The sequence below is a fragment of the Nonomuraea sp. NPDC004580 genome (genome assembly GCF_040609855.1).
Classification (GTDB): Bacteria; Actinomycetota; Actinomycetes; order Streptosporangiales; family Streptosporangiaceae; genus Nonomuraea; species Nonomuraea salmonea.
This window is the reverse complement of sequence record NZ_JBEXLH010000006.1, coordinates 57,672-115,342: the sequence shown is the minus strand read 5'-3', so window position 1 is coordinate 115,342 and position 57,671 is coordinate 57,672. Positions and strand designations below refer to the sequence as shown.

Sequence of the window (57,671 nt, the reverse complement as noted above, 5' to 3'; positions counted from 1 at the left end):
GGGTCCCTGGCTGGTGACGGCCGACGAAGTGGGCGACCCGCAGAACCTGGCGATGCGCCTGTGGGTGAACGGCGAGCTGCGCCAGGACGGCGACACCAAGAACATGATCTTCGACGTGGCGGAGGTCGTCCGGTACCTGAGCCAGTTCATGGTGCTGGAGCCGGGCGACGTGATCAACACCGGGACGCCGGCCGGCGTCGCTATGGGCATGCCGGGTCAGCCGTACCTGCGCGCGGGTGACGTGATGGAGCTGGAGATCGAGGGCCTCGGCCGGCAGCGGCAGACGGTGGGGCAGGCATGACGACCTCGGCGTACCGGATCGTGGGCATGGAGACGCACGACGTGCGTTTCCCGACGTCCCGCGAGCTCGACGGCTCCGACGCGATGAACCCCGACCCCGACTACTCCGCCGCGTACGTGGTGCTCAAGACGGACGACGGGTACGAGGGCCACGGGTTCGCGTTCACCATCGGCCGGGGCAACGACGTGCAGACGGCGGCGATCGGCGCGCTGCGGCCGTACGTGATCGGGAAGGACGTCGAGGACCTCGGCGCGCTCTACAAGGAGCTGATCAACGACTCGCAGCTGCGCTGGCTGGGCCCGGAGAAGGGCGTCATGCACATGGCGATCTCCGCCGTGGTCAACGCGCTGTGGGATCTGAAGGCGAAGCGGGCCGGCCAGCCGCTCTGGCGGCTGCTCGCGGACATGTCGCCGGAGGAGATCGTCGAGCTGATCGACTTCCGCTACCTGAGCGACGCGCTCACCAGGGACGACGCCCTGGAGATCCTGCGCGCGGCGGAGGACGGCAAGGCGGAGCGCATCGCGCGGCTGCAGGAGACCGGCTATCCGGCGTACACGACGTCGCCAGGCTGGCTCGGCTACGACGACGAGAAGCTGCGCCGGCTCTGCAAGGAGGCGCTTGAGCAGGGCTTCGACCAGATCAAGCTCAAGGTGGGCGCGGACCTGGAGGACGACAGGCGGCGCTTCAGGGTGGCCAGGGAGGTGTGCGGCGCCGGCTTCCCGATCGCCATCGACGCGAACCAGCGCTGGGACGTCGGCTCGGCCATCGAGTGGGTGAACGCGCTGCGCGAGTTCGAGCCGCACTGGGTCGAGGAGCCGACGAGCCCCGATGACGTGCTGGGGCACGCGGCGATCGCGCGGGGCATCGCGCCGATCCCGGTGGCGACCGGCGAGCACGTCCAGAACCGCATCGTCTTCAAGCAGTTGTTGCAGGCCGAGGCGCTGTCGTACGTGCAGATCGACGCGGCCAGGGTGGGCGGGCTGAACGAGAACCTCGCGATCCTGCTGCTGGCGGCCAAGTTCGGGGTGCCGGTGTGCCCGCACGCGGGCGGCGTGGGGCTGTGCGAGCTGGTGCAGCACCTGTCGATGTTCGACTACGTGGCGGTCACCGGCACGATGGACGGCCGCGTCATCGAGTACGTCGACCACCTCCACGAGCACTTCGTCGACCCGGTGGTCATCAAGGACGGCAGATACGCGGCCCCGTCGCGGCCCGGGTTCAGCGCGGAGCTGCGCGAGGAGTCGATCGCGGCCCACACCTTCCCCGGCGGCGAGGTCTGGAGGGACGCATGAGTGACGCGCTGAAGGCGGTCGTGACCGGCGGCGGCTCGGGGATCGGCCTGGCGGCGGCGTCGGCGCTCGCGGGGCGCGGCATGCGGGTCGCCTGCCTCGACCTCAACCCGCCGGGCGAGCCGTTCATCGGCATCAAGGCCGACGTCACGGACGACGCCGCGGTACGCGCCGCGGTGGCGGAGGCGGCCGAGCGGCTGGGCGGCATCGACGTGCTGGTCAACAACGCCGGCATCGGAGCCCAGGGCACGATCGAGGACAACCCGGACAGCGAATGGCATCGGGTGTTCGACGTGAACGTCCTCGGCATGGTCCGGGTCGCGCGGGCGGCGCTGCCGTACCTGCGCAGGTCGGAGCATGCCGCGATCGTCAACACCTGCTCGATCGCGGCCACCGCGGGGCTGCCCCAGCGGGCCCTCTACAGCGCTACCAAGGGCGCGGTGCTGTCGCTGACGCTCGCCATGGCCGCCGACCACATCCGCGAGGGCATCAGGGTCAACTGCGTCAATCCGGGCACCGCCGACACCCCGTGGGTGGCGAGGCTGCTGGAGGCGGCCGACGACCCCGAGGCCGAACGCGCGGCGCTCAACGCCAGGCAGCCGATGGGCCGCCTGGTCAGCGCCGAGGAGGTCGCCGCGGCGATCGCCTACCTCGCGAGCCCCGAGTCCGCCTCGACCACGGGCACCGCGCTCGCGGTGGACGGCGGCATGCAGGGCCTGCGACTGCGCCCCGCCAACTGAACAGCCGCCGCCGAAGGGCGGCACGGCCGTAGATGCGCCGACCGATGGCCGGCGGCCCCGCAGGTCGCCGGCCGACGGCCCTCCGACCGGAGGGCCAGGCAACTAAGGAAGGTACCCCCCATGAGATTCGGACGGGCGGTCGCGGCAGCGGCCATGCTGGCGGTCGTGACCGCGTGCGGTTCAGGCGGCACGACGGCGGAAGGAGGCGGCGGCGGGAAGGTCGGCATCGACCATCCCCGCGCCGACTCCGACTTCTGGAACTCCTACATCAAGTACGTCCCGCAGATGGCCGGCGAGCTCAAGGTGGACCTCATGCCCGCCACGAACTCGCAGAACGACGTGGCCAAGCTGGTCAACAACGTGCAGGCGCTGGTCGGCCAGGGCGCCAAGGTCATCGTCATGGCCCCGCAGGACACCGGCGCCGTCGCCACCACGCTGCAGCAGCTGGAGAACAAGAAGATCCCGGTCGTCACCGTGGACACCCGTCCCGACAAGGGCAACGTCTACATGGTCGTCCGCGCCGACAACCGCGCGTACGGCACCAAGGCGTGCGAGTTCCTCGGCGAGAAGCTCGGCGGCAAGGGCAAGGTGGTGCAGCTGCAGGGCTCGCTCGGCTCGATCAACGGCCGCGACAGGTCGGAGGCGTTCCTCGACTGCATGAAGAGCAAGTTCCCCGGCATCACGGTGTTCAGCGAGCCGACCGAGTGGGAGGGCACGAAGGCGGCGTCGATGCTGCAGACCCGCCTGGAGCAGAACCCCGACATCAAGGGCATCTATATGCACGCGGGCGGCGTGCACCTGGCGCCGACGCTGCAGGTGCTCAAGCAGAAGGGCCTGCTGCTCCCCACCGACGACCCCAAGCACATCTTCGTGATCTCCAACGACGGGATCCCGCAGGAGTTCGAGGCGATCCGTAAGGGCGACATCGACGCGACGGTCTCGCAGCCGGCCGACCTCTACGCCAAGTACGCCCTCTTCTACGCCAAGGCCGCGGCCGAGGGCAAGACGTTCAAGCCCGGCCCGACCGATCACGGCAGCACGATCATCGAGCTGCCGAACGGCCTGGAGGACCAGCTCCCCGCGCCGCTCGTGACGAAGGAGAACGTGGACGACCAGGCCCTCTGGGGCAACCAGGTCAAGTGATGAGCACCCACGTCGAAGCCAGGAACGTGGTCAAGCGCTTCGGCCCGACGACCGCGCTCGACGGCGCCGGCATCACGATCGCCGAGGGCGAGACGCACGCGCTGGTCGGCAGGAACGGCGCCGGCAAGTCCACGCTGGTGTCGATCCTGACCGGGCTGCAGCGGCCGGACGAGGGCGAGGTGCGCTTCTCAGGCGAGCCCGCGCCCGCGCTCGGCGACCGGGACGCCTGGCGGCGGCGGGTGGCGTGCGTCTACCAGAAGTCCACGATCATCCCGGCGCTGACGGTGGCCGAGAACCTGTTCCTCAACCGCCAGTCGGAAGGGCGCACGATCAACTGGCGGGCGCTGCGGGCCAGGGCCAGGGAGTTGCTGGACACGTACGAGGTGGACGTCGACGCGCAGACGCTGGCCGGCGACCTCAGCGTCGAGCAGCGCCAGCTCGTGGAGATCGCCCGCGCGCTGTCGTTCGGCGCCCGGTTCATCATCCTGGACGAGCCGACCGCGCGGCTCGACGGCCCGGCGATCGAGCGCCTGTTCGCGCGCATGCGCTCGCTGCGCGAGCAGGGCGTCACCATGATGTACATCTCCCACCACCTCGACGAGGTCTACGAGATCTGCCAGAGCGTCACGGTGTTCCGCGACGCCCGGCACGTCCTGACCAGGCCGGTCGCGGGGCTGCCGCACGATGAGCTGGTGGCCGCGATGACCGGCGAGGCGACGGCGGCGTACGAGGCCCGCGAGCACACGCCGGCCGAGCGGGTCGTGCTGGAGGGCGCCGGGCTGTCGCTGGCCGGCCGCTACACCGGCGTCGATCTCGCGGTCAGGTCGGGCGAGGTCGTCGGCCTGGCCGGGTCGGCGAGCAGCGGCAAGGTCGGCCTGGCGGAGACGCTGGTCGGGCTGCGCAAAGCGGACGCCGGCACGGTCACCGTCAACGGCACCCAGGTCAGACCGGGCGACGTGCCCGCCGCGATGCGGGCCGGGCTCGGGTTCGTCCCGGAGGACCGCCACCACGAGGGCTTCGTGCCGCTGCTGTCGGTGGGCGAGAACGCCACGTTCCCGATCGCCCGCAAGCTCGGCCGCTTCGGCACGGTCTCGCCCGCGCGGCGCCGCGCCGAGGCCGAGCGGCTGATCGCCTCCCTCGACATCAAGACCGAGGGGCCCGACCAGCCGGTAGGCGACCTGTCAGGAGGCAACGCGCAGAAGGTGGTGTTCGCGCGGGCGCTGGTGGACGACCCGGCCGTGCTGGTGGTGATCAACCCGACCGCCGGCGTCGACGTCAAGGCCAAGCAGGCCCTGCTCGGCGCCGTCGAGGACGCCGTCGAGCGCGGCGCGGGGGCCGTGGTGGTCTCCGACGAGCTCGACGACCTGCGGATCTGCGATCGGGTGCTGGTGATGTTCCACGGCAGGGTCGTCAAGGAGGTGCCGCGTGGCTGGAGTGACCACGAGCTCGTGGCCGTGATGGAAGGCATAGAAGAGTGACTGCTTTGACGGCTCCCGCGCCCCGGCTGCGGCTGGCCAAGTTCCGCGATCTGACGCTCGTCCCGGTGATCGTGCTCCTGCTCGTCGTCGGCGCGTTCCTCGACCCGACCTTCCTGACGGCGGGCAACCTGACGAACGTGCTCCAGCAGCAGGCCGCGATCTCGCTGCTGGTGCTGGCCGAGGCGATGATCCTGATCGCCGGCAAGTTCGACCTGTCGCTGGAGTCGACGGTCGGCACCGCGCCGGCGATCGCGGTGATGCTGGTCATCCCGGTGTCGGCGGGCGGCTTCGGCATCGGCCTGCCCGGCGTGCTGGTGATCCCGCTGGCGCTGCTCGTCGGAGCCGCGATCGGCGCGTTCAACGGCTTCTTGATCGTACGGTTCCAGCTGTCGGCGTTCATCGTCACGCTGGCCATGCTGATCATCGTGCACGGGCTGCTCCAGGGACCGACCGAGGGCAAGACGCTGTTCGAGCTCCCCGACTCGATCCTCTACCTGGGCAGCGCCATGTGGCTGGGCCTGCCCGCCGCCATCTGGATCGCCGGCCTGCTGTTCGCGGCCGGCATCTTCGGCCTCGGCTACCTGCGGCTCGGCCGCGCGCTCTACGCGATCGGCGGCAACCTCGACGCCGCCCGCGCGGCCGGCATCCGGGTCGACCGGGTGCTGTACGGCGTGTTCATCCTGGGCGGCACGCTCGCCGCGCTGGCCGGCGTGCTGGAGACGGGCCGCCTCGGCGCCATCGGCAACCAGCAGGGCGTCGGCTGGATCTTCATGGTGTTCGCCGCGGCCGTCATCGGCGGTGTCAGCATGGACGGGGGCAAGGGCACGATCCTCGGCGCGCTCACCGGCGTGCTGGTGATCGGCCTCGTGCAGAACATCCTCACCCTCATCGGGGTGTCAGGCTTCTGGCAGCCGGTCATCTACGGCTCGATCATCCTCATCGCACTCATGATCAGCAGGATCGCCGGCGGAAAGGCGCAAGATTGATGGACCGGATCGACCTGCCCCGCGTCGGCTTCGGCGGCGCGCCCATCGGCAACCTGTACGACGCGGTGGCCGAGGACCAGGCGCGGGCCACCGTCGAGGCCGCCTGGCAGAGCGGCATCCGCCTGTACGACACCGCGCCCCACTACGGGCTCGGCGTGTCGGAGCGGCGGATCGGCGCGGCGCTGGCCGGCCGGTCGGGTTACCTGCTGTCCACGAAGGTCGGCCGGCTGCTGCGGCCGGTCTCCGTCGCCTCCTCCGAGCAGGGCGGGCGCACGGAGCTGGGCTTCGACGAGCCCGACGACCTGGAGCGGGTGTGGGACTTCTCCGGCGACGGCGTACGCACGTCGCTGACCGAGTCCCTCACCCGTCTCGGGCTGTCCGGCGTGGACATCGCCTTCATCCACGATCCTGACGACCACGCCGACCAGGCGATCAAGGAGGCTTATCCGGCGCTGGCCGAGCTGCGCGCCGAGGGGCGGATCCGGGCGGTCGGCGTCGGCATGAACCAGTGGCAGGTGCCGCTGCGGTTCGTCCGCGAGACCGACATCGACGTGGTCATGCTGGCCGGCCGGTACACGCTGCTCGACCAGTCGGGCCTGCCGCTCCTGGAGGAGTGCGCGCGGCGGGGCGTCGCGGTGCTGGCCGCCGGCGTCTTCAACAGCGGCCTGCTCGCCACGCACGAGCCCGCGGGCACCTTCGACTACCTGCCCGCCCCCGAGCACCTGGTGGCGAAGGCGCGGCGCATCGCCGCGGTCTGCGAACGCCACGACGTCACTCTGCCCCAGGCCGCGCTGGCCTTCCCCCTCCGCCACCCGGCGGTGGCCACGATCGTGGTGGGCGCCCGCACCCCCCAGGAGGTCCAGGAGAACACCGCCCTCCTGGAGCGCCCGGTCCCCGAGTCCTTGTGGACGGACCTCGTCGCGGAAGGACTTCTCTAGGACGTCAGGAAGAGCCAGTGCTTCGACGGGCCCGGTTCGTACGGTGAGTCGAGGCGTTTGGCCACCACGCCTGGCAGGCCCTGGTCGCGGGCGGCCTGGCGGACCGGGGCCGGGTCGCCGGGCCACGACGGGGCGGTCTGCCAGTGGGCGCCGGTCAGGTCGAGCGCCTCCAGGGCTGCGCGCCGCACCGTGTAGGGCTCGCCGGTGAGCGTGTGGCCGTCGTCGTACAGGAGGTCGTAGAAGACGAGCAGCTCGGCGCCGCCGAGCGTGACCAGCTCGCCGTCCAGCACCGCCGTGCGGCTGCCGAACGACTCGGCCAGCCCGCGCAGCCAGGGGTGCGCACCGGCCGCCTCGGTACGCCCGCCGTCGATCGGCACGAGCAGCCGCCGCCCGCCCCAGGCGAACTCGAAGGCGTACGCCGAGACGTCCTTGGGCGGCCGGGAACGCGCGGTCGGCTCCATGGGGGCGAGGCCGGGGAACGGGTCGCGGACGGCCGAGCCCATTCTGTGGATCATCCAGTTCTTGCCCCGGGTACGGAACAGCACGAACCGGCCGGAGGCCCGCTCGCCGTTCAGCACGACCTTGACCTCGCGATCCGACCACTTCTCGGTCTCGTACGTGCCGGTGTCCCAGACGGTCATGGAGCCGCCGCCGTACTCACCCTTGGGGATCTCGCCGTGGAAGGTGAGGTACTCCATCGGGTGGTCCTCGGTGTGCACGGCGAGATGGTTGATGTCAGGGTCGGCGGGCAGCCCCTTGGGCACCGCCCACGAGACGAGCACGCCGTCGCGTTCGAGCCGCAGGTCCCAGTGCAGGGAGCGGGCGTGGTGCTCCTGGATGACGAACGCGTTGCCGCCGGGGGTGCCGGAGGGGGCTTCGGGGATGGGCTCAGGCGTGCGGCCGGGGTCGCGTTTGCTCCGATACTGCGTCAGTTTGTCGGGCACAGAACCGGTACTACCCGCTGCCACGCAGGCTGATCGCGGCTAATCCTCCGATGTGTCAGTCCATGTCCAGAGCCCGCCGCAGCCACGCCTCGACCCCCGCGACGTGCACGGTCGCCCACGAGCGCGCCACGTCGGCCTGGCGGCCGGCGATGGCCTCGTAGATCGCGCTGTGCTGCTCGCGGGTCTTGTCCATCGCGCCCTCCTGGGTGAGGCCGCGCCAGATCCTGGCCCGGGTGGTCGGCCCCGACAGGCTCTCGATGAACGAGCACAGCACGCTGTTGCCCGAGCCCTGCGCGATGCGGTGGTGGAACTCGAGGTCGTTGGCCACCAGCTCCTCGACCGTCGGCCGCTCGGGCAGCTTGTCGAGGATCACCCGCAGCTCCGCGATGTCGGCGTCGGTCATCTGTTCGGCGGCCATCGCGGTGGCGGCCGGCTCGAGGATGCGCCGGACCTCGAAGAACTGCAGCACGGTGTCGTCACGGTGCAGGTCGAGCACGAACGACATGGTGTCGAGCAGCAGCCGGGGCTCAAGGCTGGTGACGTACGTGCCGTCGCCCTGGCGCACGTCGAGGACGTTGATGAGCGACAGCGCCCTGACGGCCTCGCGCAGCGAGTTGCGTGAGAGGCCGAGCCGTTCGGCCAGGTCGGCCTCCTTGGGCAGGCGGTCTCCTGGCGCCAGCTCGCCGGAAACGATCATCTGCTTGATCTTGTCGATGGCCGCGTCGGTGACCGCCACGCTCTTCTCCCTAGACATCGGATGTCTAGGAGTCTAGAGCCTGGAAGCGGACCGGATCGACCCCCGCGTGGCGACGAACCTGACCGCGCGCCTCCAGCGTACGCAGATGGGCCGCGGCCTCACCGGCCGCCATGCCCCTCAGGACCGGGGGCAGCTCGTCCCACGGCCGGTTCCACGTCATCATCGCGGCGACCTCCCAGATGGTCAGCGGCTGCGCCTGCCTGGCCAGGAGGGCGCGCAGCCGTTCGAGTTTCTCCTCGTGATGGTGGCGGATCTCGGCGGCGCGTGCCGCAACATCCGGAAATATCCACTCATGGGCGGGGAGAGCGTCGAGCGGGCCACTGACCGCCGAGAGGTCGCCGATCCGGTCCAGCGAGTTCAGGAAGTCGCTGAGCGGATCGACGTCGTCGCGATCGTACGGATAGATCCCCACGTGCGGGGTGATGTCGGGCAGGACGTGGTCACCGGTGAACAGCCGGTCCGCGTCCTCCAGATGCAGGCAGATGTGGCCGGGCGTGTGGCCGGGCGTGTGGAACGCCCGCAGCTTGCGGCCCGGCAGGTCCACCAGGTCGCCGTCACGCAGCTCGCGGTCGGGCAGGGCGGGCGGCACGGGCCTGGTGCCCATGGCCTGCCTGGCCTCGCCGGGGTCGGCTCCCGCGCGGCGCAGCATGTCGCTCTGGAAGTCGTCGTGCTCGCCGGCCGCGTACTCGGTCATGAGCCTGACCAGCGCCGCGTCGTCCTCGTGCATGGCGATCCAGCCGCCGGACGCCTCGCGCACCTGCCCGGCGAGCCCGGCGTGGTCGGGATGGAAATGGGTGACGACCACCCCGCTCACCGTGCTCACGTCGATGCCGAGCGCGGCCAGGCCGCCGGTGAGCGCGTCCCACGCGTCGGGGTGGTTCCAGCCGGCGTCGATCAGCACCGGGCCCCTGGGCGACTCGACGGCGTAGACGAGCGTGTAGCCGAGCGGGTTGCCCGGGATCGGCACCGGCACGCTCCACACGCCGCCGCCGAGATCCTGCGGACGCTGCTCAGCGTACGGTCTGCGCCTGGTCTTCATGTGCCCCCGATTCGTGGTGGTTCGTGGGTAAGAGCGCCCGGTGCGGCGCCCGGATACCCGTTCAGCCGATCCGTTCCAGGATGGTGGCGGTGGCCAGCGCGCCGCCCGCGCACATCGAGACGAGCGCGGTGCTGGAGTCGGAGCGTTCGAGCTCGTGCAGCGCCGTGGTGATGAGCCGGGCGCCTGTCGCGCCCACGGGGTGGCCGAGCGCTATCGCGCCGCCGTTGACGTTGACCCGGTCGAAGTCGGGCTCGTGCGCGCTCGCCCACGACAGCACGACCGACGCGAACGCCTCGTTCACCTCGAACCTGTCAATGTCGCCGATCGTCATCCCGGCCGACGCGAGCGCCTTGGCCGTCGCCGCCACCGGCCCGTCGAGGTGATAATACGGCTCCGCCCCCACCAGCGCCTGCGCCAGGATGCGGGCCCTGGGCCGCAGGCCGTGCCGCCGCGCCGCCGTCTCGCTCATCACCAGCACGGCCGCCGCGCCGTCGGAGATCTGCGAGGACGTGCCGGCCGTGTGCAGCCCGCCCTCCACCACCGGCTTCAGCGCGGCCAGCCCCTCGACGGTGGTCTCGCGCAGGCCCTGGTCCCTGCGGACGTCGCCGACCGGCACGATCTCCCGCTCGAACCGCCCGACGGCCCACGCCTTGGCCGCCAGCCGCTGCGAGCGCGCCCCGAACCAGTCGAGCCGCTCACGCGTCAGCCCGCGCCTTCTGGCGATGCGCTCGGCCGCGGTGAACTGGTCGGGCAGGTCGATGGTCCAGTCGTCGGGGCGCGGCTTGGCGGGGCGTACGTTGCTGCCCAGCGGCGCCCGGCTCATGACCTCGACGCCGCAGCCGACGCCGGCCTCGATCACGCCCGCGCCGATCAGCGCCGCCGCGAGGTGCACCGCCTGCTGCGACGAGCCGCACTGGGCGTCGACGGTGGTGACACCCGTCTGGTACGGCAGCCCGGCATAGAGCCAGGCGTGCCGCCCGACGTGACCGCCCTGCTCGCCCGCCTGCGTCACGCAGCCGGCGAACACCTGCTCGACGATCGCCGGGTCGATGGCCGCGCGTTCGACGAGCCCGTTCAGCGCCGTGGCCAGAACCTGTTGCGGTTTCAGCTCCGCCAGCCAGCCGGCCCGTTTGCCGATCGGTGTGCGTACGGCCTCGACGATCACGGGTGTGCCCATAGCCGCCTCCAGAATGAAGCTCTGGCGCGACTGTAACCGGTTCTACTTCGTTGCGGAACCCTCCCACTTCGGCGGCAGGCCGAACGTTTCGAACAGCTGCTCCTCGAAGAACATGCCGACGTGGCTGACCCGGCCGCCCGACAAGGTGAGCACCATGATGGCGAACTGGCCGTAGACGCCGTCTTTGCGGTGATAGACCGCGAACGCCGGCTGGCCGTTCGCCGCGACCGGGACCAGCCGCAGATCACCCGCGCGCTCTGCCGGGCACTGCGTCCTGGTGAGCTCGACGATCGACTCGGGACCTTGGTACCAGCCGGTGAACGGCGGCATCTCCCACACCGCGTCCTCGGTGAACAGGTGGACCAGGCCGTCGACGTCGTAGTTCTCGAACGCGGCGACGTAGCGGTCGAGCAGGTCGCGCTGCTCGGACGTCAGCGGCTCCACCGGGTCGTCGACGCTCGGCGCCACCTCGTCGAGCTGGGCGCGGGCCCGCTGCAGCAGGCTGTTGACAGCCGCCGTCGAGACCCCGACCGCCTCGGCCACCTCGGCGGCCTTCCACTTGAGCACGTCGCGCAGGACCAGCACCGCGCGCTGGCGGGGCGGCAGGTGCTGCAGCGCGGCGATCAGCGCGAGCCTGATGCTCTCGCGCGAGGTCACGATCGCGGCCGGGTCGTCGGCGCCGGCACCCGTCAGGGCGTCGGGCGCGGGCTCCAGCCACGGCACCTCGTCGTCGCGGACGAGCGGCGCGGCGGCCTCTTGGCTGGGAGCGCCGAGCCCGGTCGGCAGGGGGCGCCTGGAACGGCTGTCGAGCGCCGTCAGGCACGTGGTGGTCGCGATGCGGTAGAGCCATGTGCGCAGGGACGAACGCCCCTCGAAGCCCTCGTACGCCTTCCACGCGCGCAGGTAGGTCTCCTGCACGAGATCTTCGGCGTCGTGCACCGAACCCATCATGCGATAGCAGTGCGCGAGCAACTCGCGCCGCATGGGATCAGCCTGGCGGAGGAAGTCCTCGCTCGTCGGCTTGTCGGTCATACCCCCTGTATAGCTCCCGCCACCGACAGAATCCCAGAAACACCCTCCGGAGAAGAAAGGAGGGACCGGACAGGACCAGGCCGGCCCGTCCCCGTGGCAGGGCGCGTTGGTCAGATGTCGGCGAGGAGGCGGGCGGCGGCGGTTTCGATGCGGCGTTGGATCTGGTCGTACGTGCGGCGCCCCCGCAGCATCTCCAGCAGCTCCTGGACCCAGACGCTGGCCAGGGAGCCGGCGAGGTCGATCTGTTCCTCGCTCGCCTCCTGCAGGGTCAGGCCGTCGGCTGAGACGCGCAGCAGCAGGCCGGTCATGCGGTCGCCGAAGGGGGTCTGGACCTCGGCCATGATGAGGGAGCGGATGAGCGCGTCGGCCAGCTCGGGCTCGCGCATGAGCCCCCTGGTGGCCCGCATGAGCACGTCGACCGCGCGGCTGGCGGGGGTCGCGGCACCCGGGGGGCGTCGCTCGATGCTGCTCTCCAGCAGGTCGATCTCCTCGCCGACGACGGCCACGACGAGGTCCATCTTGGACGGGAAGTAGCGATAGAGCGTGCCAAGCGCCACGCCCGCGCGCTCGGCCACCGTCCGCATCTGCATGGCCTCGACACCGCCGCGTGAGGCCAGCGCCGCCGCGGCCTGGACGATGCGCTTGCGGCGTTGGTGCTGGCTGCGGGTGCGGACGCTGTGCCCGCCCGGGGTGGAACCGTTTTCCATGGTGCCCTCTGAGTCGCCGGGGGGCGCCGCGGAAGTGGCGTGCGTGGAACGCATGAGAACACGTTATCTGATTTCTTCTTGGCGCGGCTTGTTACTCGCGGGTCACAAACCGGCCCTATAGGCCCATGTCTCCGGCGTTACACGGATATATCCGGCCTTATGTCGATAGGTGGCCGCTGGACAGACAATAGAATCTGTTCTAGTTTGCGAATCGGCTTACCTAGCGCTTGCTGGAGGCGCGATGACCGCGGACACGCTCGCCTCCCTGCTGACCGCACGCGCCCACGACGACCGCCCCGGGCTCGTGTTCGAGGACAGGGTGTGGACGTGGCGCGAGCACGTCATCGCCTGTCGGGAGGCCGCCGCCCGCCTGTCCGCGCACGGCCCCGGCACGCACGTCGGTGTGCTGAGTGAGAACGTTCCCGACCTGGTCTTCCTCATCGGCGGCGCGGCGCTGGCCGGCCACGTGGTGGTCGCGCTCAACCCCACCCGCCCGGCCCCGGAGCTGATCCGCGACGCCCGCGCCACCGACGTGACCTTGCTCCTGGCCGACACCCCCTTTAAGGACCTGACCACCGAGGTGTCCCGGGAACTGGGGGTGGAGTCCCGCCCGCTCGCCACGGGCACGCACACGGGCTCGCCTCCGCACGCTTCCCCCGCCGATCCCGAGCGTGCTGATCCGCAGGGTGGCGAGCTGGTGATGCTGATCTTCACCTCGGGGACCTCGGGGCGGCCGCGCGCCGTTCGGGTCACGCAGCGGAAGCTGGCTGTGCCCGGGGTCAGTCTGGCGGCCATGCTCGGCCCGGACGACGCCGTCTACTGCTCGATGCCGCTGTTCCACTCGGGGGCGCTCATGGCGGCCTACGCCCCGGCCGTCGCGTCCGGGGCCCGGCTGGTGTTGCGGCGGCGGTTCTCGGCGACGGGGCTGCTGCCCGACATCAGACGGTACGGCGCCACGTATCTGCACTACGTCGGCAAGGCGCTCTCCTATATGCTCGCCACCGAGGAGCGCCCCGACGATGCCGACAACCCGCTGCGGATCGCGTTCGGCAACGAGGGCAGCGCGGTGGCGGCCAGGCGGTTCGGGGAGCGGTTCGGGTGCCGGGTGATCGACGCGTTCGGATCGACGGAGACGGCCATCTCGCTCACCCCCGACCTCACGGGCCCGCCGGGCTGCCTGGGCCGGCTCCCTGACGGCGTACGGATCCTCGACCCGTTCACCGGCCGCCCCTGCCCGCCCGCCAGGATCGAGGACGGCCGCCTGCTCAACGCGGAGGAAGCGGTCGGCGAGCTGGTGAACACGGCAGGGCTGGGGCTGTTCGACGGCTACTACAACGACCCGGAGGCGGACGCGGAACGGGTCAGGGACGGCGCGTTCTGGTCCGGCGACCTGGCCTACGCCGACGCGGAAGGCCACGTCTTCTTCGCGGGAAGAGGCACGGAACGGCTGCGCGTGGACGGCGAGAACCTCGCGGTGGCGCCCATCGAGGCCGCGTTGCGCGAGTTCGCCGGGGTGGTGGAGGCGGCGGTCTACCCGGTGCCCGACGCGGCGGCCGGCGACCAGGTGATGGCGGCGCTCGTGCTGGAGGGCGGCTTCGACCCGGAGGTGTTCGCGGCCTTCCTGGCCGGCCGCGCCGACCTGGGCGTCAAGGCGCTGCCCCGCTACGTCCGCATCGCCCGCGAGCTGCCGCAGACGCCCTCGCACAAGGTCATCAAGCGGCACCTCGCCCGCGAGGCGTGGCGCACCGCCGACCCCGTCTGGTGGCGCACGCGGCACGGCTTCCGTCCGCTCACCGACGCGGACGTGAAGGGCATCGAGGACGACTTCGTACGGCACGGCAGGCGACACCTCTTGGAGACGTAGTGGATTTCAACCTGGACGAAACCCAGCGGGAGCTGAAGCAGCTGGCGGCAGATGTCCTGTCGAAAGAAGGGTCGGGGGAAGAGGACGAGGAGCGGCTGTGGCAGGCCGGGCTGCTCAGCGTGTGCGTGCCTGAGGCGGCGGGCGGCGCGGGGCTCGGCCCGGTGGAGATGGCGGTGGTGCTGCGCGAGGTCGGCGCTCGCGCGGCCCCGGTGCCCGCCCTGCCGGTGCTCGCGGGCCAACTGCTCTTGGCCCGGCACGCGGCCCCCGACCGGCAGCGGCCGCCCGGCGCCCGGCTCACCCTCGCCCTGCGCGAACCGGGCCTCCCCCTGGCCGGGCCGCCCCGCACCACCGCCCGCCAGGGGACCGGCGGTTGGGAGGTCAGCGGGCGCAAGACGGGAGTGCCGCAGCCGGACGGCGCCGGGGTGCTGGTGACGGCGGACGAGGGGCTGTTCCTGGTGGAGGGCCTGGCGGGCACGCCGGAGCACACCTCGACCGGCGAGCAAGCGGCCACGATCGTGCTGGACGCGACCCCGGCCGAGCGCGTGGCAGGGCCGGAGGGGGCGCGGGACGCCGTACAGGTGTTCATGGCCGCCGTCGCCGCCCAGGCGAGCGGGGTGCTGGCGGGGGCGTTGGAGCTGACGACCGGCTACATTAAGCAGCGCAAGCAGTTCGGGCGGGCGCTGGCCGAGTTCCAGGCCGTGACGATGCAGATCGCCGACGTCTACATCGCGGGGCGGGCGCTCGACGTGGCGATGTGGTCGGCGGCCTGGCGGCTGGCCGAGGGGCTGCCGGCCGAGCAGGACCTGGCGCTGGCGGCGTACCAGGTGGGGGAGGCGGTCACGGCGCTCTACACCTGCCAGCACCTGCACGGCGGGCTCGGCCTCGACGTCACCTACCCGCTGCACCGCTACTTCGCCCAGGCCAAGCACCTGTCCCACCTGCTCGGCGGCGCCGACGCCCAGCTCGACCTGATCGGAGCGCTCGTCTGATGCTCATCGACCTGACCCCCGAGCAGCGCGGGCTCCGCGACGAGCTGCGCGAGTACTTCGGTTCCTGCCTGACCGCCGAGGACCGGGCCGAGATCGCCGACGATCCGTTCGGCGAGGCGTACATGGAGCACTGCCGCCGGCTCGGCAGGGACGGCAAGCTCGGCCTCGGCTGGCCCAAGGAGTACGGCGGAGGCGGCTACGGCCCCCTGGAGCAGCAGATCTTCGCCAACGAGATCGCCCGCGCCGGAGTGCCGTACCCGATCATCACCGTGCAGACGGTGGGCCCCACGCTCATGCAGTACGGCACCCAGCGGCAGAAGGACTTCTTCCTGCCCCGCATCCTGGCCGGCGAGTGCCACTTCGCGATCGGCTACAGCGAGCCCGAGGCGGGCACCGACCTGGCCGCGCTGCGGACGACGGCGGTGCTGGACGGCGACCACTACGTCGTCAACGGCCAGAAGATCTTCACCAGCGGCGCGCACTACGCCCAGTACATCTGGCTCGCCGCCCGCACGAACCCGACGGCCAAGCGGCACAAGGGCATCACGATGATGATCGCCGCCACCGACGACCCCGGCTTCTCGTGGACGCCGATCGTCACCATGGACGGCCGCCACCACACCAACGCCACCTACTACTCCGACGTGCGCGTGCCGGTGGACATGGTGGTGGGCGAGGTGGACCGCGGCTGGGACCTCATCGTCAACCAGCTCAACCACGAGCGGGTCACGCTCGGCCCCGCGGGCAACATCGGGCAGACGTACGACAGGTTCCGCGCCTGGGCGCGGCGCACGGGGCTGGACGCCGAGCCCGGCGTGCGGCGGGCGCTGGCCGCGGTGTGGGCCGCGTTCCGGACGAACGAGCTGCTCAACTGGCAGGTCGCGGCCAACATGGACCTCGGCTGGCTGGGCGCGCCGGACGCGTCCGCGACCAAGATCTACGCCTCCGAGCGCATGCAGGAGGTCGGCAGGATCGTGGGGGACGTGCTGGCGAGGTACGGCGACCCGGCCGACCCCGAGACCGCCGAGCTGATCGAGCGCACCGACCACGCGAGCAAGGGGGCGGTGGTGCTGACGTTCGGCGGCGGGGTGAACGAGGTGCAGCGGGAGCTGATCGCCATGCTCGGCCTGAGCCTGCCGAGGCCGCCCCGATGAGCGCGGTGCCCGTCCTCAGTGACGAGGAGCTGCACGAGCTGGCCGCGAAGCAGGCGGCGCTCGGCGAGGTACGCGGCACGCCGGCCGACGACCCCGTCAACGTCCCCATGATCCGGCACTGGCTGACCGCCATGGGCGACACGAACCCCGTCTATCTCGACCGCGGCCTGGCCCCGCCCGCCATGGCGCAGGTGTGGACCATGCGCGGGCCGGGTGGCAGGGACCGCTCGCCGGTCGACGACCTGCTGGCCGCGCTCGACCGCGCCGGCTACACGGGCGTGGTGGCGACGAACTGCGAGCAGACCTACCACCGCTACGCACGGGTGGGCGAGCGGCTCACCCCCGCCACCCGGTTGTCGGGGCTCGCCGGGCCGAAGCGCACGGCGCTGGGCACCGGCTACTTCACCACCTGGAACGTCACCTGGTACACCGACGAGGACGAGCCGGTCGCCACGATGATGTTCCGCGTACTCAAGTTCCGCCCCCCGGACAGGGAACAGGCCGAGGAGCGGAAGCCGTACCCGCTGCGGCCGGCCGTGAACGACGACACCGCGTTCTTCTGGGAGGGCGCGAAGCAGGGCGAGCTGCGCATCCAGGCGTGCGCCGACTGCGGCGAGCGGCGCCACCCGCCAGGCCCGCTGTGCCCGCGCTGCCGCTCCGCCAACCGGGGCCACACGGTGGCGAGCGGCGAGGGCGTGCTGTTCAGCTACGTCGTGCACCACCATCCGCCGGTGCCGGGACGGGAGACGCCGTTCGTGGTGGGGGTGGTGGAGCTGCCGGAGGGCGTACGGGTCGTGGGCGACGTCGTGGGCTGCCCGCCCGAGGATGTGGAGGTCGGGATGCGGTTACGGGTGCGGTTCGACGCGATGGACGCCGAGCTGGTGCTGCCGAGATGGGAGCCCGCATGATCGGGTCGACGCTGCCCGAGCTGACGATCGAGCTCACGCCGACCGTGGTGATCTCGACGGCGCTGGCCACGATGGACCTCACGCCCGTCCACCATGACACGGCGCTGGCCCGCGCCCAGGGCTCGAAGGACATCTTCCTCAACATCCTGACCACGATGGGCCTGGTGGAGCGGTACGTCACCGACTGGGCGGGCCCCGGCGCGGTGATCAAGGCCATCGACGTACGGCTCGGCGTGCCGGCGTACGCGGGGGACCGGCTGACCTTCAGCGGCACGGTCGTCGAGGGCGCGGACGGCGCGACGGCCGTGCGGGTGCGCGGCCGGGTGAGCCTCGGCGACCACGCCACCGCGACCGTCACGTTCATCCAGGGGGAGAGCCAGTGAACACCGCCATCGCGGGCATCGGCGCCACCGAGTTCAGCAAGCGGTCGGGACGTTCTGAGCTGCGCCTGGCCGCCGAGGCCGTGCTGGCGGCGCTGGACGACGCGGGCCTGTCACCTTCCGACGTGGACGGCCTGGTCACCTTCACCCAGGACGGCAACCAGGAGATCGCCGTGGCCAGGGAGACCGGCATCGGCGAGCTGACCTTCTTCTCCCGCGTCGAGTACGGCGGCGGCGCGGCCTGCGGCACGGTCGCGCACGCGGCCATGGCGGTGGCGACCGGCATGGCGAGCACGGTGGTCTGCTACCGGGCCTTCAACGAGCGTTCAGGACGCAGGTTCGGGCAGCCCAACTCGGGGCTGAGCGGGCAGCCCACCTCGCAGGGGCTGGAGATGAGCTGGCACGTGCCGTACGGGCTGATGACGCCCGCCGCCTGGGTCGCCATGTTCGCCCGCCGCTACCAGCACGTGTACGGCGCCACCTCCGAGGACTTCGGCCGGGTGGCGGTGGCCATGCGGCGGCACGCCGCCACGAACCCGGCCGCCTGGTTCCACGGCCGGCCGATCACGCTGGAGGAGCACCAGGCGTCCCGGTGGATCGTGGAGCCGCTGCACCTGCTCGACTGCTGCCAGGAGAGCGACGGCGCGGTGGCCCTGGTCGTCACCTCGGCCGAGCGGGCTCGCGACCTGCGCAGGTCACCGGTCCTGATCGCGGCCGCCGCGCAGGGGGCGGGGGCCGAGCAGATGATGATGACCAGCTACTACCGCGATGACATGACCGGACTGCCCGAGATGTCCGTCGTCGGGCGCCAGTTGTGGGCGAAGTCGGGGCTGTCGCCGGCCGACGTCCAGACGGCCATCCTGTACGACCACTTCACCCCGTTCGTGCTGACCCAGCTGGAGGAGCTGGGCTTCTGCGGGCGCGGCGAGGCGGCGGGCTTCGTGCGGGACGAGGGCATCGAGCTGGACGGGCGGCTGCCGGTCAACCCGCATGGAGGGCAGCTCGGGGAGGCGTACATCCACGGGATGAACGGCATCGCCGAGGCCGTCCGCCAGATCAGGGGGACGGCCGCCAACCAGGTGCAGGACGTCGCCAACGTCCTCGTCACCGCCGGGACAGGAGTGCCGACGAGCGGGCTGATCCTGTCCGGCGGCTGACCGCCCCGGGGCCGTCACGGGGCGGTCAGGGGTTGACGAAGACCGGCATGGAGAAGAAGACGATCATCGCGATCGCCACGCACAGCAGGAAGCCGACCACTTCCCACACCCAGTCGTAGTGGCGGTTCTTGCGGCGGCGCTGCTTCGGCGGGCGCCGGGTGACCTCGGGCCGGCGCTTGGTGACGGGACGGGCGCGTACGGGACGCGGCGCGATCAGCGACGCCTCCTGCCACCCCTCCTGCCACCCCGCCTCCAGCCCGACCTCCCGCCCGGCCCGCTGCCCGGCCTCCCATCCGGTCTCCCGCGTGGTCCTGGTCTTCTGGCCGCTGCTCCACGGGGTTGCGCGGACGGCGGCCGCTTCCGGCTCCGGGGTGGCGGGGCGCTCGGGCAGGCGGTAGACGGGCTCGCTCGAAGGTCTGCCCTTGGCCGGCCTGCCCGGCCCGCCCGGGGCCTTGCCGCCGGTCGCGCGGTGGCCAGGCTTGCCCGTCCCGCCGGACTTCTGGGACCGGTCGGACGGGCGGGAGCGCGGCTTGAACAGCGGCGCGGCCGGCTCGCGGACCGGCTCGTCCGTCAGAGCCGCTGCTGAAGGCATCTCGGGCAGGCGGCGGAACTCCTCCGGCGTGGGCTGCGGCTCCAGCGACGGCTGGCGCCGGTCGCCCCGCGGCGGCGGGACCGGCCGGGCAGGACCCTGGTGGACGAGGACGTCACCCGTCATGTACGGATCGGGCGCGTCCTTCGGCAGGATCACGTCACCCGTCGCGAACGGGTCGGCCGCGTTGGGCGCGGGCTCGGCCAGGTAGAACGGCCGCTCGACCGGCTGCCCGCCCGACGTACCGGACCAGGCGAGGATGTCACCGGCGTCGCGCGGATCACGCGCGGACCCGCCGAGCGGACCTCGGCCGGCCCGCGGGTCCTTGAACGCGCGGGTCGAGCCGAGCGGGTCGCGCAGCGGCACGCCCGGATCGAGCACGTCGCCCGGCGGCCGGAGCGGATCGCGCAGCTTCGGCAGCGGCGCCGTGGTGGCGTCGTGCTCGGGCCGGTGCGACGACGCGGGCGGCGTCAGCAGCTCGGCCGGGAAGATCACCGTGCTGGTGGCCGGGTCGGCGTCGGCCAGGGGCTGTGGCCAGACGGGCGGGCTCGGCCAGCGTGGCTTGGTGAACAGCGGGCCGGGCGCGGCGGGGCGCGAGCCGGCGAAGTGGATGCGCAGCGCACCTGGCGGCTGCGGCCACGGCAGGCGGCCCAGCACGTCGGGCAGCGGGGCGACCCGCAGGGCGCCGTACACGTCGGCGATCGGCTTGGGCAGCCGGACGCCGGTGCAGGCGAGCGCGGTGCCCAGCGCCTGCCTGAGCTGGTGTCCCGCCCCGACCGCCAGCTCCTCCGCGGTGTCGGGCGCGACGTCGAGCACCCAGGCCAGCTCGGCCTTGCTGAGCCCGCACACCGCGCACAGCACGAGCACCTCGCGCTGGTGCGGGCGCAGCTCGCGCAGGGAGCGCTCGACGAGCGCGGTGGCCGGGTCGATGAGCGGGTCGACGGTGGGGGGAGAGTAGACGATGTCCCTGCGGTGGATCTCGCGGCGCGCGAACGCGTAGAGCGCGGCACGCGGCGGAGCGGTGGCCGGGACGCCGTTGAGCACGGACGCCAGGACGTCGGACGCCGCGCCGAGATCCCCGAGCTGGTCGGCGCAGTACGCGAACAGCCCGGCGGCGTGGCGGTCGTAGAGCTCTGCGATCAGTTCGGCGCGCTGGCGCTGATCGGTGAGCGGCTGAGACACGTGGCCGGTCCCTTGCTGGATGCGGACGCTGGGGGGTGAGAGGTGCGTCAGGAGGTTGTGAGCTGATGCGTCAGGATTCGTGAGGGTAATCATGCCAACTGGCGTGGTCCGGCGCACTACCAGATGCGGAATTGCCAGGAATATCCGGTCTTTACGCAGGTTTTCAGCGATGCGGCAAGTGAAGCGTTTCAGGAAAACCCGGGACGACATGCTGGTGAGAGTCCCCGTAGTCTGTGGGTTCAGCAGATCATGCGGCGGTCGTGGCACGGGGGCTGCGGCGCTGCCTCCCGAAGCCCGAAGCGAGAGTTCGCGCGTGATCACATTCGAATCCGTCACCAAACGCTATGCCGATGGCACGGTAGCCGTCGATCACCTCGACCTAGAGGCGCCCACGGGCGAGATCACCGTGCTCGTCGGCCCGTCTGGCTGCGGGAAGACGACGTCCCTGCGGATGATCAACCGGATGATCGACGCCTCGGAGGGCCGCATCCTCCTCGACGGCGTCCCGGTGCAGGGCATCGACCCGCCGACGCTGCGGCGGGGCATCGGCTACGTCATCCAGCAGGCCGGTCTCTTCCCCCACCGCAAGATCGTGGACAACGTCGCGACCGTCCCCTACCTGCTCGGCTGGGACCGCAAGAAGGCCCGCTCCCGGGCCATGGAGCTGCTCGAACGGGTCGGGCTCGACCCGGCGCTGAGCCAGCGCTACCCGTTCCAGCTCTCCGGCGGGCAGCAGCAGCGCGTGGGCGTGGCGCGGGCGCTGGCCGCCGACCCGCCGGTGCTGCTCATGGACGAGCCGTTCAGCGCGGTCGACCCCATCGTCCGTACGAGCCTGCAGGACGAGCTGCTGCGGCTGCAGAGCGAGCTGAACAAGACGATCGTGTTCGTCACCCACGACATCGACGAGGCCATCAAGCTCGGCGACCGGGTGGCGGTGCTGCGGGTGGGCGGCAAGCTGGCCCAGCTCGCCGACCCCAAGACGCTGCTCGCCGCGCCGGCCGACGACTTCGTCCAGGAGTTCCTCGGCCACGACAGGGGCATCAGGCGGCTGCAGTTCGTCTCCACCGAGGGGCTGCGGCTGCGTACGGACCTGACCGTGCCCGAAGACTCGGCGGCGGCCTCGCCCGAGCCCTGGCTGCTGGTCGTGACCGGCGACGGCCGGCCGGTGGGCTGGCGCACCGGCGAGCCTGGCGGCGAGCTGGAGCCGTTCGGCACCTTCCGGCACGGCCGCGACAGCATGCGCACCGCGCTCGACGCGGCGCTGCTGTCGCCCTCCGGCTACGCGGTGGCGCTCGACGCCGACGGCAAGGTGGCCGGCGTGGCCACCCGGCAGGCACTCGACGAGGCGCTGGCGGAGGCCGCAGATGGGTGACGGTCCTCCCTCTCTGTGGGAGTGGATCGGGCGCAACTGGGACACCGGCCGGGTCGACAGCATCAGCAACCTGCTCACCGACCACCTCGTGATGTCGTTCATGCCGATCCTGCTCGCGCTGGTCGTGGCGCTGCCGCTGGGCCTGGCCTGCGCGCGCTGGCGCTGGCTCTACCAGCCCACCTCCGGGCTGATGAACGTCATCTACGCACTGCCTTCGCTGCCCGTCTTCATGCTGCTGATCTCGGTGACCGGGCTGTCGCAGACCACGGTGATCATCCCGCTGGCCTTCTACGGCACGGCGGTGCTCATCCCCGCCGTGGTGGACGGCCTCGACTCGGTGCCCGACCACGTCCGCCAGTCGGCCGTCGCCATGGGCTTCACCCCGCTGCGCCGGCTGCTGGCGGTCGAGCTGCCCATCGCGGTGCCCGTGGTGCTGGCCGGGCTGCGGGTGGTCGCGGTCTCCAGCATCAGCCTGGTCAGCGTGGGCGCGCTCATCGGGCAGGGCGGGCTCGGCGGCCTGTTCACCCGGGCCTACCAGAACCCGTTCATGCCGCCGGTCATCACCGGCATCGTGCTCATCGTCGCGCTGGCGCTGGTCGCCGACGGCCTGCTGGTCCTCGCCCAGCGACTGCTGACCCCCTGGGTGCGCGCACGAAAGGGGACCGCGTCGTGACCTGGCTGACCTCCTTCCTCGGCTGGCTCGGCGACTTCTTCGGCGACCCCGCCAACTGGTCGGGCACCGGCGGCATCCCCGCCCGCCTGCTCGAACACCTGGAGTTCTCGGCGCTCGCGCTGCTGCTCGCGGCGCTGGTCGCGGTGCCGCTCGGCCTGCTGATCGGCCACACCGGGCGGGGCGAGGTGCTCGTCGTCGTCACCGCGAACCTGGCCAGGGCGCTGCCCACGCTGGGGCTGCTGGTGATGTTCGTGCTGCTGCTCGGCACCGCCTCCATCTGGCCGGTGATCATTCCGCTGGTGCTGCTGTCGGTGCCGCCGATCCTGGTCAACACCTTCGAGGGGATCAAGGGGGTCGATCCCGAGCTGCGCGACGCCGCGTACGGGATGGGGCTGCGCGGCGGGCAGGTGCTCGGGCGGGTGCTGGTGCCGGTGGCGCTGCCGCTGATCCTGCTGGGCTGCCGGTTGTCGGCCATCCAGGTCGTGGCCACCACGACGGTGGCGGCGTACACCGGGCTCGGGGGTCTCGGCCGTTATGTCATCGACGGTTTCGCGACCAAGGATTACGCGAGCGTTGTCGGTGGTTCCGTACTGATTGTGCTGTTCGCGCTCGTGGTGCAGGTGCTGTTCGCTCTCGCCCAGAGAGTGGCGGTCTCTCCGGGGGTGAGCCGGCGCCTGAAGGTTCGCTAGGTTTTTGCTGTATAACCTCCCGCTAAGAAGGGAAAAGTCATGAGACGCACGTACGGCATCGCGGGGGTGCTCCTGTCGGCGATGCTCGCGCTGACCGCCTGCGGTGGTGGTGGCTCCACCGGGGGCAACCCGCTCGACACGACGAGCGCGGCCCCCTCCGGCTCGGCTTCCGGCGCGGGAGGCAAGGCGATCGTCGGCTCCTTCGACTTCGACGAGAGCGTCCTGCTCGCCTCCATCTACGCCCAGGCGCTTGAGGCCAAGGGCGTGCAGGTGGAGGAGAAGCCGCGCATCGGCAGCCGCGAGGTCGTCTACGACCAGGTCAAGAGCGGCGGCCTGACGGTCGTCCCCGAGTACAACGGCAACCTGCTCGCCTTCGTCGACATCAAGGACACCTCGGTGACCACCGACGAGGTGAACGCGGCGCTGAAGGAGAAGCTGCCCGCCGAGCTCGAAGTGCTCGCCTCCTCGCCCGCCGAGGACAAGGACAGCCTGTCGGTCACCAAGGACACCCAGGCCAAGCAGTCGCTCAACACCATCGAAGACCTCGCCAAGGTCTCGAAGGACATGGTGCTGGGGGCTCCGCCCGAGTTCAAGAAGCGCTGGGAGTCGCGCTTCAAGGAGGTCTACGGGCTGGAGTTCAAGGAGTGGAAGCCGACCGGCCCCACCACGGCCGACGCGCTCAAGGACGGCTCCATCCAGGTCGGCAACGTCTTCACCACCGACCCCAAGATGACGACGAACAACCTGGTGCCGCTTGAGGACACCAAGAACATCTTCGCCGCCCAGAACGTGACCCCGCTGCTGCACAAGGCCTCCGCCGACGACACGATCAGGACCACCCTGAACGGCATCTCGGCCAAGCTGACCACCGACTCGCTGCTGCAGATGATGCAGAAGATCTCGGTCAACAAGGACGAGCCCGCTACGGTGGCCAAGGAATGGCTGAGCAGCAACGGCCTCGCCTGAGCGCCGTCACTTACGTCAGGGGCCTCCGCACGTGCGGAGGCCCGGCCAGTTGCCCGGTGGGGCGGGCGGCGCGGTGAGTGAGCTGTTCACGGAGGCGATGGCGCAGCTCGCGGCCGGCGTGGCGGTGGTGACCGCGCGCGACGGGCGCGACGACATCGGCACCACCGTGTCGGCGCTGATGTCGGTCTCGCTGGATCCGCCGCTGGTGCTGGTGAGCCTGGCCAGCCGCGGCTACCTCAACGAGGTGCTGCTGCGGCGGGACCGCTGGGCCGCCTCGCTGCTGTCGTCCGGGCAGGCGGCCGTCGCCAGCCGCTTCGCCACCGCGGGCCGGCCCAGCGCCCGCCTGCTCGTCGCCGGCACCCCGCACCACCGGGGGCCGCACACGGAGGCGCTGGTCGTCGAGGGCGGGGTGGCCGCCGTCGAGGCCGAGACCACCAAGGTCGTCGCGGCCGGCGACCACACGATCTTCATCGCCGCCGTCCTCGCCGTCGACTACGTCGACGCCACGAAGCAGCCGCTGGTACGCCTGCGCGGCCGCTACCGCTCCACTGGCTGAGGCCGCCTCAGCGGATCCGGTACCACGAGGGCAGGAGGAGCGGGCCGCCGGCGGGCAGGCCCAGCTCGGCCGAGAGGCGCGCGAGCGGCCCCCACGCGTCGAGCCGGATCCTGGCCAGCGCCGCCGACTTGTCCTCGCTGGACTCGGGCCCGCGCAGCCGTTCGAGCGGGTTGAGCCGGGGATAGGTGCGTACGGGCGCGTCGTCGGCCAGCCCGGTGCGCTTCCTGGCCAGCGCCAGCGCGTCCTCCAGGCCGCCCAGCTCGTCCACCAGCCCGTGGGCGTGCGCGTCGGCGCCCGTCCAGACGCGGCCCTTGGCCAGCTCGTGCGCCCGCTCGGGACTGAGGTCGCGGCTGCGGGCCACCTTGCCCACGAAGTCGTCGTAGATGCGGTCGAGCCAGGCGTTCACCCGCTCCCACTGCTCGGGCGAGAAGCCGCGCGAGGAGGAGAACATCCCGGCGTTGGCCCCCTCGGCCAGCAGCTCGGAGTTGACCCCGATCTTCTCCAGCAGCTCGGCCAGCACCGCCTTGCCGCCGTAGACGCCGATCGAGCCGGTCAGCGTGCCCGGCTGCGCCACGATCACGTCGGCGGCCATCGACACGAAGTAGCCGCCCGAGGCCGCCACGTCGCCCATCGACACGATCACCGGCTTGACCTTGCTCGTCAGCGTCACCTCGCGCCAGACGGTGTCGCTGGCCACGTAGGAGCCGCCGGGGCTGTCGACCCGGAACACCACGGCCTTGACGTGCTCGTCCCGCCGGGCGGCGCGCAGCGAGGCGCTGATCGTGTCGGAGCCCATCGCGCCGCCACCGCCGAGCGGGCTGCGTCCGCTGCGGCCGCTTTTGATCATGCCGGTGCCGTGGACGAGCGCGATGCCGTCGGCCATGGGCTGGGGCAGCTTGCGTACGGAGGCGCCACGGGCGTAGCGGGAGACGTACAGGAGGTGTGCGTCCTCGCCCGCGGCGCGCTTGAGCTCGTCGTAGACCTCGTCGCGGTAGGCCAGCCCGTCGACCAGCCCCGCCTCCTTCGCCTCGGCGGCGGTGAACGGCCCGCGGTCGATCAGCTCGCGCACCTTGCCGGGGTCGAGCCGGCGGCCGTCGGCGATGCCCGCGACGACCGTCTCGGTGACCGACTCCAGGATGCGGGCCGCCGACTCGCGGTGGGCCTCGGTCATGTGGTCCTGGGTGAAGGTGTTGACCGCCGTCTTGTACTCGTGCCGCTGGCCGGCCTCGTAGCCGATGCCGAGCTTGGTCAGCGCGCCCTTGACGAACCGCTGCTCCATGGCGAGGCCGGTCAGCCCGACGTCACCGCTCGGCTGCAGGTAGAGGCGCTCGAAGGCCGTGGCGAGGTAGTAGGGGACGGTGCCGCCGCCGAACTCGCCGAACGTCTCCGCGTACGCGACCGTCAGCTTGCCCGACGCCCGGAACCTGATCACCGCCTGGCGCAGCTCCTGCACCATGGCGAGGCCCAGCGGGTTGCCGCCGACCTTCACGACCAGCGCCCTGACCTTCGGGTCCTGGCGGGCCCGCTTGAGCCCGGACAGGACGTCGGTCAGGCGCGGCTTGCGCATCGACAGCACAGCGGCGAGCGGATCGGACGGTGGGCCCTCGGTGAGCCCCTCGGTCAGATCGAGCTCCAGCACCAGCGGGGCCGTACGCCGCTGGCGGAGCTTGCCGACGGTTTCGAAGATCGCCTTGCCTGCGTCCATAGAAGCCACCCTAAGCGACACAATTCGAAATGCGGCCTTGGCGGACCAGGGGTTCCCCGGCTCACACCGTGAGGACGACCTTGCCGGTCGCGTGCCCCTCCTCCTGGTAGCGCATCGCGGCCCGCAGCTCGCCGAACGCATAGGTGCTGTCGATCACCGACCGCACCTTGCCGTCCTCCATGAGCCCGGCCAGCTCGTCCAGGTTGCGGCGGATCTCGGGGCAGCCGACGACGTTCGCCACGACGGCCCGCTGCGAGACGAAAGTGGACGCCGCGGCCGTCCCGATGAGCTGCCCCATCGGCTGCACCCACCGCCCCGGGGAGCCGCCGATGAGCACGCACACGCCCTTGGGCCGCAGCACCCGCCGGCACTCGCGGAACTTCCTGTTGCCCGCGATGTAGAGCAGGGAGTCGTACGGCCGGCCGCCCCTGGTGAAGTCCTCCTTGGCGTAGTCGATCACCTCGTCCGCGCCGAGCGTGCGCATCAGGTCCGCGTTCCTGCCGCCGCACACGGCCGTGACGTGTGCCCCGTACGCCTTGGCGAGCTGCACCGCGAACGTGCCCACCCCGCCGGACGCGCCGTTCACCAGCATCCGGTGCCCCGGCCTGACCTTGGCGTGGTCGCGGATCGCGAGCAGCGCCGTCATGGCGGCCAGCGGCACGGCCGCCGCCTCCGCGAACGACAGGTGGTGCGGCTTGCGCGCGACCTTGTCCGCGGGGATGGTGACGTACTCGGCGAACCCGCCGCCCTCGGGCATCGACCACACCTCGTCGCCCGGCGCGAACTCCGTCACCCCCTCGCCGGCCGCGACCACGACGCCGGAGACGTCCGCGCCCAGGACGCCGAGATGCGGCCGGCGCAGGCCGAGCGGACCCACCAGGCGGGCCATCAGCGGCTCGCCGCGCATCAGGTGCCAGTCCCAGGGCTGGACGGACGCGGCCTTGACCTGGACCAGGACCTCGCCCGGGCCGGGGGCCGGGCGGTCGAGGTCGGTGAGGTCGAGCACGTCGGGGGAGCCGTACCGGCGGAGGACCCAGGCCTTCATCGCGCATCTCCTTCTGCTGGTTCGCTGCGCTGACGGCCTCAGTGTGAGCGCGGGACCAGGGGCGGCGTAACGGCCGTAAGCGGGATCGTCCGGCGGCCGAAAGTACGATGTGCGAGCCCGCCGAACGGCCCCAGGGAACGGACCCCGGGACCGATGCCCCGGTGCGGTCCGCGCGGTCACCATCGCAGCATGAGAACTCCAGGTGGATGGGCGGTGCCCGCCGGGCTGATCGCGTTGGGGCTCGTGCCCGTGGTGGCCGGGGTGCTGCGGGTGGGCGACCTGCCGGGGGAGGCGGCGCATGGGGTGCCGCTGGCGCTGCACGTCACGGCGTCGCCGCTCTACACCGTGCTCGGCGCCGTCCAGTTCGCGCCGGGGTTCCGGCGGCGCAGGCGCGGGTGGCATCGGGCGGCCGGGCGGGTGCTGGTCGTGGCGGGGCTCGTGTCGGCGCTGTCGGCGGTGTGGATGACGCTGTTCGCGCCGCTCCCGCCGCGCGACGCGGGCCTGCTCACCGCGTTCCGGCTGGTGTTCGGGACGCTCATGGCGGTCGCGCTCGTCCGCGGCTTCGCCGCCATCCGGCGCCGGGACGTCCGCCGGCACCGGGCCTGGATGACCCGCGCTTACGCGATCGGCCTCGGCGCCGGCACCCAGGCGTTCACCCTGGGGATCTGGGAGGCGGCGGCGGGACCGCCGGACGCCTTCGCCCGCGCCCTGCTCCAGGCCGCCGGCTGGGTGATCAACCTGGCCGTCGCCGAATGGGGGATCCGCAGGTCAGCGCCGCACCCGGCGGGTCTCGTACGCCCACATGGCGATCTCCACCCGGTTGCGGACCCCGAGCTTGGTCATCAGGCTGGCGACGTGACTCTTGACCGTGCTGAGTGAGATGTGCAGCTCGTCGGCGATCTCGCTGTTCGTCCGCCCGCGTGCCACGGTGAGCAGGATCTCCTCCTCCCGCTCGGTCAGCGGCTCGACCGGCTGCGCGAGCGGCTGGGCGGGCCCCGTGCCGGCGAACGTGGACAGCAGCCTCGCCGTGACGTTCGGGGCGATGAGCGCGTCGCCGGCCGCGGCCGCGCGTACGGCCTGGGCCAGCAGGTCGGGCCCGGCGTCCTTGAGCAGGAATCCGCGGGCGCCGGCCCTGAGCGCCGCGTAGACGTACTCGTCCAGGTCGAACGTCGTGATGACGACCACCGCGAGCGGGTCGGCCACGTCGGGCCCGGCCAGCCGCGCGGTCGCCTCGATGCCGTCGCAGCTCGGCATGCGGATGTCGAACAGGCACACCTCCGGCCGCAGCCGCCTGGCCAGCTCGACCGCCCGCGCGCCGTCACCGGCCTCGGCGATCACCTCGATGCCGGGCTGCGCGTCGAGGATCATCCGCAGCCCCGTACGCGCGATCTCCTGGTCGTCCGCGACGATCACCCGAATGGGCTCGCTCACGCCTGTCCTCCCGCCCACCGCTCCGTCCGGCTCGCGGCCGGTCGCCTGCCGAGCTCCGCCTGAGGTCCGGAGCGCGGCAGCACGGCGCTGACCGTCCAGCCGCGGCCCGGGTTGGGTCCCGCCTCGCAGGTGCCGCCCAGCAGGTCGGCGCGCTCCGCCATGCCGAGCAGCCCGTACCCGGACGAGATCACGGGACGGCCGGCGGTGCTGTCGCCGTCGTCGCTCACCTTCACCCGCACCGACGTGTCGTCCACCGTCACCCGCACGTCGATCCTGGTGGCGTGCCTGGCGTGGCGGCGGGCGTTCGTGACGGACTCCTGGGCGATCCGGTAGACCGCCGCGCCCACCGACGGCGGCACGCCGCCGAGGTCGCCGTCGATCTCCAGCACCACGACGGGCCCGGTGCCGGACGGCCGTCCCGCGAGCTGTTCGAGGTCGGCGAGGCGCGCGTTGGGCGTCCGCTCGGCGACCTGGTCCCTGCGCAGCACCCGCACCATGGCGCGCATCTCGGCGAGCGTGCGCGACGCCTCGGCCTCGATCACCCGCAGCGCGTCCACGGCCGCTCCCGGATCGGTGGCGGCGGTCGCGATGCCCGCCTGCGCCCTGATGGCCATCGCCGAGACATGGTGGGCCACGGTGTCGTGCAGGTCGCGGGCGAGTTGCTCGCGTTCGAGCAGCTTGACCTGGTCGAGCTCGCGCATCCTGGCCCGGGTGAGGAAGCGGAAGGTCGCGCCCAGCGCGAACACCGCGAACACGGCGCTGAACGCCCCGAGCACGTCGCCCGGCGCGATGACCCCCGAGACGGCGGCGGTGAGCACCGCGAGCACCATCAGCCCGAGCGCGGCCAGCGCCTCACGCCCGCTGCCCCAGCGGGCGGGCGCGTGGAGCAGGAGCAGCACGTACGCCGAGGCCGTCAGCTCCGACAGGTCGGCCCCGGTGGTGAGCTGGATCAGGCCCGTCAGCACGATGGGCACGGCCAGGGCGAGCAGCGGATGCGTGCGCCGCACCAGCAGGGTGGGCAGCAGCGCCAGAGCGAAGATCATGGACAGCGGGCGGTGCTGCAGGTCGTCCCTGAGCAGGCCCTCCAGCACGATGGCCGGCACGAGCAGGCCCACCAGCACCCAGTCGTGCCACACCCGGCACGGGGGATCGGGCGGGCGGGGCTCGCTCCAGATGGAGCGTAAGAAGCCGGGCACGTGCACATCGTACGTTCCCGCGCCGCCGGCGGTTCTCAGCCCCCCGGCGGCGAGGTGACAGGGCCGGTCATCGCCGGAGCGCTGGAGCGTTCGTAGCGGCTGCTCCGCGCTCAGAGCCGGGGGTCCATGCCGGCCTGGGCCGTGGTGGTGGCGCGTTCCAGGTCGATCCTGGAGGTGACCACCGGCGTGCCCGAGGCGTCGAACTGGATCGCCGTCCCGGTGTCCCGCAGGCGCTGCAGGCTCTGCGCGACCGTGAAGTCCGGGTTGGCCTGGCGCAGCAGCGCGAACGCCCCCGCGACGTGCGGCGCGGCCATCGAGGTGCCGCTCTTGTCCCCGTACGCGTCGTCCGGCACCGCCGAGTTGATGGCCACGCCCGGCGCGAACAGGTCCAGCAGCGGCCCCCTGTTCGTGAACGAGGCCAGCCGGTCACCGTCGTCGGTCGCCCCCACGGCGATGGCCGTGGAGATGCAGGCCGGCGAGGCCACCGCGTTGGCGAACCCGCTGTTGCCGGCCGCGACCACGGGCGCCACGCCCAGGTTCACCAGCGCGTCGAACTCCGGCTTGACGCCCGCGGCGGTCGGGTCGCTGTCGCACGCCTCCGAGTACGGCGTCCCGCCGCCCAGGCTCATGTTCACCGCGGCGACGTTGTGCCTCCTGACCACCCGCGAGACGTACTCGAGCGCCAGCTTCTGGTCGGAGGTGTAGCTGAGGAAGCAGGGCGCGGTGCTGCCCCGCAGCGCGCAGGTCAGGGCGTTGTCCACGCGGCTGAACACCTGGATGGGCAGCAGCCGCGCCTCGGGGGCGACGCCGTTGGCGGGCGCGCCCTCGGTCATCTTGCCCGCCGCGATGCCCGCCACGTGGCTGCCGTGCGAGCACGCGTTCTGCCCGTTGACCAGGCACTGCGCGGTCTCGGCGTCGGCCGCGCCAGGCCCGGTCTGGCTGGGCTGGTTGTTGGGGCAGAGCGAGACCGTGCCGTCGGCGGCGCTGGCGGAGGAGAAGCAGGCTTCGTCCACGATGCGCCCGGTGAAGAACGGGTGGTCCCGGTCGATCCCGGTGTCGAGCACGGCGATGGTGGTGCCGGTGCCGTTCCAGCCCGCCGCGTTCGCCCGGTTCGAGCGGATCAGGGCGGTGCTGACGTCGAGAAAGGGCATGCTCAGCTCGTCCTTGTAGACCGAGTGCACGCGACTGTCCTGCTTGAGCTTGTCGAGCGTGCGCCTGTCCACCTCGGCGACGAAGAAGTGCGGTGAGCCCGTCGCCTCGACGATGCGGCTGCCGTCGGACGCCTGCTCCAGGTCGGCGGCCACCGCCTGCACGCTCTGACCTGGTTTGAGCTGGATGATGGAGCGGACCCGGCTCTTCGCCTGCACCTCCGAGGCCAGCGCCGGGCTGATGATCGGATCGCCCGTGTCGGCGGCGTCGGCGTGGAATGCGGGGGCCGCGTAGAGCACGGCTGATGTCAGGGCCAGCGTCGCCGCGCCGGCCAGCAGAGACCGTAGCCTCACTTGTTCCTCCCGGAGGCTGGAGCCGTGAAGCGCGTCCGGCTCCCGGCTGATTACAGCCGCTACCTCCCCGCCTGTGACAACTGTGATGTCAGTGGCGTATGTGAGGCAGAGAAACGATGGAGGGTTCTTTACGGGGAATCGGGAGAAGAGAAGAAGGCCGGTCCACATTCGACCGGCCTTCTCGCTACATGTGGCTATTTGACGGTTTTGAGGATGTTCGTGGTGGCTTTCTTCAGCGCCGTCGCGGACGGCTTGCTCGACAGGCGCACCTTTTCCGCCGCCGTCAGCGCCTTGGTGCCGTTCGTGCCGTGCGCCCAGTTCAGCCAGGCCGTCAGCAGCGCGCCGTCCAGCTTCGCCTTGCCGCTGCTCGTCCCCCTGATCACCCGGTACGCCTTGCCCAGCGACGACGCCTTGGTCAGCTCGGGGAACACCTTGCTCGACTTCGCGACCAGCTTCAGATAGCAGGTCAGCGTCTCGTCGGACAGCTTGCCGCTGCTGCGGTGCAGCTCCACGGCCCATTTCTTGGCGCTGAGCTTCGTGGCCCCGTTTCCGGCCGCGGTGCCCCGCGTGCACACGGCCGCCGCCGGCGCCGCGGGCGCCGCCGTCTGCGTCACGGTCACCGTGACCGTCACCGTCGGCAGCGGTACGGGGCTGGGCGGCGTCGAGGGCTGGTCACCCGGCTCCTCCGGCTGCGGCGTGGGGCCGCTGCTGTCGGTCGGGTTCGGCTCCAGCTCACCGGGCGGCGGCTCGGGCGCCGGGCTCTGCGAGACCGGCGGCTGCGTGGTGGCCCCCGCAATGGCCGCCGCCAGGTCCAGGCGCGGCGTGGTGACCTGGGCGCCGGCGGCCTCGTACACGTACGGGCGGCCGGTGGTCTTCAGCTTCTCGATCAGCTCGGTCATCGGCGCCGCGGGGTTCGCCTCGCGCATCAGCGCCAGCGCGCCCGCCACGTGCGGGGTGGACATCGAGGTGCCGCTGTAGGCGGCCGTCGCGTCGTCCGGCACCGCCGAGGTGATGTCCACGCCCGGCGCGAACAGGTCGAGCAGCGGGCCCCGGTTCGAGAAGTCGGCGATGCGGTCCTCGTTGTCGTTCGCGCCGACCGCCACCGCCGTCGAGACGCAGGCGGGGTGCGCCACGCCCTCGTAGTACTCGTTGCCCGCCGCCACCACGGTCGCGATGTTCTTGGCCAGCAGGGCGTCGATCGTCTCCTTGAAGACGGCGCCCTCCGGCTCGGTGTCGCAGTTCGTGTCGTACAGCCAGCCGCCCAGGCTCAGGTTCACCGCGGCGATGGGCTTGGCGACGTTCAGATCCCTCACGTACTCGAGGGCCCGGCGCAGCGACGACTCGTACGCCATGAGGCAGGCCGCCTCGCCGCACAGGTCCTCGTCGTTGATCCGGCTGAACACCTGCACCGCCACGATACCCGCGCCCGGTGCGACGCCGCCGGTGCCGGCCGCGATGCCCGCGACATGCGAGCCGTGGTCGCACATGTTCACCGAGCCCAGCAGGCACTTCGGCGTGGTCGCCGAGGCCGCGTCGCCGCCGACCTGCTCGGGCTGGTTGTTCGGGCAGAGCGACTCGACGCCCGCGTCCTCGGTCGCCGAGAAGCACGCCTGCGCCAGGATCCGGCCCTGGAACCACGGGTGGTCCACGTCGATGCCGGTGTCGATGACCGCCACGGCCTGGTTCGCGCCGGTGTTGCCGCCCTGGTGAACCTGGTCGGCGCCGATCAGCGAGAGGTTCGGGGTGACCTCGGCCGGGCTGTAGAGGCGGTCGCGGTGGATGGAGGAGACGCGCGGGTCCGCGGCCAGCTTGGCCAGCTCCGCGGCGGTGCCCTCGACCACCATGAACGACTGGTCCTGCGGCTGCGGCAGCACGTCCACGCTCTCGGCCGCGGCCCGCGTGGCCACGGGGGCGTGCTGGGCCGGGTCGGTCAGCTCGACGATGGCCCGCTCGGTGCCGCCGTCGACGCCTAAGCCCTCCTCGACCTTCTCCTCGGGGGTCTTGGGCGTCTCCTGTGGCGGCGGAGGCGTCTCCTCAGGGGCCGGCTGGGTGACCGGCTGGGTGACCGGCTGGGTGACCGGCGGGGTGACGGGCTGGGTGACGCCCGGGGTGGGCGCCGGCGTCGGATCGGCGTACGCCGGGCCCGCGAGCGGCAGCAGGGCCAGCGCGATCGAGGTCACGAACAAGGGGCGGAATCGCACGCGTCCTCCGAGAGGGGATGATCTCGGAGTTTAGGGTGATTTTCCGGGCAGGCACAGGCCCTCGCCCCGCTTTCTCACCGAACTTTCAGCAGCCGCCCCTCAATCGTTCAGCCGGCTGCCCGGGTGGGTGAGCCAGACCGCGCCGAGCGGCGGCACCCGCAGCGTCGTCGAGTACGGCAGCCCGTGCCACGGCTCGTCCCCGGCTTCGACCAGCCCCATGTTGCCCACACCGCTGCCCCAGTAGTCGTAGGCGTCGGTGTTGACCGTCTCCGTCCACTGCCCCGCGTACGGAAGCCCCAGCCGGTAGTTCTCGTGCGGCCCGCCACTGAAGTTGACCACGCACGCCACCGCCGACCCGTCGTTCGCATAGCGGACGAACGAGAACGTGTTACCCGAGGCGTCGTCGGCGTCGATCCACCGGAACCCCTCCGGCCTGGAGTCCTGCTCCCACAGCGCGGGGGTCTCGCGGTAGATCCTGTTGAGGTCGCGGACCAGCCGCTGCACGCCCTGGTGCCCGTCGAACTCCAGCACCCACCAGTCGAGCCCGCGGCTCTCCGACCACTCCGAGCCCTGACCGAACTCGCCGCCCATGAACAGCAGCTGCTTGCCCGGATGCGCCCACATGAACGCCAACAGCGCCCGGAGCTGCGCGAACCGCTGCCACTCGTCGCCGGGCATCTTCCCCAGCAGCGAGCCCTTGCCGTGCACGACCTCGTCGTGGGAGAGGGGCAGCACGTAGTTCTCGGAGTAGGCGTACAGCAGCGAGAACGTCATCTTGTGGTGGTGGTACTGGCGGAAGATCGGCTCGTGGCGCAGGTATTCGAGCGTGTCGTGCATCCAGCCCATGTTCCACTTGAAGCCGAAGCCCAGCCCGCCCAGGTGCACCGGCCGCGAGACCCCCGGCCAGGCCGTCGACTCCTCCGCCACCGTCGAGATGCCGGGCGCCTCGCGGTAGCAGACCGCGTTCATCTCCTTGAGGAACTCGACCGCGTCGAGGTTCTCCCTGCCGCCGTAGACGTTCGGCGTCCACTCGCCCTCGCGGCGCGAGTAGTCGAGGTAGAGCATCGAGGCCACCGCGTCCACCCGCAGGCCGTCGATGTGGAACTCCTTCAGCCAGAACAGCGCGTTGGCCACCAGGAAGTTGCGCACCTCCCTGCGGCCGAAGTCGAAGACGTACGTGCCCCAGTCGGGGTGCTCGCCCCTGGCCGGGTCGGCGTGCTCGTACAGCGGGGTGCCGTCGAAGCGGGCCAGCGCCCAGTCGTCCATCGGGAAGTGCGCGGGCACCCAGTCGAGCAGCACGCCGATGCCGCGCTGGTGCATGCGGTCCACGAAGTGGCGGAACTCGTCGGGCGTGCCGAACCTGGCGGTCGGCGCGTAGTAGGAGGTCACCTGGTAGCCCCACGAGCCGCCGAACGGGTGCTCGGCCACCGGCAGCAGCTCCACGTGGGTGAAGCCCAGGTCGGCGGCGTACTCGGAGAGCTGGTCGGCGAGCTCCACGTACGACAGGCCGGGCCGCCACGACCCCAGGTGCACCTCGTAGATGCTCATCGGCCCGGTCTGCGGCTGCTGCTCGCGCCGCTCGACCATCCAGGCGTCGTCCTGCCAGCTGTAGTCGGACTTGTCGATCACCGAGGCGGTCATCGGCGGCACCTCGGTGCGCCGCGCCATCGGGTCGGCCTTGTCCCGCCACACGCCGTCGGCGCCCAGGATCTGGTACTTGTACCGCTGCCCGGCCCCGAGCCCCGGCACGAACAGCTCCCACACCCCCGAACGGCCGAGCGAGCGCATGGGGTAGGCGGTGCCGTCCCAGTGGTTGAAGTCGCCGACCACCCTGATGCCGCGCGCGTTGGGCGCCCAGACGGCGAACGCGGTGCCCTCGACGTCCTCGTGCTCCATCACGCGGGCGCCGAGCGCCTCCCACAGCCGCTCATGCCGTCCTTCGCCGATGAGGTGCAGGTCCACCTCGCCGAGCGTCGGCCAGTGCCGGTAGGGGTCGAGCATCTCGATCGGCTCGCAGCCCTGATACTTCACGCTCAACGTGTACGCCGGCACCTTGTCCAGCCCCGGCACGGTGACCTCGAACACACCGTGGGCCCGGTGTTTCATGTCGTGGGCAGAGCCGTCCTCGAACACCACGCGCACCCGCTCGGCGAGCGGGCGCAGCGCACGGAACACCACCCCGCCGCTGACGGGGTGCGCTCCGAGCACGGAGTGCGGGTCGTGGTGCGCGCCGCCCGCGAGGCGGTCGAGCTCTGTCCTCATCGGCATGCTCCCAACACTGCCCTATGATGACCGTTCCTCCCAGGCACTGCCCGCTTTCACCCTGACAATCACTGCAAGTGCGAAAAACAGGGGTTGTTCTTGGGTTTAGACAAAAGGTGCACTAGGGATGCTTTCCGGCGTTGCACGCTAAACGGTGTCCTCCAGGGAGAGGGCGGCGCCTGCCGCCAGGGCGGTCGCGAACGCCTCCCGGCCCAGCGCCGTACGGACGGCCGTCGTGATCCGGTCCACGTCACCCCGCTCGCCCGGCGGCAGCGGCGCGCCCACCGACTCCCTGAGCGCGGCGGCCCGGCCGAGCAGCCGCGCCGCCTCCTCAGGACGGCCGCCGAGCGCCCGCGCGCCCGCCAGACCTTCGAGGGCGAGCGCCGTCGCCCGCGGGTCGCCGACCTTGCGGGCCATCGCCAGGCCCTGGAGCTGCAGGTCGAGGGCGGCCGCCGGGTCGCCGCGTTGCTCGGCCACGAACCCCAGCTCGGCCAGGATCAGCGCCGCCCCCGGATCGCCCGCCACGTCCGCGACCCAGGCCAGCCACGCACGCAACCGCCGCTCTGCCTCGTCCAGCCGGCCCTGCCTGCGCGCGCTCAACGCCAGCCCCAGCTCGGCGAACTCCTCGGCGGGCCGGTTCGACTGCGCCACCGCCAGCCGCCTGGCCCGCTCGTGGTAGTCGTCCGCCCGCGCGTGGTCGCCGGTCAGCAGCGCGACCCGGCCCAGCCTGGACAACGCGTCCGGCACCGTGCTCCACAGGCCCAGCTCCTCCGCCAGCCCCAGCACCTCGGTACGCAGCGCCGCCGCCCGCTCGTAGTCGCCGGCGATCTCGGCCAGCGTCCCCAGGTTCTCCGCCGCCCGCAGCTCACCCCACCGGTCCCCGGCCACCCTGAACATCGCCAGCCCGCGCTCGGCGTGATCGCGTGCGGTGCCGAGCTCGCCGAGCAGGCCGGCGTGCCGCCCGAGCACCGTCAACGCGGCAGCGGTACCCCACTCGTCGCCCAGCTCGCCGAACTCCGCCAGCGCCGCCCGCATGAGGCCCACGCTCGCCGACAGATCGTCGTACCCGTACAGGGCGTACCCGACGAACCACCGCACCCGCGCCCGCCGCCCCCGATCGGCGATCTCCTCGAACCGCAGGCGATCCACCGGCACGAGCCTTCCCGCCAGCAGCGTCACCCCCGCCAGCCACGCTTCGGCCTCCGCCGCGCCGGAGCCGTCCGTGCCCAGGGACAGGGCGGGGGACAGGGCCGGGGACAGGGCCGGGGACAGGACCAGAGACAGGGCGGACTCCAGGGCGCGCCTGGCTTCGCCGAGCCTTCCGCGCAGCACCCAGTACCAGGCCAGGGAGTTGACCAGGCGCAGCGCCTCGGCCGCCGCCCGCGTCCTGACCGCCGTCTCCAGCGCCGCCCGCAGGTTTGCGCCCTCGGCGTCGAGGCGGGCGAGCGCCTCCCGCTGGCCGTGGCCGCGCAGGTGCGGCTCCAGTCGTTCGGCCAGGCCGGCGTAGTGGCGTACGTGCCGCAGCCGCACCCCTTCCAGCTCTCCGGCCGCCTCCAGCCGCTCCACGCAATACGCCGCCACCGACTCCAGCAGCCGGTACCGCGCCTCGTGAGGCGCCGATCTGACCACGAGCGAGCGGTCCACCAGGCGGGCCAGGAGGTCGAGCACGTCGAGGCCGGGTTCGGCGCAGACGTCCTCGGCCGCCTCCAGCGTGCAGCCGTCGGCGTGCACGGCCAGGCGGCGCAGCACCATCCGCTCGGCGTCCGTCAGCAGCTCCCAGCTCCAGTCGATCATCGCCCGCAGCGTGCGCTGCCTGGCCGGCGCGTCGCGCATCCCGGAGGCGAGCACCCTGAACCGGTCGTCGAGCCGCTCCACGAGCTGCCTCGGCGTCAGCGTCCGCATCCGCGTGGCGGCCAGCTCCAGCGCGAGCGGGATCCCGTCCAGCCGCGCACAGATCTCCGCCACGTCGGGATCGGGAGCGACCGAGGCGCGGGCGGTGAAGAGGGTGACCGCCGCGTCCAGGTCCAGCGGGGGCACGGCGTAGATGGCCTCGCCCTCGATGCGCAGCGGCTCCTGACCGGTGGCCAGCACCCGCAGGCGGGGCGCGGCCCGCAGGAGCCGGGCGGTCAGCTCGGCGACCTGCTCGATCACATGCTCGCAGTTGTCCAGCACCAGCAGCGTGGCCCGGCCGGCCAGGGCGGCGGGCAGACGGTCCTGAAGCGAGCCCGGGACGCCGTCGCGGGGCCCGGGCGGGTGGTTCTGGAGGGTGTCTGGGGTGTCGTCGCGTAGGCCGAGCACGGCGGCGATGGCCTCCGCGACCTCGACCACCCGCGCCTCAGGCCGGAGCGCGGCCAGTTCGACGAGCCAGGCGCCGTCGAAGGGCGTCTCGTGCTGAGCGGCGGCGGCCAGGGCGAGACGGGTCTTGCCGACGCCTCCGGGGCCGGTGAGGGTGACGAGCCGGTGATCGCGGAGGAGAGCGCGCACCTCGGACACCGCCGTATCCCGCCCGACCAGGGGAGTCAGGGGAGCGGGGAGGTTCGTACCGGGCCGCGCCTCGGGTGGCGGCGCGCCCGGTCGCACGGCGGTCGAACCTCGGGTGGGCGCGTTCGTGAGGGCCGGGTCCTGGCGGAGGACGGCTTGGTGGAGGGCCGCCAGGTCGGGGCCGGGTTCCAGGCCCAGCTCGTCCTTGAGCCGGCGGCGGAGGTCCTGGTAGGCCTCCAGGGCCTCGGTGGGGCGGCCGGCGCCGTAGAGGGCGCGCATGTGGGCGGCGCGCAGGCGTTCCCGCAGCGGATGGGCGGTGATGAGGTCGGGGAGATCGGCGGCGACCAGCGCGTGCTCGCCCAGCCCGAGACGGGTCTCGGCCAGCTCCTCGTACGCCACCAGCCGCTGCTCGTCGAGCCTGGCCACGGCGGCGACGGCGAAGGGCGCATCGGCGAACTCGGCGTAGGCCGGGCCCCGCCACAACCCGAGCGCCTCGCGGAGCAGGGCGGCGCGTTCGTCCAGGGCGGCGGTGTGCCGGGCGCGCCGCAGCAGCGACTCGAACAGGGCGGCGTCCACGGACGCGGGCTCGACGCGCAGCGCGTACCCGGGCGGCCGGTACGCGACCAGCTCCCGCTCACCCAGTGCCCGGCGCAGCTGCGACACCTTGACCCGCAGCGCGGCGGCCGCGTCGGCGGGCGGCCGCCCGTCCCAGAGGTCCTCGACGAGCCGGTCGGCGGAGACGGTACGCCCGGGGTCGACCAGCAGCCTGGCCAGCAGCGCGCGGACCTTGACCTCGGGCACCCGCACCGCACGCCCGTCCGCCGACCAGACCGCGAGCGGCCCCAGCACCCCGAACCGCATCCGAAGAACCCCCATAACCAACTCAGAACCCGACCATAACCGCCCACCAGCAGCCTGGATCCCGACGCACCATCCTCATTCAGAAGGAACACCGAAATGTCGGAAAATATCTCCGTTCTGGGCCTCGGCCTCATGGGCACCGCGCTCGCCAAGAGCCTGCTCGCCGCCGGCCACCAGGTCACGGTCTGGAACCGTACGCCCGCCAAGGCCGGCCCCCTCGTCGCCGAGGGCGCGAAGCAGGCGGCGACCCCGGCGGAGGCGGTGGCGGCCGGCCCGCTCGTCATCGCCTGCCTGCTCGACAGCCGGTCCGTGACGGCCACGCTGGAGGGCGCCGAGCTGGAGGGCCGGGTCATCGCGAACCTCACCACCAGCCGCCCCGCCGAGGCCCGCGAGGTGGCGGCCCTGGTGACCGAGCGCGGCGGCGATTACCTGGCCGGCGGCATCATGGCCGTGCCCCAGATGATCGCCACGCCGGGTGCCCTCATCCTCTACAGCGGCTCCAAGACCGCCTACGACCGCTACGAGCAGGCGCTGTCTGCCATGGCCCGCCCCCAGTACACGGGCGCGGACCCCGGGATGGCGCCGCTGCTCGACCTCGCGATGCTGACCGGCATGTACGGCCAGACCGCCGGCTTCCTGGAGGCCGCCGCCCTGGTGCGCTCGGCGGGCTACCCGCTGCGGGACTTCACCTCCGGCCTGCTGGTCCCGTGGCTGAACGCGATGGCCGCCCAGCAGCCGGCGGAGGCGGAGAAGATGGAGTCGGGCGACCACAGCACCGACGTCTCCAACCTGGAGATCAACAGGTCCGGCGTGGCGAACCTGGTGCGCGCGTTCCACGAGCAGGGCGTGCGGCCCGACCTGCTGCTGCCGATGCAGGAGATCCTGGAGCGCCGCGTGGCGCGCGGCCTGGCGCACGAGGGCCTGTCGGGGCTGGTCGAGGAGCTGGTCTCGGACTGACGGCGGTCACGCCGCGCGCGGGCGGAAGGCGGCCAGGGGGATCGGCATCCAGGTGGGGCGGTTGCGGGCCTCGTACACGACCTCGTACACCGCCTTGGACAGCTCGAACGCCCGCAGCAGCGCCGCGTCGGCGGCGTTGATGACGCCGCCGCCCTCGGTGTAGCCATCGAGAAAGGCGGCGCGGTTGCGGTCGGCCCACTCCTGCGCCCGGGGCTCCAGCTGCTCGGCCTCGGAGTGGCCGAGCAGCAGGTGCCGGGCCGCGTAGTCGAACGAGCGCAGCATGCCGGCCACGTCGCGCAGCGGCGAGTAGAGGGCGCGGCGCTCGGCGAGCGGCTGTCCTGGTTCGCCCTCGAAGTCAAGAATCACCCAGTCCGTCGGGGTTCGCATGACCTGCCCGAGATGGAAGTCTCCGTGAACCCGTTGCACGGACACCTCGGTGGTGAGCAGTTCCACCTGGTGGTAGGCGGCCTCAATGGCACTCACATGCTGCCGCAGCTCGGGCACCTCGGCCACGGCCCGGCCCAGCCGCCGCCTGAACCCCTCGGCCATGCGCTTGACCTCGTGGATCTCGACCACGCTGGTGGGGAAGGCGGCGGCCAGCTCGTGGTGGACGCGCGCGGTGGCGACCCCCAGCCGCAGCGCCTCGGCCGCGAAGTCGCCGCCCGCCTCGCCGGCCGGCACCTCGGGCAGTGAGGCGTACAGGTCGCGCACGCTGGCCAGGGCGAGGTCCCAGCCGTCGTTGGCGGGGGTGAGGAACTCCTGCGTGATCGCGAGCGTGGTGTCCGTGCCGTCGAGGTCGGCCTCGATCCACCCGTACGGCTGCGCGATGTGCGGCGCGTTCCTGGCCGCGAGCGCGGTGATGATCTCCAGCTCGGGGTTGACGCCGGGGATGAGCCGGCGGAAGAGCTTGCAGATGTACGCGTCCCCGAACACCAGCGAGGTGTTGGACTGCTCGGCCCCCAGCACGAGGCTGCGCGGCGAGGTGTCCACGGTGTGCCCAGGCACGTGCCGCATGCGCAGGCCGTTGCGGGTCCCGTCGGCCGCCATGCCTTCGAGCAGCACGTGCATCAGGTCGCTGTCGTAAACCGCGTCGTAGAGGTAGGTGGCGTCCTGGGTGCCGATGAGGGCGTGGGAGAGCCGATCCGGCAGGTCGTCACGCTCGCCCAGCAGCAGCTGGTAGCGGTCGCGCGAGCCGTCCTGCCAGACGGCCACGATGAGGTGCCGCAGCCCGGCGGCGAGCTCGACGTCCGCGTCGATCGACAGGTCGTCGATCGGGCGCCCCTTGCCGCCGAACCAACGCTGACGGCTGATCCATGCGGCAAGGAGCTCATCAAGCACGTCCTACTCCTCCTGGGTGATGGCCGGCGGGAGTGTGAACCAATAGAACCCATGCCCGGGAAGCGTCAAAAGATACGGAAGCTCGCCAATTGCCGGAAATGGAACGCCGCCCATGGTCTCCACGGGCGACACGCCGACGAACCTGCGCAGGTCGAGCTCCACCGGCTGCGGGAAGCGTGACAGGTTGTTCACGCACAGCATCCGGTCGTCGCCCAGCTCCCGGACGAACGCGAGCACGCTGGGGTTGGAGGAGTTGAGCTCGGCGTAGCCGCCCAGCCCGAAGACCGGGTGGCGCTTGCGAATCTCGATCATGCGGCGGGTCCAGTGCAGCAGCGAGCCCGCGTTCTTCTGCTGGGCCTCGACGTTGATGGCCTGGTAGCCGTAGATCGGGTCCATGATGACCGGCAGGTAGAGCCGGCCGGGGTCGCAGTCGGAGAAGCCGGCGTTGCGGTCGGGGTCCCACTGCATGGGGGTGCGCACGCCGTCGCGGTCGCCGAGCCAGATGTTGTCGCCCATGCCGATCTCGTCGCCGTAGTAGAGCACGGGGGAGCCGGGCAGCGACAGCAGCAGCGCGGTGAACAGCTCGATCTGGTTGCGGTCGTTCTCCAGCAGAGGGGCCAGGCGGCGGCGGATGCCGACGTTCGCCCGCATGCGGGGGTCTTTGGCGTACTCGGTGTACATGTAGTCGCGTTCTTCGTCCGTGACCATTTCGAGGGTGAGCTCGTCGTGGTTACGGAGGAAGATCCCCCATTGGCAGTTTTCCGGAATTTTCGGAGTTTGGGCCAAAATTTCGGAAATGGGGAAGCGCGATTCCCTGCGGACGGCCATGAAGATCCGGGGCATCAGCGGGAAATGGAAGGCCATGTGGCATTCGTCCCCGCCGCCGACCGGGTCGCCGAAGTACTCCACCACGTCCGACGGCCACTGGTTGGCCTCGGCGAGCAGCACCCGGTCGGGGTAGAGGCGGTCCACCTCGGCCCGCACCTGCTTGAGGTACTGGTGGGTCTTCGGCAGGTTCTCGCAGTTGGTGCCCTCCTCCTCGAAGAGGTACGGCACCGCGTCCAGCCGGAACCCGTCGATGCCCAGGTCCAGCCAGAACCGCAGGACCTCCAGCATCGCCTCCTGCACGTCCGGGTTGTCGTAGTTGAGGTCGGGCTGGTGGTGGAAGAACCGGTGCCAGTAGTACTGGCCGCGTACGGGGTCGTACGTCCAGTTCGACGTCTCGGTGTCGATGAAGATGATCCGGGCGTCCTGGTACTTCTCATCCGTGTCGGACCAGACGTAGAAGTCCCCGTACGGCCCCTCGGGGTCGTGCCGGGACGCCTGGAACCAGGGATGGGCGTCGCTGGTGTGGTTCATGACCAGGTCGGCGATGACCCGCATGCCGCGTTTGTGCGCCTCATCGACCAGTCGTACGAAGTCCCCGAGATCGCCGAACTCGGGCAGGATCTTCATGAAGTCCGAGATGTCGTAACCGCCGTCGCGCAGCGGCGAGTCGTAGAGCGGCAGCAGCCAGAGGCAGTCGACGCCCAGCCATTGCAGGTAGTCGAGCTTGCTGATGAGGCCCCTGATGTCGCCGGTCCCGTCGCCGTTGGAGTCGGAGAAACCCCGGATCAGGACCTCGTAGAAGACCGCGCGCTTGTACCAATGGGGATCGCGCGGTTTCTCCTCGTCAAAGGTGTTGGGAATGGGTGTGGAGCTCATGAGCCGCCTCGCAGGAGGCTCATGAGGGAGGCGCTTTCACACACGTCGAAGACTCCCCGCTGAATTCAGTTTCTTACCGTGGCGCGGCTCGTACGGTGAGGATGTGGGCAGGCTGGATGTGGGGGTCGAGGCGTACATAGTTGCTCTGCCGCCAGCGGTACGACTCGCCTGACAACTCGTCGTCGACGACGAACTCGGCGTTCCAGTCGAGCCCGAGTGCAGGCAGGTCGAGTTCTACAGTCGCCTCGTGGGTGTGATGTGGATCGAGGTTGATGACCGCCAGAACGACGTCGCCCAGCCCGTGCCTTCGTGTGGCCGTGTCATAGGCGCCCGGGAGCCGTTTGGAGAAGCAAACGATGTCCGGTTGGTCGACCCTGTGGAACCGTAGATTACGCAATTCTTGCAGTGCGGGATGCGCTCTTCGGAACAAATTCAGGTGAGTGATGAAGGGGGCGAGGGTGCGTCCTTCACGTTCGGCCGCAGCCCAATCGCGCGGTTTGTACTGATATTTTTCGCTATCCAGGTATTCCTCGCTCCCGGGCCGAACCGGCACGTTCTCGAAGAGTTCGTAACCGGAGTAGACGCCCCAGGTCGGCGACGCCAGCGCGGCCAGCACCGCCCTGATCTTGAATGCGGGGACGCCGCCGTGCTGCAGGTATTCGTGCAGGATGTCCGGAGTGTTGACGAACAGGTTCGGACGCAGGTAGGCCGAGGTCTCCTTGGCCAGCTCGGTCAGGTAGCTCTCAACGTCCCATTTACTGTTTTTCCAGGTGTAATAGGTATAGGACTGGTGAAAACCGGTCTTCGCCAGCGTACGCATCATCGCCGGCCGCGTGAACGCCTCAGAGAGGAAGATCACATCGGGATCGGTGCGATGCACGTCGGCCAGCAGCCGCTCCCAGAACGCCACCGGCTTGGTGTGCGGGTTGTCCACCCGGAAGATCCGCACCCCGTGGTCCATCCAGTGCCGCAGCACCCGCTTGACCTCGTTGTAGATCCCCTCGGGGTCCTTGTCGAAGTTGATCGGGTAGATGTCCTGGTACTTCTTGGGCGGGTTCTCGGCGTAGGCGATCGACCCGTCGGCCCTGATCGTGAACCACTCCGGGTGCTCCTTGACCCACGGATGGTCGGGCGAGCACTGCAGCGCGAAGTCCAGCGCCACCTCCATGCCCAGGGCCCTCGTCCGCTCCACGAACTCCTCGAAGTCCTCGATCGTGCCGAGGTCGGGGTGGATCGCGTCGTGGCCGCCGTCCTCGGAGCCGATCGCCCACGGCGAGCCAGGCTCGTCGGGCTCGGGGCTCAGCGTGTTGTTGCGCCCTTTGCGGAACGTGGTGCCGATCGGATGGATGGGCGGCAGATAGACGACGTCGAAGCCCATCTTGGCGATCGCGGGCAGCCGCTTGGCGGCCGTCTGGAACGTGCCGGACTTGGAGACGCCGTTCTCGTTGGCCACCGCCCCCTCTGACCTGGGGAAGAACTCGTACCAGGAGCCGTAGAGCGCGCGGCGGCGGTCCACTCTCACCTTGTGCGACTTCGACCTGGTCACCAGCTCGCGGAACGGATGCGCCTCCAGCAGCGCGGCCGTCTCGGGGAGCTGGGCGATGGACAGCCTGGCCCGCGGGTCGAGGCTCTCGTCACGCAGCGTGGCGGAGATCGACAGCAGGGCGGCGCGGTGGCCGCACGCGCTGTCGCCGTTCCCGTTCCCGTTCTGGTGCTGCCTGGTGGTCCTGGCGCTCTCGGCGTTGGGGCAGTCGGCCGGGCGTACGGCCTTGGCCGCCCGCTCGAACAGCCGGGCGCCCTCCTCGCACATCAGGTCGACGTCCATGCCGCGCGGGATCTTGATCTCCGCGTCGTGCAGCCAGGTCGAGATCGGGTCGCTCCACGCCTCCACGCGGAACAGCCAGTCGCCTTCGGCGGGCAGGCACACCTCGACGGCCCAGCGGTCGGTGCCGGGCGCCAGCTCGCGCATCGGTCTCAGGCGCCCGCGCTGTCCGTCGGGCGCGGTGAGCACCACGCCCGCCGCGACGGCGTCGTGGCCCTCTCTGAACACGGTCGCCGAGACCTCGAAGGTCTCGCCGGCGACCGCCTTGGCGGGCCACTGCCCGCAGTCGACGACGGGGGAGATGTCCGTGATGGGAATTCGTCCGATCATCGCATTCAAGGGTTTGCGGCGGTACTCCCGGTACCGCCGGAGGCTTCCCTGGCAGGAACGATCCTTGCATGTAAATTGTGGACAGCAGCGGATAGACCTCCCCGGACTGTGTGCGGGAAGGCTCAACAACCTGGAAAGTTGCCCCAATAGTCGCTCTTCATGCTTGTTCCCGGAAGGGGTTTGAACGGCCTTGATGAGGGTGAAGGACTCAGAGGTCCCTCCTAGCCCGTAGGGTGCAGAAACGTGAGAGCTATCCGCCGGTTTACCGTCCGCACCGTCCTGCCCGCGGAGCTGGCCGCCCTCGGCGAGCTCGTCCACAATCTCCGCTGGTCATGGCACCCGGAGACGATGGACCTCTTCGCGGAGGTCGACGCCGAGCTGTGGGAACAGGTCGGCCACGACCCCGTGGCCCTGCTCGGCGCCGTCGCCCCGGCCCGGCTCACCGAGCTGGCCGCCGACCGCCGGTTCCTGCGCCGCCTCGCCGACGCAGCCGACGACCTGCGCGAGTACATGACCTCTCCGCGCTGGTACCAGACGCTGCCCGACAGCGCCAGGGCCATCGCCTACTTCTCGCCCGAGTACGGCATCGCCGGCGCGCTGCCGCAATACTCCGGCGGCCTCGGCATCCTCGCGGGTGACCACCTGAAGGCGGCCAGCGACCTGGGCGTGCCCATCCTCGCGGTGGGCCTGCTCTACCGCCACGGCTACTTCACGCAGTCCCTGTCGCCCGAGGGCTGGCAGCTTGAGCACTACCCGTCGCTCGACGCCGGCGGGCTGCCGCTCAGCCTGCTCAAGGAGCCTGACGGCACGCCCGTCAAGATCCGCCTGTCGCTGCCCGACGAGCGGGTCCTGCACGCCCAGGTGTGGGTGGCGCAGGTGGGCCGGGTGCCGCTGCTGCTGCTCGACTCCGACGTGGCCGAGAACGACAACGCGGCCAGAGACGTCACCGACCGCCTCTACGGCGGCGGCACCGACCACAGGCTCATGCAGGAGCTGCTGCTCGGCGTGGGCGGCGTACGCGCGATCAGGGCCTACTGCCGCATCACCGGGCACGCCGACCCCGAGGTCTTCCACACCAACGAGGGCCACGCCGGCTTCCTCGGCCTTGAGCGCATCCGCGAGCTGACCGAGGCCCGCATGTCGTTCGACGAGGCGCTGGAGGCCGTGCGCGCCGGCACCGTGTTCACCACCCACACGCCCGTGCCCGCCGGCATCGACCGCTTCCCGCGCGACATGATCGAGCGCCACTTCGGCGGGCCCAACTCCTGGCCGACCGTGCCGGTCGAGCGCATTCTCGCGCTGGGCGCCGAGTCCGACCCGAGCCGGTTCAACATGGCCGTGATGGGCATGCGGCTGGCCCAAAGGGTCAACGGGGTGTCCCAATTGCACGGAGAAGTCAGCCGGGAGATGTTCAAGGATCTCTGGCCCGGATTTGACCTGGACGAGGTGCCGATCGGGTCGATCACCAACGGCGTCCACGCGCCCACCTGGGTCGGCCGCGAGTTCATGGAGCTGGCCGGACGCGAGCTGCCCACGCTGCTGGAGCGGGCCCGCGGCTGGGAGGGCATCCAGAAGATCTCCGACGCCGACATCTGGCACATCCGCGGCACGCTGCGCAAGCGGCTGGTCGAAGGGGCCCGCGTGCGCCTGCGCCGGTCGTGGCGGGAGCGCGGGGCCTCCGACGCCGAGCTGGGCTGGATCGACGACGCGCTCGACCCCGACGTGCTGACCATCGGGTTCGCGCGGCGGGTGCCGTCGTACAAGCGGCTCACGCTCATGCTGCGCGACCCCGAGCGGCTCACCGAGCTGCTGCTCGACCCCGAAAAGCCGGTGCAGATCGTGATCGCCGGCAAGGCGCACCCGGCCGACGAGGGCGGGAAGAAGCTCATCCAGCAGATCGTCAAGTTCGCCGACCAGCAGCAGGTCCGCCACCGGATCGTGTTCCTGCCCGACTACGACATGGCGCTCGGCCAGCTCATGGTGCAGGGCTGCGACGTCTGGCTGAACAACCCGCTGCGCCCGCTGGAGGCGTCCGGCACGTCGGGCATGAAGTCCGCGCTCAACGGCGGACTCAACCTGTCCATCCGCGACGGCTGGTGGGACGAGTGGTACGACGGCACCAACGGCTGGGCCATCCCGACCGCCGACGGCGTGAGCAATTCCGACCGGCGCGACGAGCTGGAGGCCGCCGCCCTCTATGATCTGATCGAGCATGAGGTGTCCGACCGCTTCTACGACCGGGCGTTCGACGGCCTGCCGCGGCGCTGGATCGAGATGGTCAAGCACACCCTGGCCTCGCTCGGGCCGAAGGTGCTCGCCGGGCGCATGCTCCGCGACTACGTGCTGACCCTCTACAACCCGGCCGCGGCCTCGGCCCGCGCGCTGTCGGCCGACTTCTACGCCCCGGCCAAGGCGTTCGCCGCCTGGCGGGTGCGGGTGACCAGGGCCTGGCCGGGAGTGCGGGTCGAGCACGTCGAGGCGACCGGCGTGGGGGACACGCCGGAGGTCGGGGCCGCGATCGAGCTGCACGCCACGATCGCGCTCGGTGACCTCGCGCCCGAGGACGTCCAGGTGCAGGCCGCGTACGGGAAGGTCGGGCCGCACGACGAGCTGGTGCGCCCGGCGTACGCGACGCTGTCGGTGCAGTCGGTGGACGACGACCGGCGCGCCCACTACACCGGGAAGGTGCCGCTCGACCGCACCGGCGCGTTCGGCTACACCGTGCGCGTCGTCCCGCACCACCCGCTGCTCGTCACCCCGGCCGAGCTGGGGCTCGTCACCGTTCCCGAGGAGCCGGCCGGCATGACCAACGGGACGTTGCGGTAGGACTGCGGGCCGGGGCCAGCAATGCGGTCAACGCGGCATAATCAGGGGGTGGACGACAACGGGAACGGCCTGCGCGCCGACACACTGGTGGCCACTGTTCGCGGTGTGCTGCCGTCGTTGACGCCTGCCGCCCAGACCGTCGCCCGCCTCATACTCGAAGACCCCGCGACGGTGGCCAGGAGCACCATCACCGAGCTCTCGGCCGCCTCGGGCACCAGCGAGGCTACGATCGTGCGCACCGCGCGGCTGCTCGGCTTCGCCGGATACCCGCAGCTCAGGCTCGCGTTAGCCGCGGCGGCCGCGCAGCCCGACCGGCTGGTGCCCGGTGACCTCGCCCCCGACGACCCGCTGTCGGAGGTCATCCACAAGGTGGCGCGGGCCGAGTCCGAGGCGATCAACGACACCGTCGCCCAGCTCACCTCCGAGCGGCTCGGCCTGGTGGTCGACGCCATCGTCGGCGCCCGCAGGATCGACGCCTACGGCGTCAGCGCCTCCGGCCTGGTCGCCGAGGACGTCGCGCAGAAGCTGATGCGCATCGGCCTGTCCTCCCACGCCTTCCAGGACGCCCACCTCGCGCTGACCAGCGCGGTGCTGCTGCGCGAAGGCGACGTCGCCATCGGCATCAGCACCTCGGGCGAGACCCCCGACGTGATCGAGCCGCTGACCCGCGCCAAGGAGGCGGGGGCCACCACGGTCGCCATCACCAACAACCCCCGCTCCTCGATCGCGGAGCTGGCCGAACACGTGCTGATCTCGGCCGGGCGCGAGACGGAGTTCCGTCCCGGCGCCCTGGCCAGCCGCATCAGCCAGCTCCTCGTCGTCGACTGCGTGTTCGTCGGCGTCGCCCAGCGCACGTTCGACTCCTCTCAGGAGGCGCTCGAGAGCACCAGGCGCGCCGTCACGGAGTTCACCCGGAGAACGTCACCCGCACGTCGTCAGCCTTGACGAACATCACGCGGTGGCCGAACTGGATCTGCAGATACTTCGTCTTGCCGCGCACGACCGTGTGGTCCTCCAGGTTGAAGGTGACCGCCCGGTAATACTCGGCCGGCGCCACGCCCGCGAGCGTGTACTTCTCGCCCGCCGAGAACGTGTACTGCAGCGGGGTCACCGCCTGGTACGGGATGCCCTCCGGGTACGCCTCCTGCTCGGGGTAGGCCCTGCCGTAGACCGGCACGGTCGCCTTGCCCGGCTTCGGCGTGACCAGCAGGCCCATCGACGGCACGGCGGTCGGGTTCGAGGCCGGGTTGTGGAACCACGCCTTCTGCCCGAGGTACCAGATGGCCGTCCAGTCGCCCCTGCGTTCGGCCACGGCGTAGCGCTGGCCGGTGCTGGCGCGGGCGCTGTGGTCGTAGACGCTGTAGAGGGACTCGCCGGTCGGGTGCTTGCCGATGTCCTTGACCAGCGGCGCGTCCTCGCGCGGCTCCGTACGCAGCCACACGGTGTGGGCGGGCAGCGGCGGGCAGTCGGCCTCGGGGTTCTGGCGGTCACAGCCGTAGAAGTGCGGCTTGTTCGTCGCGAAGTCGGGCCTGATCATGACCGCGCCCGAGCGGGGGCCGCCCAGCCCGTGCAGCGGCGCGCCCATGAGCTTGAAGTAGTGCGCCCAGTCCCAGAACGGCCCCGGGTCCTCGTGCATGCCGCGCACGGTGGTCGGCAGGGTGCCGGGGACGTTGTCGTGGCCCAGGATGTGGGCCCGGTCGAGCGGCACGCCGTGGCGCAGCGCCAGGTAGCGGACCAGGCGGGCAGAGGAGCGGTACATCGCCTCGGTGAACCAGGTGCCGCCCTCCGCCAGGAAGCCCTCGTGCTCGATGCCGATGGACTTGGCGTTGACGTACCAGTTGCCGGCCTGCCAGCCGACGTCCTTGGTCTTGATGTGCTGGGCGATGTGGCCGTCGGTGGAGCGGACGGAGTAGTGCCAGCTCGCACCGTAGGCGGGGTCCTGGTTGAGGCGGATGGAGGGCAGGAAATATCCCTCCATGTCGTGAATGATGATGTAGTCGACCTTCTGGCTGGCCGGGCGGTTCGCCAGGTCGTAGTGGCCGTAGTCGTCGTTCGGGAGCTGCGCGTACGCGGCCGGGATCCACTCGCAGGAGATCGACGCCGGGCACTCGATGCCGTCGGGGCGCACCGGCGGGCGCAGGCCGAGCTTCTCCAGCCACTTCTCGATCGCGTCGAGGCGCGGTACGGCGGGCAGCCGGACCCGGTGGCCGTCGTCGGTCGTCCGCTCGGCTCCCTCCTTGATGATCGAGAAGACCTCGTCGGCGAAGAACCTGGCCGCGCCCGACTCCTCGGCGCCCGAGTACTTCGCGACCGCGCCGTACCACTGGCCGGGGTCGTCGCTCAGCGGCGCGCCGAGCGCCTTCTGGTACTCGGCCAGCAGCGCCGCGCCGCCGCGGATGTTGGCGGTGGCGTCGGAACGCAGCCGCTCACGGCTCTCGCCGGTCAGCTGCGCGGCCCGCTCCATGGTCCGCAGCGAGGCCGGCAGCTCGGCCGGCGCCGGGCGGGCCTCGGGGGCGGGCAGCGGACGGCCGTCGTCGCCGCGCGCGTCCTCCTCGCCCGCGTCGTGGTGGTTGCCCGCGGTGAACGCGGCGGCGTCGGTGAGGTGCATCGGGCCGAAGCCGGCGTCGCTCGACGGCAGCCCGGCATGGGCGTCCCAGCGGGACTCCAGGTAGGAGACACCCAGCAACACGCTCTCGGGGACGCCGAACTCCTTCGCGGCGGACGCGAACGCCTGCTGCCGGTCCGCCGGTGGCTCTGCCTGGGCGGGGCTCGCCGGGATTAACGGCAGCAGGGCGACGAGCGAGGTCGCCAGTAGTCTGCGCATGAACCACTCCTCGGGGCTGGGGGGCGCATAGTGCGATTCAGCGTCTCAACATTTTCCTTCTCAGGCGAGATCTTTGCGAAGATATTTTTCAGCTCTTAACGGTCACGGCGCCGCTGTGCCGGAGAGGCTCAGCGGGTGGTTCCTGAGGCGGGGCCGCCGTGCCAGGAGTGCCAGAGGGCCGCGTAGGCGCCGCCCGCCGCCACCAGCTCCTCGTGCGTGCCCAGCTCGGTGAGCCGGCCGTCGCGCATGACCGCCACCCGGTCGGCGTCGCGGGCCGTCTGCAGCCGGTGCGCGATCGCGATCACCGTCCGGCCCGCGAGCACGGCGGCCAGCGCGCGCTCGGTGTGCCGGGCCGTCCTCGGGTCGAGCAGGGCCGTGGCCTCGTCCAGGATCAGCGTGTGCGGGTCGGCCAGCACCACCCTGGCCAGCGCGAGCTGCTGCGCCTGCGCGCCGTCCGGGCGGTGACCGCCCGGGCCGAGGTGCGTGTCGAGGTCCACGGCCCAGTCGGCGCCGACCGTGCTCAGTGCCGCGCGCAGCTCGGCGTCGGTCGCGCCGGGGGCGGCGATGGCCAGATTGTCGCGTACGGTGCCGAGGAAGACGTGGTGTTCCTGGGTGACGAGCATGACGCGCTCGCGCAGCCGGTCCGGGTCGAGCCCGGCCACGGGGACACCGCCCACCGTGACCTCGCCCGTACGCGGGGCGTCCATGCCCGCCAGCAGCCGGCCCAGCGTGGTCTTGCCCGCCCCCGACGGGCCGACGATCGCGAGCCGCTCGCCCGGACGTACCCGCAGATCCACGCCGTGCAGGACGTCGGGGCCTCCGTCGTAGGCGTAGGACGCGCCGCGCACCTCGATCCGGTCGTCCACCGGCTCGGGGGCCGCACCCGCGGGCCCGCCGCGCGGCGCCTGAGCCAGGCCCTCCACCCGGGCGAACGACGCGCTGCTGCTCTGCAGCAGCTCCAGGTTCTCGAGGATCGTGTTCAGCGGCGCGGACAGCTGCCGCAGGTAGAGCGCCGCCGCGACCACCGTGCCCAGCGTCACCGTGCCCAGCGTCACCGTGCCCAGCGTCACCGTGCCCAGCGTCACCGTGCCCAGCGTCATGAGCACACCGCCCAGCAGCAGGACGCCGGCCACCGGGATCGCGTACGAGACGTCCACCACCGGGAACAGCACACTGCGCAGGAACAACGTCCTGACCCGGGTGCGCCGGCACTCCTCGATGGCGCGGCGGCACGCCGACAGGCGGCGGTGCTCCAGCCGCAGCGCCGCCACCGTGCGGGCGCCGCTCGTGGTGGCCGCCAGCTCCTCGGCCAGGGCCGCGTTCGCCCTGCCCTCCGCCAGGTACGCCGTCACCGCCCTGCGCAGGTACCACCGCGTCGCGAACCAGATCCCGGCGAGCCCGGCCAGCCCGCACGCGCCCAGCAGCAGGCTCAGCACGAACACGGCGGTCAGCACGAACCCGGCCTGCACGGCGGCGATCGCCATCATGGGGCCCGCGTCGCGCAACGTCGCCCCGACCGCCGCCACGTCGGTGGTGCCCCTGGTGATCAGGTCGCCCGTGCCCGCCCGCTCAACCGTGGTCGCGGGCAGGGCGAGCGCGCGATCGGCGAACTCCTCGCGGATGCGGGCCAGCGTGCGCTCCCCGAACCGGTGGCCGGCCAGGCCCGCGTACCGTGACAGCACGATCTGGGCCAGCGCGCACACCAGGATGGCCAGCGCCAGCCGGTCCACCGTCGCGAGGCCCGCGCCGGCGCGCACCTCGTCCACGATCCGGCCGAGCAGCCACGGCGCGGCCAGCCCCGCCGCCGCGGCCAGCCCGTTGAGCGCCAGCACCCCGGCGAACGCCCGCCCGTCGATCCGAACGAGCCGCACCCAAGCCCGCCGCACCTGGGCGGGCCGGGCCACCGGCAACCGATCCACCGCCTCCGCCGCCTCCGCCGCCTCCGCCGCCTCCGCCGCCTTCGCCGCCTCGCCGCCTCGCGCCTCCGCGATCACGATCGGCCTCCGGTCCCGGCCCCGATGGGGTCGCTGTCGAGATCGCCGGGGGATTCGTCCCCTTCGCCGCTCCCTTCGGGTTCGCCGCGCGAGACGAGAGCGCGGTAGCCGGGGGAGTCGCGGAGCAGGGTGTGGTGGTCGCCGGAGGCCGCGACCGTGCCGTCGACCAGGTAGTAGACGGTGTCGGCGTGCTCCAGGACGAGCGGCGACGTGGTGGTGACGGCGGTCGTGCGGCCCGCGCGTACGGCACGCAGGCGAGCGGCGACCACGGCCTCGGTGTGGGCGTCCAGGGCCGAGGTGGGCTCGGCGGCCAGGAGCACGTCCGGGGCGGCGAACAGGGCGCGGGCCAGCCGGACCCGCTGGCGCTGCCCGCCGGACAGGTTGCGGCCCTGGGCGGTGACGGGCGCGTCCAGGCCGTACCTGGCGACGTCCTCGGCGCCGGCGGCGTGCAGGGCGAGCTCCAGCTCCGCGTCCGAGGGGCCGGCACGACCGGCCACGACCTCACGCAGCGTGCCCGCGAACAGATCGGCCTCGTTGTCGGCCACCAGGACACGCTCCCGCACCCAGGCGGGGTCGAGGTCACGCAGGCTCACTCCGTCCCAGGCAGCGGCCGGTTCGGCGAACCCGCCCAGCCGGTCGAGCACCGCCGCACCCTCCGCGGCCCGCGCGCCGGCCAGCGCCGTCAGCCGCCCCGGCACCAGCTCCACCCCGGACACGCCGTCCCGCAGCACGCCATAGGGCGGCGGGGGCGGCGCGGCGCCCGGCGTCCCGAGGTCCTCGGGTTCGAGCGACAGGAACCGTACGGTCCTGCGGGCCGCCACCAGACCCCTGCTGATGTCGTAACCGCCCTCCACGAAGAACGTCACCGGCACCACCAGCACGGCGGCGTACCCGTACACCGCGACCAGCTCTCCCGCCGTGATGTCGCCCTGCACCGCCATCCTGGCCGCCAGCCACGTCACCGCCCCCAGGAAGAGCGTGGGCAGCCCGACCCCCAGCGCGTGGATCCAGCTCGTCACCGCCCCCACCCGGTAGCCGCGCTCGCGCAGCTCCTGGGAGCCGCGCCGGTAGCGGGCGGCGTAGACATCCTTGCCGCCGATGCCGTTCAGCACCCGCAGCCCGCCCGCGATGTCGGCGAACCGGGCGGCCAGCTCGCCCTGCCCGGCCCGGTACGCGGTCTCCACCCCGCGCAGCCGTCCGAGCAGCGGCCCCAGCAGCACGACGAGCAGCGGCACGCCCAGCAGCACCACGGCGGCCAGCACCGGCGAGACCGCCAGCAGCAGCACGGCCACGACGATGTAGGCCAGCACCGCGCCGACGCCCGGCCCGGTGACGGTGAGCGTGGCGGACATCATGGCCGCGTCCCCGAACCCGATCGTGACCACCTCACCGGCCGTCACCTTGCGCGGCAGCGCCGCACCCAGCCGGGTCGCCTGCAGGGCCACCACGTGGGCGGTGCGGAAGGCGGCGTCCATGCGTACGCGGGTCATCGTCCTGTGCCGCATGATGGCCAGCCACGCGTTCAGCACGCCGGTGCCGAGCACCGCCGCCACCCAGCCGGTCAGCACGGCCAGGTCCCCCGTGGCGAGCCCGTCGTCGATGGCGCGGGAGAGCAGGTACGGCGGCAGCGTCAGGCACACCATCCACGCCGTCCCTAAGCACGCCCCCAGCAACACCCGCCCAGGCTGCCGAACGACCAGCCACCACAGGTAGCGAGCCGCGCTGCGAAAGTCGGGGGTTCCAGGATCGGCAAGGGGATCAGCCATGCTACGCACCCTAGAACCCGCGCCCACCCCACCCAGGACCACCCCCACGCCCCCAAGCGCCGCGCGGGTCAGGGGACGAGGACGACCTTGCCCGTGGTGCGGCGGGACTCCATGGCGGCGTGGGCCTCGGCGGCCCGCTCCAGGGGGAATGTCTGGACGGCCGGGACGAGCGTTCCGCGGGCCGCTGCGGCAAGGGCCTTGGCCTCGTACGCGGGTCGCGTCTCCGGGTGCTCCAGCAGGAACCGCAGCGCGTTGGTCGCGGTCTGGCCGTGGGCGGCGAGGGTGTCGTCGTCGGGCCAGAAGGCCTGCTGGGAGGCGCTGCCGATGGTGAGGAACCGGCCGCCGCCGGCCAGCAGCCCGAACGCGGCCCGCGCCTTGTCGCCGCCCACCCCGTCGAGCACGGCCGTGACCTTGCGGCCCCCGAGGTGCCCGGCGACCTCCTCGTCCCAGGAGGGCAGGTCGTAGTCCACGGCGAGGTCGGCCCCCAGCTCGCGGACGGCCGCCACCTTGGCGGGGCCGCCCGCCGCGCCGATCACGGTGGCGCCGAGGCGGCGGGCGTACTGGACGACCAGCCGCCCGATCCCGCCGGCCGCCGACGTCACCAGCACCACGTCGTCGGGCGTCAGCGCGGCCACGTCCAGGTAGTGCAGGGTGGTGCCGCCGGTGACGATCATGGCGACGGCCGTCACGTGGTCGAGCCCCTCGGGTATCGGGTGCAGGGTCGTCACGTCGGCCACGGCCAGCTCGGCGTACCCGCCGGGCCGCCCGCCCGACGTCACCACGTCACGTCCGATCCAGGACGGATCGACGTCAGGCCCCACGGCGTCCACCCGGCCCGCGACCTCCCCGCCCATGATCGCCGGCAGCTCGGGCAGGGGCGGCGTGAAGCCTCCTGTCGGCCCCGACCGCATGACCGCCTCGATGAAGTGCACCCCGGCCGCCTTGACGGCGACGCGCACCTGCCCGGGACCGGGCTCGGGGTCGGAAACTTCCTCGTAGCGAAGGTTCTCGGCGGGACCGAAGGCGTGCAGAACGACGGCGTGCATGACGTGCTCCAAGAGAAGACGAACAGCTTCGTCTCCTGAGCCTGCAACCCCAAGCCCACTTGAGGTCAAACCCCGCCCCCGGACGTCGGCGGGTGAAGTCGCCGTGTCGGGTCCGGTGACGTCCAGGACGGCCTTGCCGTGGAGGCGGCGCTCCAGCAGGGCGTTGACCGCCCTGCCCGGCTGCCTCACCCTGCCCGCGGCGCCCGCACGCTGACCGGCGCGGTCAGGGGACGAGCCGGAGCGACGGGCGGCGGTCGGGGAGGCCGATGAGCTCGCGGACGCGGGCGATCGGCCAGGCCAGCTCCTCAGCCAGCGCCGCCGCGCTCAGCGAGCCCTCACGGCAGGCCAGCTCGAACGCCTCGGCCAGCAGCACCGGCTGCTCGCCCGGGTAGCCGGACACGGGCTCGTTGGTGAAGCCCGGCTGGCCGCGCAGGGCGTTGAGCCGCTGGTAGGCGCGGCCGGCCGCCGAGTCGGACAGCAGCCCGGTCTCCCTGCACCGGTAGAGCAGCGAGTCGACCGACACCCCCCAGGTCAGCCGCAGCTCGGCCAGCTTGCGCAGGTCGGCGCGGGCGGGCAGGCGGGGCAGGATGCTCTCGCGCGGCGTCAGGAACTCGGCGGCGAAGGCGTCGGCCTCGCGTTCCTGCTGGGAGTCGCCGGCCGCGGTGTCGCCGTGGAGCACCAGGTGGCCCAGCTCGTGGGCGGCGGTGAAGCGGTGGCGGTAGATGTCGTCGAAGCGGTTGGGCGTCAGCACCACGATGGGCCTGGGCAGGCTGGAGGTGGAGAAGGCGTCGACGGTGACGGCGTCGGGGTCGTGGCGGGGGAAGGCGACGACGATGCCGTGGGACTCCATGCGGCGTACGAGGTGGCTGATCGGGCCCGTGCCGAGCCCCCAGTGGGCCCGCAGCGCGCGGGCGGCGCCGGCCGGGTCGCGGGGCAGCGCGGAGTGCATCTCGCCGCCCGCGAACCCCGGCAGGTCGACGGCGGGCAGCTGGACGCGTTTCTCCAGCGCGTACGTCAGCTCCCACACCTGCTCGACGAAGGCCACGGCCTTGGCCCGCTGGTAGGCCCGGGTGGAGCGCAGGCTGCGGAAGTGGGCCATGGACCCGTCGAGCTTGCCGTGGGGACGCCCGGACAGGAAGAACGCCGTCGGCACCGACAGCACCTCGGCCAGCAGCGGGATCAGGTCGGGCCGCGGCCGGGTGACGCCCGCCTCGTATTGCCCGACGGCGGCGGGCGAGACGCCGAGCCGCTCGGCGACCTCCTTCTTGGTGAGCGCGGCCAGATGACGAGCCTGCGTGAGCCGCGTCGCGTCGAACGCGTCCGCCACCGCCTGTGGCGTCGGCCCGGGGGTGCCGGGGTCACGCACCGCC

46 protein-coding genes (2 of these 46 cut by a window edge) are annotated in these 57,671 nt (G+C 71.8%); 22 read left to right on the top strand and 24 right to left on the bottom strand.

Annotated elements, in window-relative coordinates:
• The 7 genes from ABZW11_RS09945 to ABZW11_RS09915 all read left to right on the top strand — a co-directional run.
• Window positions 1-301, top strand: partial view of a fumarylacetoacetate hydrolase family protein gene (locus ABZW11_RS09945; RefSeq protein ID WP_355414639.1) — the 3' portion only. It extends 545 nt beyond the left edge of the window; only the last 301 of its 846 coding nucleotides appear in the window; the start codon falls outside the window, past its left edge; it ends in the stop codon at window positions 299-301.
• Complete coding sequence (locus tag ABZW11_RS09940; protein ID WP_355414637.1) at window positions 298-1,593, top strand: L-fuconate dehydratase; 1,296 nt, start codon at window positions 298-300, stop codon at window positions 1,591-1,593. Before ABZW11_RS09945 ends, ABZW11_RS09940 begins: the two co-directional genes overlap by 4 nt.
• Window positions 1,590-2,330, top strand: coding sequence for an SDR family oxidoreductase (locus ABZW11_RS09935; protein WP_355414635.1), 741 nt, complete (start codon window positions 1,590-1,592; stop codon window positions 2,328-2,330). The genes ABZW11_RS09940 and ABZW11_RS09935 overlap by 4 nt, the downstream gene beginning before the upstream one ends.
• A gap of 120 nt (window positions 2,331-2,450) precedes the next feature.
• The gene (locus ABZW11_RS09930; RefSeq protein WP_355414633.1) at window positions 2,451-3,473 is read left to right on the top strand and encodes a sugar ABC transporter substrate-binding protein; all 1,023 of its coding nucleotides are present in this window, start codon (window positions 2,451-2,453) and stop codon (window positions 3,471-3,473) included.
• The gene (locus tag ABZW11_RS09925) at window positions 3,473-4,951 is read left to right on the top strand and encodes a sugar ABC transporter ATP-binding protein (RefSeq protein WP_355414631.1); all 1,479 of its coding nucleotides are present in this window, start codon (window positions 3,473-3,475) and stop codon (window positions 4,949-4,951) included. The genes ABZW11_RS09930 and ABZW11_RS09925 overlap by 1 nt, the downstream gene beginning before the upstream one ends.
• Window positions 4,948-5,937 (top strand): ABC transporter permease, encoded by a 990-nt coding sequence (locus ABZW11_RS09920; protein ID WP_355414629.1) that lies wholly within the window; start codon window positions 4,948-4,950, stop codon window positions 5,935-5,937. Before ABZW11_RS09925 ends, ABZW11_RS09920 begins: the two co-directional genes overlap by 4 nt.
• Window positions 5,937-6,875: an aldo/keto reductase gene (locus ABZW11_RS09915; RefSeq protein ID WP_355414627.1), complete on the top strand. Its 939-nt coding sequence runs from the start codon at window positions 5,937-5,939 to the stop codon at window positions 6,873-6,875. The genes ABZW11_RS09920 and ABZW11_RS09915 overlap by 1 nt, the downstream gene beginning before the upstream one ends.
• Here the strand turns inward: ABZW11_RS09915 and ABZW11_RS09910 are convergent.
• The 6 genes from ABZW11_RS09910 to ABZW11_RS09885 all read right to left on the bottom strand — a co-directional run bounded on the left by ABZW11_RS09910 (window position 6,872) and on the right by ABZW11_RS09885 (window position 12,531).
• Window positions 6,872-7,819 (bottom strand): DNA polymerase ligase N-terminal domain-containing protein, encoded by a 948-nt coding sequence (locus ABZW11_RS09910; RefSeq protein ID WP_355414625.1) that lies wholly within the window; start codon window positions 7,817-7,819, stop codon window positions 6,872-6,874. The two genes, ABZW11_RS09915 and ABZW11_RS09910, sit on opposite strands and share 4 nt — an antisense overlap.
• Window positions 7,820-7,874: 55 nt before the next feature.
• On the bottom strand, window positions 7,875-8,555 hold the full coding sequence (locus ABZW11_RS09905) for a FadR/GntR family transcriptional regulator (RefSeq protein ID WP_355414623.1): 681 nt from the start codon (window positions 8,553-8,555) through the stop codon (window positions 7,875-7,877).
• A gap of 25 nt (window positions 8,556-8,580) precedes the next feature.
• Entirely contained in the window at window positions 8,581-9,615 is a 1,035-nt protein-coding gene (locus ABZW11_RS09900) for an MBL fold metallo-hydrolase (RefSeq protein WP_355414621.1), read from the bottom strand.
• Window positions 9,616-9,676: 61 nt separating this feature from the next.
• Window positions 9,677-10,792, bottom strand: a complete 1,116-nt coding sequence (locus ABZW11_RS09895; protein WP_355414619.1) for a steroid 3-ketoacyl-CoA thiolase — start codon at window positions 10,790-10,792, stop codon at window positions 9,677-9,679.
• 42 nt (window positions 10,793-10,834) lie between these two features.
• Window positions 10,835-11,824, bottom strand: coding sequence for a sigma-70 family RNA polymerase sigma factor (locus ABZW11_RS09890; RefSeq protein ID WP_355414617.1), 990 nt, complete (start codon window positions 11,822-11,824; stop codon window positions 10,835-10,837).
• Window positions 11,825-11,934: 110 nt separating this feature from the next.
• A complete protein-coding gene (locus ABZW11_RS09885; protein ID WP_355414809.1) occupies window positions 11,935-12,531 on the bottom strand; it encodes a TetR family transcriptional regulator in 597 nt (198 codons plus the stop codon).
• Between the two features lie 241 nt (window positions 12,532-12,772).
• Between ABZW11_RS09885 and ABZW11_RS09880 the strand changes: the two genes are divergently transcribed.
• The 6 genes from ABZW11_RS09880 to ABZW11_RS09855 are packed head-to-tail and all read left to right on the top strand — an operon-like array spanning window position 12,773 to window position 18,983.
• Entirely contained in the window at window positions 12,773-14,395 is a 1,623-nt protein-coding gene (locus ABZW11_RS09880) for an AMP-binding protein (RefSeq protein WP_355414615.1), read from the top strand.
• Window positions 14,395-15,384 (top strand): acyl-CoA dehydrogenase family protein, encoded by a 990-nt coding sequence (locus tag ABZW11_RS09875; RefSeq protein WP_355414613.1) that lies wholly within the window; start codon window positions 14,395-14,397, stop codon window positions 15,382-15,384. The genes ABZW11_RS09880 and ABZW11_RS09875 overlap by 1 nt, the downstream gene beginning before the upstream one ends.
• Complete coding sequence (locus tag ABZW11_RS09870) at window positions 15,384-16,538, top strand: acyl-CoA dehydrogenase family protein (protein ID WP_355414611.1); 1,155 nt, start codon at window positions 15,384-15,386, stop codon at window positions 16,536-16,538. Before ABZW11_RS09875 ends, ABZW11_RS09870 begins: the two co-directional genes overlap by 1 nt.
• Entirely contained in the window at window positions 16,535-17,446 is a 912-nt protein-coding gene (locus ABZW11_RS09865; protein WP_355414609.1) for an OB-fold domain-containing protein, read from the top strand. The genes ABZW11_RS09870 and ABZW11_RS09865 overlap by 4 nt, the downstream gene beginning before the upstream one ends.
• Window positions 17,443-17,829 carry a MaoC/PaaZ C-terminal domain-containing protein gene (locus ABZW11_RS09860; protein WP_355414607.1) on the top strand — a complete coding sequence of 129 codons (387 nt, stop codon included), beginning with the start codon at window positions 17,443-17,445 and terminating at the stop codon, window positions 17,827-17,829. The genes ABZW11_RS09865 and ABZW11_RS09860 overlap by 4 nt, the downstream gene beginning before the upstream one ends.
• A complete protein-coding gene (locus tag ABZW11_RS09855; protein WP_355414605.1) occupies window positions 17,826-18,983 on the top strand; it encodes a lipid-transfer protein in 1,158 nt (385 codons plus the stop codon). The genes ABZW11_RS09860 and ABZW11_RS09855 overlap by 4 nt, the downstream gene beginning before the upstream one ends.
• Before the next feature lie 25 nt (window positions 18,984-19,008).
• Here the strand turns inward: ABZW11_RS09855 and ABZW11_RS09850 are convergent, their stop codons facing one another.
• Window positions 19,009-20,754: a hypothetical protein gene (locus ABZW11_RS09850; protein ID WP_355414603.1), complete on the bottom strand. Its 1,746-nt coding sequence runs from the start codon at window positions 20,752-20,754 to the stop codon at window positions 19,009-19,011.
• Window positions 20,755-21,067: 313 nt separating this feature from the next.
• On the opposite strand from ABZW11_RS09850, the gene ABZW11_RS09845 reads away from it, so the two are divergent.
• The 5 genes from ABZW11_RS09845 to ABZW11_RS09825 all read left to right on the top strand — a co-directional run bounded on the left by ABZW11_RS09845 (window position 21,068) and on the right by ABZW11_RS09825 (window position 25,010).
• Window positions 21,068-22,126, top strand: a complete 1,059-nt coding sequence (locus ABZW11_RS09845; protein ID WP_355414601.1) for an ABC transporter ATP-binding protein — start codon at window positions 21,068-21,070, stop codon at window positions 22,124-22,126.
• The gene (locus tag ABZW11_RS09840) at window positions 22,119-22,799 is read left to right on the top strand and encodes an ABC transporter permease subunit (RefSeq protein ID WP_355414599.1); all 681 of its coding nucleotides are present in this window, start codon (window positions 22,119-22,121) and stop codon (window positions 22,797-22,799) included. Before ABZW11_RS09845 ends, ABZW11_RS09840 begins: the two co-directional genes overlap by 8 nt.
• A complete protein-coding gene (locus ABZW11_RS09835) occupies window positions 22,796-23,488 on the top strand; it encodes an ABC transporter permease (protein WP_355414597.1) in 693 nt (230 codons plus the stop codon). The genes ABZW11_RS09840 and ABZW11_RS09835 overlap by 4 nt, the downstream gene beginning before the upstream one ends.
• 39 nt (window positions 23,489-23,527) lie before the next feature.
• Window positions 23,528-24,454, top strand: a complete 927-nt coding sequence (locus ABZW11_RS09830) for an ABC transporter substrate-binding protein (protein ID WP_355414595.1) — start codon at window positions 23,528-23,530, stop codon at window positions 24,452-24,454.
• A 73-nt stretch (window positions 24,455-24,527) separates the two neighbouring features.
• Window positions 24,528-25,010, top strand: a complete 483-nt coding sequence (locus ABZW11_RS09825; RefSeq protein WP_355414593.1) for a flavin reductase family protein — start codon at window positions 24,528-24,530, stop codon at window positions 25,008-25,010.
• A 7-nt stretch (window positions 25,011-25,017) separates the two neighbouring features.
• Here ABZW11_RS09825 and sppA read toward each other — a convergent pair whose 3' ends face one another.
• Both sppA and ABZW11_RS09815 read right to left on the bottom strand, forming a co-directional pair.
• Window positions 25,018-26,715 carry a signal peptide peptidase SppA gene (gene sppA / locus ABZW11_RS09820; RefSeq protein ID WP_355414591.1) on the bottom strand — a complete coding sequence of 566 codons (1,698 nt, stop codon included), beginning with the start codon at window positions 26,713-26,715 and terminating at the stop codon, window positions 25,018-25,020.
• Window positions 26,716-26,776: 61 nt separating this feature from the next.
• Window positions 26,777-27,760 (bottom strand): NAD(P)-dependent alcohol dehydrogenase, encoded by a 984-nt coding sequence (locus ABZW11_RS09815; protein ID WP_355414589.1) that lies wholly within the window; start codon window positions 27,758-27,760, stop codon window positions 26,777-26,779.
• Window positions 27,761-27,949: 189 nt separating this feature from the next.
• Between ABZW11_RS09815 and ABZW11_RS09810 the strand changes: the two genes are divergently transcribed.
• Window positions 27,950-28,639 carry a DUF2306 domain-containing protein gene (locus ABZW11_RS09810; protein WP_355414587.1) on the top strand — a complete coding sequence of 230 codons (690 nt, stop codon included), beginning with the start codon at window positions 27,950-27,952 and terminating at the stop codon, window positions 28,637-28,639.
• Here the strand turns inward: ABZW11_RS09810 and ABZW11_RS09805 are convergent.
• From ABZW11_RS09805 to ABZW11_RS09780, 6 genes are all read right to left on the bottom strand, one after another.
• Window positions 28,529-29,191: a response regulator transcription factor gene (locus ABZW11_RS09805; protein ID WP_355414585.1), complete on the bottom strand. Its 663-nt coding sequence runs from the start codon at window positions 29,189-29,191 to the stop codon at window positions 28,529-28,531. The two genes, ABZW11_RS09810 and ABZW11_RS09805, sit on opposite strands and share 111 nt — an antisense overlap.
• Window positions 29,188-30,387 (bottom strand): histidine kinase, encoded by a 1,200-nt coding sequence (locus ABZW11_RS09800; RefSeq protein ID WP_355414583.1) that lies wholly within the window; start codon window positions 30,385-30,387, stop codon window positions 29,188-29,190. The genes ABZW11_RS09805 and ABZW11_RS09800 overlap by 4 nt, the downstream gene beginning before the upstream one ends.
• A 110-nt stretch (window positions 30,388-30,497) precedes the next feature.
• Complete coding sequence (locus ABZW11_RS09795) at window positions 30,498-31,889, bottom strand: S8 family serine peptidase (RefSeq protein ID WP_355414581.1); 1,392 nt, start codon at window positions 31,887-31,889, stop codon at window positions 30,498-30,500.
• A gap of 194 nt (window positions 31,890-32,083) precedes the next feature.
• Entirely contained in the window at window positions 32,084-34,090 is a 2,007-nt protein-coding gene (locus ABZW11_RS09790; protein ID WP_355414579.1) for a S8 family serine peptidase, read from the bottom strand.
• A gap of 99 nt (window positions 34,091-34,189) precedes the next feature.
• Window positions 34,190-36,352, bottom strand: coding sequence for a 1,4-alpha-glucan branching protein GlgB (glgB, locus tag ABZW11_RS09785; protein WP_355414577.1), 2,163 nt, complete (start codon window positions 36,350-36,352; stop codon window positions 34,190-34,192).
• Between the two features lie 147 nt (window positions 36,353-36,499).
• A complete protein-coding gene (locus ABZW11_RS09780; protein ID WP_355414575.1) occupies window positions 36,500-39,694 on the bottom strand; it encodes a BTAD domain-containing putative transcriptional regulator in 3,195 nt (1,064 codons plus the stop codon).
• A 96-nt stretch (window positions 39,695-39,790) separates the two neighbouring features.
• On the opposite strand from ABZW11_RS09780, the gene ABZW11_RS09775 reads away from it, so the two are divergent.
• On the top strand, window positions 39,791-40,651 hold the full coding sequence (locus ABZW11_RS09775) for an NAD(P)-binding domain-containing protein (protein WP_355414573.1): 861 nt from the start codon (window positions 39,791-39,793) through the stop codon (window positions 40,649-40,651).
• A 6-nt stretch (window positions 40,652-40,657) separates the two neighbouring features.
• Here the strand turns inward: ABZW11_RS09775 and ABZW11_RS09770 are convergent, their stop codons facing one another.
• The 3 genes from ABZW11_RS09770 to ABZW11_RS09760 form a co-directional block, all read right to left on the bottom strand.
• Window positions 40,658-41,989, bottom strand: coding sequence for an aminoglycoside phosphotransferase (locus ABZW11_RS09770; RefSeq protein WP_355414571.1), 1,332 nt, complete (start codon window positions 41,987-41,989; stop codon window positions 40,658-40,660).
• Window positions 41,990-41,992: 3 nt separating this feature from the next.
• Window positions 41,993-43,693, bottom strand: coding sequence for a maltose alpha-D-glucosyltransferase (gene treS / locus ABZW11_RS09765; RefSeq protein ID WP_355414569.1), 1,701 nt, complete (start codon window positions 43,691-43,693; stop codon window positions 41,993-41,995).
• Window positions 43,694-43,766: 73 nt separating this feature from the next.
• Entirely contained in the window at window positions 43,767-45,845 is a 2,079-nt protein-coding gene (locus ABZW11_RS09760) for an alpha-1,4-glucan--maltose-1-phosphate maltosyltransferase (RefSeq protein WP_355414567.1), read from the bottom strand.
• A 243-nt stretch (window positions 45,846-46,088) separates the two neighbouring features.
• Between ABZW11_RS09760 and glgP the strand changes: the two genes are divergently transcribed.
• Together glgP and ABZW11_RS09750 are read left to right on the top strand one after the other, a co-directional pair.
• Window positions 46,089-48,671, top strand: coding sequence for an alpha-glucan family phosphorylase (gene glgP, locus ABZW11_RS09755; RefSeq protein ID WP_355414565.1), 2,583 nt, complete (start codon window positions 46,089-46,091; stop codon window positions 48,669-48,671).
• A 48-nt stretch (window positions 48,672-48,719) separates the two neighbouring features.
• Complete coding sequence (locus ABZW11_RS09750) at window positions 48,720-49,616, top strand: MurR/RpiR family transcriptional regulator (protein WP_355414562.1); 897 nt, start codon at window positions 48,720-48,722, stop codon at window positions 49,614-49,616.
• Here the strand turns inward: ABZW11_RS09750 and ABZW11_RS09745 are convergent.
• The 6 genes from ABZW11_RS09745 to ABZW11_RS09720 all read right to left on the bottom strand — a co-directional run.
• Complete coding sequence (locus ABZW11_RS09745; protein WP_355414560.1) at window positions 49,579-51,495, bottom strand: N-acetylmuramoyl-L-alanine amidase; 1,917 nt, start codon at window positions 51,493-51,495, stop codon at window positions 49,579-49,581. The genes ABZW11_RS09750 and ABZW11_RS09745 overlap by 38 nt on opposite strands.
• Window positions 51,496-51,623: 128 nt before the next feature.
• Entirely contained in the window at window positions 51,624-53,489 is a 1,866-nt protein-coding gene (locus ABZW11_RS09740) for an ABC transporter ATP-binding protein (protein ID WP_355414558.1), read from the bottom strand.
• Window positions 53,486-55,255 (bottom strand): ABC transporter ATP-binding protein, encoded by a 1,770-nt coding sequence (locus tag ABZW11_RS09735; protein ID WP_355414556.1) that lies wholly within the window; start codon window positions 55,253-55,255, stop codon window positions 53,486-53,488. Before ABZW11_RS09735 ends, ABZW11_RS09740 begins: the two co-directional genes overlap by 4 nt.
• 68 nt (window positions 55,256-55,323) lie before the next feature.
• Window positions 55,324-56,301, bottom strand: a complete 978-nt coding sequence (locus ABZW11_RS09730; RefSeq protein WP_355414554.1) for a zinc-binding dehydrogenase — start codon at window positions 56,299-56,301, stop codon at window positions 55,324-55,326.
• A gap of 223 nt (window positions 56,302-56,524) precedes the next feature.
• The gene (locus ABZW11_RS09725) at window positions 56,525-57,667 is read right to left on the bottom strand and encodes an XRE family transcriptional regulator (RefSeq protein WP_355414552.1); all 1,143 of its coding nucleotides are present in this window, start codon (window positions 57,665-57,667) and stop codon (window positions 56,525-56,527) included.
• Window positions 57,660-57,671, bottom strand: partial view of a hypothetical protein gene (locus ABZW11_RS09720; RefSeq protein WP_355414550.1) — the 3' end only. The gene runs 723 nt beyond the window's last position; only the last 12 of its 735 coding nucleotides appear in the window; its start codon lies beyond the right edge, outside the window — the gene reads right to left on this strand; its stop codon occupies window positions 57,660-57,662. The genes ABZW11_RS09725 and ABZW11_RS09720 overlap by 8 nt, the downstream gene beginning before the upstream one ends.

Bases quoted from the DNA above. Each gene is read 5' to 3' on its own strand.
- ABZW11_RS09940 (WP_355414637.1), top strand. From the start codon at position 298: ATGACGACCTCGGCGTACCGGATCGTGGGCATGGAGACGCACGACGTG.
- ABZW11_RS09935 (WP_355414635.1), top strand. From the start codon at position 1,590: ATGAGTGACGCGCTGAAGGCGGTCGTGACCGGCGGCGGCTCGGGGATC.
- ABZW11_RS09930 (WP_355414633.1), top strand. From the start codon at position 2,451: ATGAGATTCGGACGGGCGGTCGCGGCAGCGGCCATGCTGGCGGTCGTG.
- ABZW11_RS09925 (WP_355414631.1), top strand. From the start codon at position 3,473: ATGAGCACCCACGTCGAAGCCAGGAACGTGGTCAAGCGCTTCGGCCCG.
- ABZW11_RS09915 (WP_355414627.1), top strand. From the start codon at position 5,937: ATGGACCGGATCGACCTGCCCCGCGTCGGCTTCGGCGGCGCGCCCATC.
- ABZW11_RS09900 (WP_355414621.1), bottom strand. From the start codon at position 9,615: ATGAAGACCAGGCGCAGACCGTACGCTGAGCAGCGTCCGCAGGATCTC.
- ABZW11_RS09895 (WP_355414619.1), bottom strand. From the start codon at position 10,792: ATGGGCACACCCGTGATCGTCGAGGCCGTACGCACACCGATCGGCAAA.
- ABZW11_RS09890 (WP_355414617.1), bottom strand. From the start codon at position 11,824: ATGACCGACAAGCCGACGAGCGAGGACTTCCTCCGCCAGGCTGATCCC.
- ABZW11_RS09885 (WP_355414809.1), bottom strand. From the start codon at position 12,531: ATGGAAAACGGTTCCACCCCGGGCGGGCACAGCGTCCGCACCCGCAGC.
- ABZW11_RS09880 (WP_355414615.1), top strand. From the start codon at position 12,773: ATGACCGCGGACACGCTCGCCTCCCTGCTGACCGCACGCGCCCACGAC.
- ABZW11_RS09870 (WP_355414611.1), top strand. From the start codon at position 15,384: ATGCTCATCGACCTGACCCCCGAGCAGCGCGGGCTCCGCGACGAGCTG.
- ABZW11_RS09865 (WP_355414609.1), top strand. From the start codon at position 16,535: ATGAGCGCGGTGCCCGTCCTCAGTGACGAGGAGCTGCACGAGCTGGCC.
- ABZW11_RS09860 (WP_355414607.1), top strand. From the start codon at position 17,443: ATGATCGGGTCGACGCTGCCCGAGCTGACGATCGAGCTCACGCCGACC.
- ABZW11_RS09840 (WP_355414599.1), top strand. From the start codon at position 22,119: ATGGGTGACGGTCCTCCCTCTCTGTGGGAGTGGATCGGGCGCAACTGG.
- ABZW11_RS09830 (WP_355414595.1), top strand. From the start codon at position 23,528: ATGAGACGCACGTACGGCATCGCGGGGGTGCTCCTGTCGGCGATGCTC.
- sppA (WP_355414591.1), bottom strand. From the start codon at position 26,715: ATGGACGCAGGCAAGGCGATCTTCGAAACCGTCGGCAAGCTCCGCCAG.
- ABZW11_RS09815 (WP_355414589.1), bottom strand. From the start codon at position 27,760: ATGAAGGCCTGGGTCCTCCGCCGGTACGGCTCCCCCGACGTGCTCGAC.
- ABZW11_RS09810 (WP_355414587.1), top strand. From the start codon at position 27,950: ATGAGAACTCCAGGTGGATGGGCGGTGCCCGCCGGGCTGATCGCGTTG.
- glgB (WP_355414577.1), bottom strand. From the start codon at position 36,352: ATGAGGACAGAGCTCGACCGCCTCGCGGGCGGCGCGCACCACGACCCG.
- ABZW11_RS09780 (WP_355414575.1), bottom strand. From the start codon at position 39,694: ATGCGGTTCGGGGTGCTGGGGCCGCTCGCGGTCTGGTCGGCGGACGGG.
- ABZW11_RS09775 (WP_355414573.1), top strand. From the start codon at position 39,791: ATGTCGGAAAATATCTCCGTTCTGGGCCTCGGCCTCATGGGCACCGCG.
- treS (WP_355414569.1), bottom strand. From the start codon at position 43,693: ATGAGCTCCACACCCATTCCCAACACCTTTGACGAGGAGAAACCGCGC.
- ABZW11_RS09760 (WP_355414567.1), bottom strand. From the start codon at position 45,845: ATGATCGGACGAATTCCCATCACGGACATCTCCCCCGTCGTCGACTGC.
- ABZW11_RS09745 (WP_355414560.1), bottom strand. From the start codon at position 51,495: ATGCGCAGACTACTGGCGACCTCGCTCGTCGCCCTGCTGCCGTTAATC.
- ABZW11_RS09735 (WP_355414556.1), bottom strand. From the start codon at position 55,255: ATGGCTGATCCCCTTGCCGATCCTGGAACCCCCGACTTTCGCAGCGCG.
- ABZW11_RS09730 (WP_355414554.1), bottom strand. From the start codon at position 56,301: ATGCACGCCGTCGTTCTGCACGCCTTCGGTCCCGCCGAGAACCTTCGC.